Source organism: Vibrio sp. DNB22_10_4 (genome assembly GCF_052879755.1).
This window is the reverse complement of the sequence record NZ_JBNNXW010000013.1, coordinates 1-57,671: the sequence shown is the minus strand read 5'-3', so window position 1 is coordinate 57,671 and position 57,671 is coordinate 1. Positions and strand designations below refer to the sequence as shown.

The following is a 57,671-nucleotide window of genomic DNA, read 5'->3' as shown; positions in this document are numbered from 1 at the left end:
CTACTCTTGTTGATGCGATCACTTCTTCAATTACGACTGAACATTCTACTATTTGCGTTGAACTCAATGACGCGACCAGTTACGAAATGAGTGCGTTACTAGGCGGTAAAGTGGAAGCGGACGAAATCAACCCACAGCTTGGTTTACGTGGTGTTTCTCGTTTTTCTTCTGAGTCATATCAAGCCTGTTTTGCCCTTGAGTGCGAAGTCATCAAAACATTACGAAGCCAAGGTCATGACGTGTCTATAGTTGTACCTTGCGTACGTGCATTAAGTGATGCAGCTAAGATCATCGATCGCTTGGCAGAACGTGGACTACCACGCGGTCTAAATGGCTTGAAAGTATTGTTTGCGTGTGACACGCCATCAGCGGTTCTGCTATCAGAGCGCCTGTTACATTATTTCGACGGCTTAGTGCTTAAGCTAGAAAGCTTAACTCAGCTGACGCTCGGTGTTGATTTGCAGCATGATGAGTTAGCTCACCTGTACGACCCGCAAAATGAAGCGGTCTTGGCTTTAGTCAAGCAAGCAATAGCCGCGTGCCATCAAGTTAACAAACCAGCGAGTCTCTTAGTCGACAATTTGTCAGACTTGCCTCAGTTAGCAGAATTTCTGCAAGATGAAACTAAGGTAACGGTTTTTCCAGTTAGTGAGTAGAGCCACCTTAACAGGCTAATTATCAGGATATTTCAGCGGCTGACTCCTTGTTCTATGGGGTCAGCCGTTTTTTATTGCAGAGTTATCTCGCTTGGCTTTTGTTTTGTTAACATTTTTTTGACAATTGATGATTATTTTGGCTTACTGGTCTGACTAGTTGTTCGGAAGGATCTCAACATGTTTAGCGCGATGCAAAAAGCCAACTTTTATCTCAATACATTCGGTTTCTTCAAGGTGCCCCTAATTTGGCTTTGTCGCCCTAAGTTACTGAAGCTCGATGAGGACGAAGTAGAGTTGCTGATCCCCTTAAAACGTCGCACTAAGAATCATTTAAACAGTATGTATTTTGGTGTGCTAGCTGTCGGGGCGGACGTTGCAGGCGGTTTTATGGCGATGAGTAAAGCTCAGCAGCGTGGTAAGCGTGTGTCATTGGCGTTTAAGGAAGTGGACGGCAAGTTTCTTAGACGTCCTGAAGCCGATGTGATTTTCACCTGTAAAGACGGCAAGCTTATCGATGAGATGCTCGATGAAACGATTCGCTCAGGCGAGCGAATCAATAAACCGGTTCGAATTGTGGCCACCTGTCCAAGTTTGCATGGTGACGAACCTATGGCCGAATTCTCTTTAGTGTTGTCTCTAAAGGCGAAGGCTTCTTAAAGCGATGTTTCGCAAGGAAACCGCGTTAAACGGGTATCTGTTCAATATCGACGATTTTTGAACGATTGAGAACAATCTTCCAGCGATAGTAAACGGCTTCTTCGCCTTGGTTGCTCTCTCTCACAATTAGATTGAGTAGGTGGCGTTTCTCTAACGATTCTTTGACGACCTGACCTTCTTGTAATTTGTAGATCCGGTTATTGGATTTATCCATTAATCGGGTCAGAGCTCGAACGTTAATGTTTAAGATCTCTCGCGTTTGCTCATAGCCGCTTGTAAAACGCGATGTTGCCATTTCGGTATGTGAACGATAGTGCAGCACCTCTTCTTCTCTTTGTACTGAACGTTTCTTGCGAATACTCTTAATTCGGTCTGGCAGTTGTTCGAAAGTGCTGTAATCTAGCCATTCAATCTTTTTGCCCACCTCTTTTTTTGTTGTAGCGTCAATAAAGCGGCGACGCCACTTTGGTTTGCCGCGTTGTATCCAGCGCCACATGATGTCGCGTAAATCGTCCTTAAACACTTCTCTCAAGGCATAGATGACCGACAGCACCAAAATAAACGAGGCGGTGATTTCCCCTAGATAGTCCCGAGCCAAAATCACCGCAGAGGTAACAAATAACATCACTAGCCCGGTTGCGGAGCCTTTGATGATTCGTTTGGTGTTATTTCCCATGCTGGTGGATTTCGATTGCAGAACGATAGGGTGCTCGATCAGGCGACGTAACAAACGCATCTTATTGGCAAGGCGAGTGGGGTCGTTCTTCACTTTGTCGGAGTTGTAGTTGTTTAAGTTACGATGTGCTTGTTCCTTCTCAACAATGGTAATCAAACGATCTTTTAAAGGCGTGTAAGATTTGCTATTCGGAATATACACCACCAACTCAAGCAGCTTTTGTCCTGTATACCAAGAGAGATAATTGTCGATATTGGCGTAGTGGCGCTTTAGGTGCTCTTCATAAGGAACGGAGCGGCGCATCTTCTTTAGAATATCGAGCACCAGTTCAATAACTTCGTCGACTTCATCCGCGGTCACTTCGTCTTGTGCGGTTTCTTTCAGTGTTGCTACCGCTTTATCCAACGCGATGACGTACTGGTAAGCAAACAAGCTCAAACTCACACGATACTGGGTGTTTGATAAGCGGCCGCGTTTAGCTAGCCTTGAGTGGACGAGTGGCAGTAGTGTCTCGTTACTGTAGTAGGCGCGTTTTTGTGAAATAGATTCATGATAAAAATCAGACTCAGAGATGAGATGAGACTTCATTCCTAACTCATTGGGAATGAATAAGAATACATCCAAGTCTAGCTTTTTCGTGTTGGCCATTACATGTGCAATTTTTAGCGTAATAGCATCTTGTTTGTCTACGGTGATCAACCAACTCTCTCCATGTGCTGAGATTGAGCTAAGCATATCAGAACCAAGGTAAACTAGCATCTTAAAGGGAGTTAGGTATAATCGCGCCAACAACCCCATTAGAGATAATAAACATGATTAACATAGGTCGTATTAACCAATTGGAAGTAATTAAAGAAGCAGACTTCGGCTGGTTCTTGGATGGAGAGGACTACGGCTCTATTCTACTTTCTAAAAAGCATGCTCCAGAGGACATCGCTATCGGTAACACGGTCGATGTGTTTATCTACTTTGATGCAGATAACCAAGTTGTTGCAACAACGGATACGCCTATTGCACAAGTGGGCGAATGGGGTCTGATGAAAGTTGAAGGTATTAACAGTGTCGGTGCATTTGCAAGCTGGGGCATTAAAGAAAAAGATTTGTTGATCCCGTTTAGTGAACAGCGCGGTCGTTTGTCAGAAGGACAAACTATCTTGGTTTACGTTTATACAGACAAAGCATCGGGACGCATTGTTGGCACCACTAAGTTCAACAAATTATTGGATAAGACGCCAGCACGCTATAAGCAAAACGAACAGGTTGACCTTCTGATTGCAGAGCGTAGTGAACTAGGCTTTAAGGCCATCGTTAATGGTGAGCATTGGGGAATGATTTTCCCATCTGATGTCATCGGAAAACTGTTTGTGGGTAAGAAGCTTAAAGGCTTTATCAAGCAAATCCGTGAAGATGGCAAAATCGATCTGTCACTTCAAAAAATTGGTGTGGCGAAAATGGATGACTTGAGTGAGAAAATTCTGAGCTTGCTTGAGAAGAAAGGTGGCTTCTTGCCATTGAGCGACAAGTCAACACCAGAAGCGATCTTTGCTGCGTTCAAAACCAGTAAAGGTACGTTCAAGAAGAGCATTGGCGGTCTGTACAAGCAAGGTAAGATTCGTATTGAAAAAGACGGAATTTATCTTAACGCTGAATAAAGTTATGCGTTAGTAGCTGTTGCAAGGTCAATAGACCAAAAAGAGGCCCAAAACTGATCCTGATTTGGGCCTAGGGGAATGGCTCATGGAGAGCCTACGCTAACTGTAAAGATGGACGATGTTTCAAACGCTACTGCTTGTAACAATGAGCCTGTAAGCCTTTTGCAAACTTGCATTGTGGCAAGTCTGTCAAACATTAAACTCTTTCTGCCTGTGTCTTGATAACCTTTAAAGTGTAGTACAGAACAGTAAAAAAGCGATGCTGATAGCGGTTTTAACCAGCTAAAACCGCTATCCAATTGGCTTAGAACAGATTTTTGTCGCGCACTAATTCCCTAGGCAATCCATTTTTGACTCGATTTCCCACCCATTTACCAAGACCAATGATAAAACCATTGTAGCTAACTAACACTTCGCCTTTACCGCTTAGTCCTTCTGGGCGCACATCACGCCCCATAAACCACTCTCTCGCATCTTCAATACTCAGAGGCACAGCTTCAGCGTCGGCAGTCGCTAGGGCTGTGGCCACTTGATGTTGCCATTTGTAGCCTTTCTTGTGCTGCTCTGCGATTTTGATGCCCATACGGGAAAAGCGAAACTCGCCCAGCATTGGCTCTAATGCTTTTGGGAATAACCAAATGTCATTATCGCGTTTCCAAAGCACGCTGCTTTCTGGAACAGAAAGTGAAAATGCTTGATCTAAGTGCGTGACAATGTCACTAATTTCCTTGTTAGTAAGTTGACTAAAAGGGAATTTCCCGAGCTTTTTCTTTACATCTGGCGAAGTGACAGAAGCGTGTTTTGTAAACTTAGCAATGAAAAAGCCTTCGCTATCATAGGTCTGAGGGAAAACGTGTAGGAAGCCTTCCGGAGTTGTCGCCTTGTCAGCGCCTTCAAATAGATTGATCAAGCTCTCGGCTTGAACTGCGTCTCCGAACGTCTCAAGAAGATGCGCGGCCACGTTTTGATTTTCTTCTGGGCTAAGTGCACAGGTTGAATACACCAGTGTACCGCCGACTTTTAGCGCATGGAAAGCACTCTCAATCAGGTCTTTCTGTGTAGCGGCAATCTCTGCGGTAGAATCTAAGCTCCAGTTTTTCATCGCGTCCGGATCTTTTCGAACCGTGCCTTCACCCGAACAAGGCGCATCGAGCAAAATAGCGTCGAACTGCTCTGGAAGCCAACCACCAAATACACGAGCATCGTAGTTACTCAGCGCGGCGTTGCGCACGCCACAACGCTCAATATTGGCATGCAGTACTTTAACGCGGCTAGCCGCGAATTCATTGGCCACTAAAACGCCTTGGTTATTCATCAGCGCTGCTAACTGCGTGGTTTTAGAGCCAGGTGCCGCCGCCATATCTAATACAGACTCGAATGTCTCTGTAGCGTCGGTATAAAGGGCGCTAGGCGGTAGCATTGAACTAGCTTCTTGGATGTAAAACAGCCCAGCCATGTGCTCAGCCGTATTGCCTAGTGGTACAACAGACTCGTCGGCCTCAATCCAAAAACCTTCTTGGCACCAAGGGATAGGGTGTAGGCGCCATCCTTTTTGCTCGGCGATTTTTTGAAAGGCTTCAATGGTCGTCTTGAGCGTGTTTACGCGAATACTTTTCCTAAGTGGTCTACGACAAGCGTCAATGAAATCACTGATCGATAAATGCTTTGGAAGGAAGCTGTCGACGTGATTTAGAAAATCTTCTGGGAGATAGACGTTAGAATGCAAAATGAAGCCTTTTGATACTGTATTTAGTTGCGCTGGATTATAACCATAGCAGGGTATGAATGAAACCAGCGATATGAGAAACGCTCTAGCAAATAGGACGTAAAAAAATAGCCCGCTATGCGGGCTACGTTAGGCGTAAAATCGTGCTCTGAACTAAGGCGCAGGAATGGCTGTGCGCCATTGCTTCCAACTGGCATCACCTTCTTTATTTAGGTAGAAGGTTTGTCCGGCTTTTGCTTGTGGTTGTAGTTGGTTACCCTCTGGTGTTGAGAAAGTGATTCCCCCACGAAGCAAACTGTCCACCGTTCCTGCTTTAATATTTGCACCAGACAAGCCAAATTGAACGTTTAGGCCAGAAGCATTCCAAAATACACTATTGGCACGAACCAGGTACGCGTAGTTAGGGTCAATCTCGATAGTAGATACCACACGATCAGCAAATGGGCCCAGTTCAACCATGGTTACGCGGCCAACTTCAATATCACGATAGAGGATAGGGGTTCCTGGCTTGATAGAGCCTCGGTTCTCACTTTGTAAGACGAACTGAATGCCATTATCGACTTTTGCAAAGTCGTGCAGATCAAACTGCTTACTTGGTTCACCTTTACCCGGCTCAACAGCAATGTATTGCGACACAATGGCGCCAAGATTTTTTACCCCATTGAGGCCAATTTCAGGTTTAACCATCCAATAGTAGGCACCAGTATTGGTTAGCTGCTTCACGTACTCCGGTAGGATACGCGCAACAATCTCAACACGATCGCGATCGAAGTCAGGAAGAGTAAGCATAACTTCACCCACTTTTACCCCTTGATACTTAATCGCCATGCCTTTGTTGATGGCCTGATCGTTAGCAGTGGTAAATAGGGTGATGGACTGACCGAATTTACGCGCAGAGTTAAAATCAGAATAGAGCTTCCAGTTTTTACCTGTCTTGTTTTCTATACCCGGCAGGCTATCGAAGGCAATGCCACCATCAATGAGAGTTTTCAATGGTGCCGCTTTAACGTTAATACCAGAGAGTGAAGCCTCGACTTCAACGCCAGAGCGATTCCAAAATACCGTTTGTTTGGTGACAAGGTGATTGTATTTATTGTCAATAGACACATTGATATAGACGCCGCCATCGGTCAGCTCATAATCAGCGACACTACCGACTTCCATATTGCGATACAGCAGTGGGCTACCTTTTTTAATCGGTGGCAATTCAGCTGCAAATAGCTTCATTGTCATAGAGCCAGATTGATTGTGCTTAGCGAGCTCTGCCAGTGCTTTAGTCTGAAATAGTGGGAACTCTGCACGTTCGGTTTTTTGTCCTTCGCTGACAAAACTAATGGAGCCAGTCAGTAGCTGTTTCGCTGGTGGGACTGTTACGCTAAGTCCTGCTTCGGTTAGCTCCGCGGTTGCGCTACCCGATACGAAAAAGCGGTTTTGAGAACGAATGAGATGCTTGTATTCCACATCAATCGCAATATCCATGGCCACTTGATCATCTACCAACTCAACACTGGATAAGTTGCCAACAGGGATACCACGATAGAGAACATTAACTCCTGGTTCTAAACCGTAAGAGTTATCAGCAAGCAGGCGAAGCGAGATAGATTTTGCTTGTACTTGGTCGAGTTCTTCTTGCTGAATGGCAATAAAGTCACGAGTTTGTGGACCTTCACCTGGGACTAACGTTAGGAAATTGCCGGTCAGTAAGTTAGACAGGTTTTCTACACCAGTAAGGGACACTTTCGCTTCTTCGAGTAAGAAGAGGGTGCCTTGGTTGAGCATATCGCTAAACGCCGGTTCGATTGATGCAGAAGCGACAATCGAATCACGTCCATCATTGAGTGACAAATTATTAATGCGGCCAATTTCAAGCCCGCGGTACATGATTGGAGAGCCATTACCTTTGAGGTTGCTGTTGTCTGGTAGCGTGATCTTTACTGGAATGCCTCGGCCAGCCGTTTTGAGGTCTTTGTAGAGTCTAAAATCGGAACCATCTTTAACTGGCTCACCTCCATCAGGAGAGTCCACCGCGATCGCACCTGCCAAAATTGCGGCTAAGCTTTCTAAGCGAATGTCGACACCCTGAAAGCCAACACTTGCTCCAATGCCGCTCACGTTCCAGAAGCGGCTCTTGTTGGTAATGATGTGACGGAACTCTTCTTGAATAGACGCTTTGATAATGACCGTTTCAGCATCATCATCAAGCTTGAAGTTGTAGACTTCGCCAATAGGTATTTTTTTGTAGACAATCTTTGAGCCAACGGAGATGCCTCCTAGATCTTTGGCTCGCAGAGTAACGGTAAGGCCATCGTTGATCGCAAGCTCTGTTGGCACTGACTCAAGAGCAATGAATTTGGATTTTGAGCTGCTTGATTCTGTTGCCGGGTGAATGGCAATGTAGTTACCTGAGACCAGAGCATCGAGACCAGATATGCCTGACAAAGACGCAGAAGGTTTTACCAGCCAAAACTTAGTGTTCTCGCCAAGCAGTTTTGCTGCTTCTGGGTAGATGTCTGCATCAACATAGATGTTCGAGAGGTCTTCAGATAGATTGATGTCTCGGATCATACCGACTTCAAGACCTTGGTATCGAATGGTGGTTCGTCCGGCGATCAAGCCTTGTGCATCGGAGAAATAGATTTGAACACGCTGCCCGGCATCGTGCACTGCTTTTACCAAAAGCCAGCCTGCTAAGGCAATGGTCAAAATAGGTAAGATCCAAAGCGGCGATATTCTTCGCGTTTTCTTTATCTCTGGCGCAAAAGAGGGCTGTGGCTGATTATCATTACTCATTAATGCTACTACTCAACAGTGTTGTCTGACTCAGATTGAATTTTGGACGCATGCTTATCCCATAACAATCGTGGGTCAATAGATTCGGCGGCCAACATAGTTAAGACCACCACAATTCCGAATGCAACCGCGCCAAAACCTGGAGTGAAGTTTAGGATTTGTCCGCGATCCACTAGCGTTAACATGATGGCGATGACGAACAAGTCAGTCATCGACCATTTACCAATCCACTTGATGGCTCGGTAAATCATCAGCGCATGACGATGATTTTTGACCATATTGAATTGAATACAAATAAGGAGGTATGCCAGTCCCACAATTTTAGCGACGGGAACCACGATACTAGCAACGAAAATAATGATGGCGATGCCCAGCATGTCATTATTAATTAATGATGCCACACCAGAGAAGATCGTATCTTCCAATAGTTGACCATTGGTGATGAGAATCGAGATGGGGATCAAGTTTGCAGGGAGTATGGCAATGGTTGCTGCGATAAGTAGTGCCCATGTTTTCTGCATCGAATTGGGCTTACGGTGGTGGAGCGCACTACCGCATCGTATACATGCTGTGTTTTCTTGCTGCGATAGGTGGCAGCTATGACAATGAATACGTTTTTCGGTAATCGCCAAGCGACTTTCCGGATGCCATAACTCCCAATAGCGGCGAGTGCTGACACGATTGATAATCAGAATAGTAATGACCTGCAAGATAACTAAACTATAGAGGGCATTGCCAACGAAGATATCGGAATAGTCTTGCAGCTTGAAACAGGATATCGCCACACTAATGAGGAATACATCCAACATCACCCAATGGCGACTGTGGTCAAGAATGAATAGCGACCACTTCAGCGGTATAAACCAGCGTCTTCTCAGTGAAAAGTGGGCGCTTAGAATAGAAAAACACATCGCAAGTGGTGCAATGGTGTGACAAAACATGGTGAGTAGCGCTAGACCCAGATAGCCTTCTTTAACGAGAGCGTGGAAGCCCTCCATTAAAGTGCCCTCTATATTTACTCCAACCAAGCGAATAGTAATAAAGTCGAAGTAGTATGAGGGAATAAACAGCAACAGACAGGTAATAGCCAGCGCTAGATTGCCATTTAGTGATGCGTGTTCGCTGCGATACACAGTGGTACCGCAGCGAGGACAATCAGCAGTTTGTCCAGGTTCCAGAGGAATAGTGTCGACAGGTAATTCACAGTTCTCACAGAGTCTAACTTGCGAAGCTGGTGATGAGTGGGCACAGCTTTTCATCACCACTAGTTTTGTCCTTCTAGTGATGTACGGGTAACGTTAGCTTGCTGACTGCACAGTACCGTACAAGGTTTGGTACAGACCTTCTTTTTCGACCAATTCAATATGGGTTCCTGATTGTGTTACCTGACCATCTTCGAGTACATAGATGAGGTCTGCTTGTTTCACCGCAGAGAGTCTGTGCGCAACAATAAGCGTTGTGCGATCTTTCAAAAACTCACTAAGCGCAGTATGTAGAGCAGCCTCTGTTGCTGTGTCGAGCGCCGATGTCGCTTCATCCAAAATCACAAACTGCGGATCGCTTAGAATCATGCGAGCGATTGCCAAGCGCTGTCTTTGACCGCCTGACAGCCGAATGCCATTTTTGCCAATTTGAGTTTCTAGCCCATCAACAAGCTGATCCGTGACATCTTGAAGCTGCGCTACTTTCAGCGCATTCCATATGGAGAAGTCATCGTACTCTTTTCCAAGAGTCAAATTATGCCTTAAGCTGTCATTAAAGAGTATAGGTTGCTGTAAAACAACAGCAATTTTATCTCGAATAATGTCAAAACCTATGTCATTTGTATCAACTCCATTGAACCTGATAATGCCTTGGTTTTGCTTATACACGCCAATAAGTAACTGGATGAGTGTTGACTTGCCGCCACCACTGGCTCCAACTAAGGCTACTTTCTTTCCTGCGGGTATGTTCAAGCTCAACCGTTTGAGGACATCCTTGTCTGAGTTATAGGAGAACACCACGTTTTCAATCGCGACATCGACTTGGGTGTTGTCGACAAATGGATTAATTTTACTGACGATTTGTGGCTCTTCATCGAGGTCGAGCAGGGTATTGATGCGGTTAAGAGCAGCTTTGGCGCTGTACCAAGAAAACTGAATGCTCAGCAGCTCTTGAACAGGCCCCAACATAAACCACAAGTAACCGAAGACGGCAAAAATCTGTCCGATAGTCAAATCACTAAATAGAACCATCACCATGGCTACGGCTCTAAAAAGTTCAAAACCAATCAGGAACAGCAAGAAAGAGAGTCGACCTGCAGCTTCCGACTGCCAGGCATATTTGTCGGCATTGGATCTTACTTCATTGGCATGCTCTTTTAATTGATTTAAAAAGTCACGCTCTCGGTTGGCTGCGCGTAATTGATAGATGCCATCTAGTGTTTCGACTAAACGATTTTGAAACTTTTCAAAAGCCTGGTTTTCTCGCTTTTTAAGATGCTTAACCATACCGCCCAGTTTTTTTGAGAAGTAAACCACCACAGGGTTAACCAACAAAATAAACAAGCCCAGACGCCAGTCTAACCACAGCAAAACAATAGCAGTGCCGATCACAGTGAGAAAACTAATAATGAACTTACTCAGTGTGGAGCCGATGAACTGGTCGATTGTTTCGATATCGGTAATAAGGTGGGCGTTAATACCACCGCTGCCGCGGGTTTCGTACTGAGCGATGCTAATTCGTCCGAGCTTATCGATCATTTTGCAGCGGATTTGATAGGTAATGGTCTTAGACACTAAGGTGAATTGACGTCCCTGCAGAATGTTTAAACCTTGGCTGATTGTGCGCATGAGTACCACCAGCACCAAGGTCATCGCAATGTAACCGATAGGAGTTTGCCAGCTATCGAGCATAAAGGTGTTCATCATAGCAAGGCCACTAGCAGGTTGGTCTAGAAGAACTTCATCAACCATTAAGGGCATCAATAGCGGAATAGGGACGCTAATCAGCGTAGCGATAATCGCGATGAGATTAGCAACAATTAAACGTGGCTTGTGATTTTTTACTTGAGTTATCAACCAGGAACGGCTAATAGTGTCTTTGGTATTCGGCATGCTTTTGAGAATGGTTCCTATTTCTATTTTGTTGGCATTGTACGTTTATCGTTGGAATTTAAAAGCTATTAATGGAAATATCATGAATTTAGACAACTATGAGCGTCTTACAAAACAGGCGGTTGCGCTCATCGAATCGGAAACCGACTTCATCGCTAACCTTTCTAATATTAGTGCACTTCTATTCATGGAGTTAGAAGACCTTAACTGGGCTGGCTTTTATTTGATGAAACAAGGCGAACTCGTTCTTGGTCCATTCCAAGGGAAACCAGCTTGTGTACGTATTCCCGTAGGCCGAGGCGTTTGTGGCACAGCCGCTGCAACCAATACGGTACAACGTGTATACGATGTTCATGCATTTGAAGGTCATATTGCGTGTGACGCTGCGAGTAATTCTGAGATCGTAATTCCGTTTTCGATAAATGGTGAGATTGCCGGGGTACTGGACATTGATAGCCCAAGTATTGGTCGATTCAACGAAATTGATGAAGAGGGATTAACCAAGTTCATGGATTCCGTACAAAAGGTGCTTAATTCCCGTACAAACGTGGGCTAAAATCACATTTGCCTGTGGTTTTTCTATTGCAGGTCACTATAATACCAAGAATATTTTTCTTAATGCTTCGCGGATAACCGCATTAACCAGGAACCCACATGGAAAACACTGAGAAGTTGAAGAACAGCAAAGAAATTATCGCGTATATTGCTGAATGTTTCCCTAAATGCTTTACTGTAGAAGGTGAAGCGAAACCACTTAAAATTGGTATCTTTCAAGATCTTGCTGAGCGTCTAAAAGATGACGAGAAAGTAAGCAAGACTCAGCTACGTGCAGCGTTAAGACAATACACTTCTTCTTGGCGTTATCTACACGGTGTAAAACCTGGTGCAGTGCGTGTTGACCTTGATGGTAATGATTGTGGTGTATTAGAAGAAGAGCACGTAGAGCACGCGAAAGCGACGCTAGCAGAAAGCAAAGCAAAAGTTGCTGCTCGTCGTAAAGAACAAGCTCAAAAAGCTCGTGAAGAAGGTAAAGCGAAACCTAAAGCTAAAAAGCCTCAAGGTGCACGTAAACCACAGACTACAAAGAAAACAGCGAAAGTAAGTAAGCCAGTTGAAACGCGCGCTTTGAATGCAGATGAGATGATCATCGGTAAGCAAGTAAACGTAAACATGGGCAAAGGGAACATGGCTGCGACCATTGTTGAAATCAATAAGGAAGATGTGCGCGTTCAGCTAGTAAATGGCCTACAAATGGTTGTTAAAGCGGAGCACCTGCGCGCATAAAGGAGATATTCCTACGCATGAAGTGCCGTTCAAAAGTATCTTTAATCGCTGCTAGCCTTTGGCTAGCAGCATCTTCGGCTCAAGCCATTGAAGCAAAGTACGAAAAATCAAAAATTCCTACTTTAGCTCCAGAAGCTCAGCATGAGACCGCCAGTAAACGTGTGACATCTCGATTCACTCGTTCTCACTACAAGCATTTCACTTTAGATGATGAATTTTCAAAGGCGATATTTGCTCGTTATTTGGAAATGCTCGACTACAATCGCAACATTTTTACCCAATCTGACATTGATAAGTTCGACGCTTGGTCATCAAAGCTCGATGATCAATTGAAGGCTGGTAATAACCAGATTGCGTTTGATGTTTACAATCTCTCAATGCAGAAACGCTATGACCGTTTTGTCTACGCACTTTCTTTGTTAGACAAAGAGATGAAGTTTGACGTTGATGAGGCAATCACTCTTGATCGTTCAGAGGCTGAATGGCCTAAAGACGAGGCAGAGCTTGATGAGTTGTGGCGCAAGCGCGTCAAATATGATGCTTTGAACCTCAAACTTGCTGGTAAAGATTGGGACGAAATCAAAGAGACATTGGGCAAGCGTTACAACAATGCGATTAAACGCCTTACTCAATCACACAACGAAGATGCGTTTCAGATTTACATGAATGCCTTCGCGCGTGAGGTGGATCCTCATACTAGCTACCTGTCACCACGTTCTGCAGAGCAATTTCAATCAGAGATGAATCTTTCTCTTGAAGGAATTGGTGCGGTGCTGCAACTGACGGACGACTATACGGTTATCCGCTCTCTGGTTGCTGGTGGTCCTGCATCGAAAAGCAAACAGCTTGGCGAAGGTGACCGCATCATTGGTGTCGGACAAGATGGTGAAGACATTGTTGATGTTATCGGTTGGCGTTTGGATGATGTTGTACAACTAATCAAGGGGCCTAAAGGCACCAAAGTTAAACTGCAAATTCTTCCTGAAGGTAAAGATGCTAAGGCGTCAGTTGTAGAGATTGTTCGTGACAAGATCCGTCTTGAAGACCGAGCGGTTAAGTCAGAAATCATTGAGAAAGATGGCAAGAAGATAGGTGTGCTTGAAGTCCCTAGCTTTTACGTAGGGCTTTCTAAAGATACTGACAAACTGATTACTGAGCTCAAAGAAAAAGGCGTTGATGGCATCATCGTTGATCTTCGAAACAACGGAGGCGGCGCGTTAACAGAAGCAACAGCACTGTCGGGTCTTTTCATTGAAAGTGGTCCAGTTGTTCAAGTTCGCGATAGCTATGGTCGTGTCAATGTGAACAGCGATACTGATGGCAAAATCAGCTATCAAGGTCCAATGACGGTTCTGGTCAATCGCTACAGTGCATCAGCCTCTGAGATTTTTGCCGCAGCATTGCAAGATTACGGTCGAGCTATTGTTTTGGGTGAGAACTCATTCGGTAAAGGTACGGTTCAGCAGCATCGTTCGCTAAATCATATCTATGACTTGTTCGATAAAGAGCTTGGTTATGTTCAATACACCATCCAGAAGTTCTATCGCATCGACGGTGGTAGTACTCAAAACCGTGGTGTAGTGCCAGATGTCGCTTTCCCGACGGCGGTTGATCCTGCGGAAACAGGGGAGAGTGTTGAAGATAATGCTCTACCTTGGGACAGCATTGATAGAGCGAAATACACAAAGTTACAACGTAACGATGAAGTAATCGCATCATTAAAGGCTGCTCACGAAAAACGCATTGCTACGGATATGGAATTCGGCTTTATTGCTGAAGACATTGCCAAGTACAAAGCAGAAAAAGACGATAAGACATTGTCTTTAAGTGAAACAGCACGTAAACAAGAAAGTGATGAATCAGACGTTCGTCGTTTGGAACGCGTTAATCAACGCCAGAAAGCAGCAGGTGAAAAACCTTATGCAACGCTTGATGACATTCCAAAAGACTACGAAGTGCCAGACGCTTACTTGGATGAGGCGGTAGCAATCACTGTCGATCTTGTTAACAGTAAAGCGTAAGCTTTATGCTGGTTACCAATAGAAACGAGCGGCAACGCTCGTTTTTTTTCACCCGCATGAAAGCTGCCTCAATTCTGATACTTAAAATTAAAAACCGTGATTTAGATCAAAATATTTAGCAATCTCGTATTAAGCCTCCTAAGCTTTAAGTACTGGTGAGGGGGATACATATGAGATGGATTACGCTAATTCTGTGTGTTTTTTCGTTTGGGGTATTGTCGGAAACACGCAAAGATAATAATGACTTAACACAATTTGATCAGCCGTTTTTGCTTGGAGATTGGTATTTAGTCAATCCCAGTCCAGGTGAATCACCGGATGCCTTTTTGGCCATCAAGCTAACACTTCAATCTAACTATTCGTTTAGCATTGATATTCAAAAACAAGATTACAGTATTGAACATTGGGAAGGCTTGTTTACTGCTAACGACGATACCATTATTCTTGGCTTAAACTCTGATGAGCCACAAGTCTACAGTTACAGTGGTAATCACAATATGCTCAACCTTAATGGGGTTGTCTTTACCAAAGCGCTCTCTAACTCGCTTGCTGGAATTTGGTCATCGGTGAGTGTCTCGGGTGATGACAAACACGCTCAAGATATCGCTCGCATGGATCTAATTCTACAGCCGGATTTTGTGTTTACATTTCGTGTAAGTTCAAGCGAAGGTAGCGAAGCCATTCATAGCGGTGTCTACTACACCGAAGATGATCATATCGTACTTCTTTATCAAGATGGTGAACACGATGCCACATATACACTAGATCAAGATGAACTCACTTTAGAAGTTGAAGATGGTGATATGTTTGCGGTGTTAAATCGTATTCGTTAACAAAAGTTTATAAAACATTTGAGCGTCAACTCACGTTGGCGCTTTTTTTGTGTCCTGCTTTGTAAACATTGTCTGCAAACCTTTGTCTGTCGGAGTATAATCGACGAGATTCAGCAATATTTCAATATTCTGCTAACAAATAATAAAGACAAGGACTAAAGGATGACGGAGTCAGCACCTAAAGCCAAATACCGAAGTGACTATCAATCACCTTCGCACACTATCACAGATGTAAACCTCACTTTCGATCTTCACGAAACTCAAACTCGTGTTACAGCTATCTCTCAAGTTAAACAGATGGCAAATGAAACAACGTTAACGCTTGACGGCGAAGGTATTGAGTTAGTACAAATCAGTGTCAACGGACAAGTTTGGCAAGACTATGCGCAGACAGATACCGGCTTAGCGATTCATAACCTGCCGGAAGAGTTTGAACTCGCGATTGAGAATATCATTTCACCTTCAACAAATACCGCGCTAGAAGGTTTGTATATTTCAGACGGCGCTTACTGCACTCAATGTGAAGCAGAAGGTTTCCGTCGTATTACTTATTTCCCCGACAGACCAGATGTCCTGGCGAAATACACGACGAAAGTGATTGCAGATAAAGAAAGCTTCCCATACCTGCTAAGCAACGGTAATAAGATCGAGGAAGGTCAGTTAGAAAATGGCAAGCATTTTGTGACATGGGAAGATCCGCATCCGAAGCCATCTTATCTTTTTGCACTGGTTGCGGGTGACTTTGATGTATTGCGTGACAAGTACACCACGCGCTCTGGTCGCGATGTGGCATTAGAAATTTTTGTCGATAAAGGCAACTTAGATCGCGCCAACCATGCGATGGTTTCGCTTATCAACTCCATGAAATGGGATGAAGAGCGTTTTGGTCTGGAATACGATCTTGATATCTACATGATCGTTGCTGTCGATTTCTTCAACATGGGTGCGATGGAAAACAAAGGCCTAAACGTCTTTAACTCTAAGTTTGTTTTGGCTAATGACCAAACAGCGACGGATACCGATTACCTTGGTATCGAAGCAGTAATTGGTCATGAATATTTTCACAACTGGACTGGTAACCGAGTGACTTGCCGTGACTGGTTCCAACTAAGCCTGAAAGAAGGTTTGACTGTATTCCGTGATCAAGAGTTTTCGTCTGACTTAGGTTCACGTTCGGTAAATCGTATCAACAACGTACGTATCATTCGTGGCCCTCAGTTTGCCGAAGACGCGAGTCCAATGTCACACCCAATTCGTCCAGACAAAGTGATTGAAATGAATAACTTCTACACTTTAACGGTTTACGAAAAGGGCAGTGAAGTTATTCGAATGATGCATACCTTGTTGGGTGAAGATAAGTTCCAAGCGGGCATGAAACTTTACTTTGAACGTCATGATGGTACAGCAGCAACCTGTGAAAACTTTGTTGCAGCGATGGAAGATGCATCAGGTATCGATCTTAATCAGTTCCGTTTATGGTATAGCCAGTCGGGCACACCAACGGTGTCTGTTACTGAACAATATGATGAAGCTACATACACCTATACATTAAGCGTGAAGCAGACGACACCGGCAACACAAGATCAGGCAGAAAAGCAGGCACTGCACATTCCATTTGACGTAGAACTGTATGATGAACAAGGAAAAGTTTTTGAGTTACAGCGTAACGGAGTGCTTTGCGGCAATGTGCTAAACATTACCGAATCTGAGCAAAGTTTTGTGTTCGAAAATATCTCAAGCAAACCAGTTCCTTCAATGCTTCGAGAATTCTCTGCACCAGTGCGCTTGAACTTTGAGTACAGCGATGAACAGTTAGCTTTCTTGATGGTTCACGCTCGCAATGACTTTGCTAAGTGGGATGCCGGTCAAATGTTGCTGGCGAAATACATTAAGTCAAATGTAGAAGCGGTGCAAAAAGGCGCTAACGTTGAACTTCCAGAATTGGTGGTAGATGCTTTTAGAGGTGTAGTGCTAAATAGTGAACTTGAGCCAGCCTTTATTGCTGAAGCATTATCGCTACCGAGCTTCAATGAAGTGGCAGGTTGGTATGAGACAGTAGATGTTGATGCAGTGTGTGATGTACTTAAAGGGATCAAACTTGCTTTAGCATCGGAACTTCAAGATGAAATGTCTGCGCTTTACCATACACTCGCGCAAGCTGATTACACTATTGAGCACGCTGCAATTGGCAAGCGTTCGTTGCGTAATCTGTGTCTTCAATATTTGGTGAATGTACCAGAGTACGCACATCTTGCTAAAGACCAGTACCAATCGGCGAACAACATGACCGACACCATTGCTGCAATGAGCGCTGCAAACAGTGCATCACTTACATTCCGTGAAGAAATCATGTCTGACTACAGTGAAAAATGGAGTCACGATGGTTTGGTTATGGATAAGTGGTTTGCTTTGCAAGGTGCGAATCCGTCGAAAGATGCGCTGGTAAATGTCAAAGCTTGTATGTCACATAAAGCATTTAGCTTAAGTAATCCTAACCGCACTCGCAGCTTAATTGGCTCATTCCTAAACATGAACCCACGCCGTTTCCATGATAAATCGGGTAAAGGCTATCAGTTTGCTGGTGAAATTCTAACGCAACTGAATGAATCTAACCCTCAAGTGGCCTCGCGCTTAATCGACCCACTTCTAAAACTGAAGAAGTACGATAGTGAACGCCAAGCATTGATAACGCTAGAGCTCGAGAAGTTGAAAGGTCTTGATAACCTAGCTAAAGACTTGTTTGAAAAAGTCACGAAAGCGCTAGAATCTTAATCTTTAACCCATACCTGTATATTTACACAGGTATGGGTGTTTTCTTCACTTTAGATAAATTGATCGTTTTTTAATCACAAACCTATCTCCACGTCATGAAACATTACTATTTCAGTCTAAATATTAGCTATCAACAGTACGTTACACACTATACTGGTCATGCATACAGTGTTTTGGTTTATACCGATCAAGGATTGAGATTACAGCTACCAGCGACAAGATTTCGTCCATTTTTAACACAATTAGGTCTAAAAGGACGCTTCAGGTTGACAACTGACCAAAACAACAAGTTTTTACGGTTAGAATCACTGTAACTCCCGCCATTACTAGTGATATGAATAAGTGCATCAGTCACACAATCAAACATTTTCCTGTCACATACCATATTTTTTATTAACCCTTTCTCAATAAAACTTTTACAATAAAGACAAGCCTACATCCCTCATAAAAACAAAAAAGTGGAGCGTTATTATGACCACGCGCGAACCCGTTGTTCCGGTTCTACTGGAGAAAGTTTATCAACTGATTGAATCTAAAGTAGAAGGCGTCAATCAGCCATTAGTGACTAAACTTGCCAAACACATTTTTAGCAACGTTTCCCCTGACGATTTGCTACAGAGAAACGAGTCAGACCTGTATGGTGCCGCTGTCAGCCTTTGGCATCATCTCAACGAGAAAAAATACGATGAGATTTCTGTTCGAGTATTCAACCCGACGGTAAGTCGTCACGGTTGGCAGTCTACTCATACGATCGTTGAAATAGCAGTGCCAGATTCTCCATTCTTAGTCGACTCTGTAAAAATGGCACTCAATCGTGTCGATCTTACATGTCATATTATGCTGCATGGCCCAACTCAGTTTGAGAGAAATGATCAAGGCCAAATTACTTCGGTCAATGAAGGGAAAGGGCATCTTCAATCAGTCTTCCATATCGAGGTGGATAGGCTGAGTGAAAAATCAGAAATGACTGCGCTTAAAGATGAACTGATTGCCATTTTTGAAGACACCAGTTTGGTGGTCAACGAATGGGAGTCAATGTCAGATAAGCTCAAGCAAATTACGAAAGACCTAGTAAAAAACAAAAGCAAGCTGCCATTAGAAGCGGATCGTTTTGATGAGACGATTGCATACTTAGAGTGGCTGGGTGATCACAACTTCACATTCATGGGATACAAAGAATTTGATCTTATTAGTGAAGAAGGGGATTCAGTATTAAAACCAACCGACGAGTCAGGACTTGGCTTGTTCTCGAAAGCAGATCGCGTTCGCTCGGTGAAGATTTCTGAGTTTTCTGATTCGGCGCGATTAGAAGCGAAAAAGCCTTTCCTACTCATCCTGACAAAAGGTAACAAAGCAAGCCGCATTCACAGACCTGCTTATACCGACTATGTAGGCATCAAAAAATTCGACGCTAACGGCAAGGTAATTGGCGAACATCGATTTACTGGTCTTTATACCTCTGCCGTGTACAACCAGAGCGTTTCAACTATTCCACTTATCCGCGAAAAAGTAGAACGTATCTTATCGGCAAGCGGCTATCGAGATGGTTCATACTCTTACAAAGCATTGAGAAACATTCTTGAAAATTACCCACGTGATGAGCTACTTCAAGCGAAAGAAGAAGAGCTGCTTGAGATAGGTATGGGCGTAGTGCAAATGCAGGATCGTGATTTGATCCGATTGTTTGTACGTAAAGATCCGTTTGGGCGCTTTTTCAGCTGTATGGTTTACGTGAGTAAAGATCGTTACAACACACAGCTTAGAAAAGACACTCAACGGATCCTGAAAAACTATTTTGGTATTGAGCAAGAGGTTGAATTTACGACTTATTTCTCAGAGAGCCCACTGGCAAGAACCCACTATATCGTTAGGGTAGATAACAACAACATGGATGTAGATGTGAAGGCGATTGAACGAAACCTAATGGAGGTATCCGCTTCTTGGGATGACCGTTTGTCTGACGCTATCGTTGCTAACTTTGGTGAAAGTAAAGGGTTGCCGCTCGCTAAGGTGTATTCAAAAGCATTCCCGCGTTCATATAAAGAAGACATGATGCCAACATCGGCGGTGGCAGACATTGAACGTCTTGAAGCGCTAGATGAAGACAACAAATTAGGTATGCTTTTCTACCGCCCTCAAGAAGAGTCAGCCAATTCTAAGGCCGTGCGCCTTAAACTTTACCACCGTGATGAGCCAATCCATCTATCTGATGTCATGCCAATGCTGGAGAATCTTGGGTTACGAGTGATCGGTGAATCGCCATACGAGATCGTTAAAACTGACGGCGGTACATATTGGATCCTTGATTTCTCAATGCTTCATAAGAGCGACGCAGAAGTGGATCTTCGTGAAGCAAGAGATCGCTTCCAGCAAGCCTTTGCCGCAATTTGGTCTGGCGATCTTGAAAGCGATGGCTTTAACCGACTTGTGCTAGGCTCGGGTTTAACTGGTAGAGAAGTTTCTATTCTCCGTGCTTATGCTCGCTACATGCGCCAAGTTGGCTTCCCATTCAGTCAGCACTACATTGAAGATACTCTGAATCACTACCCAGAGCTGGCGAAAGATCTTGTTGAACTGTTTACCCAGCGTTTCATGCCGTCACTAAAAGGCAGTAAGAAAGGTCAACAGCGTGTGATTGAGAAAATCAATAAGCAGCTTGATAAAGTCGATAGCTTGGATGACGACCGTATTATCCGTCGTTACGTCGAAATGATTTCTGCAACACTTCGCACTAACTACTATCAGAAAGACAAAGCCGGTGAGCATAAGCCATGGCTATCGCTCAAACTAGAGCCCAAGAAAATTCCAGAAATTCCAGCACCAGTGCCAGCGTTTGAGATCTTCGTTTATGCCCCAGACATTGAAGGTGTGCATCTTCGTGGTGGCAAAGTTGCTCGTGGTGGTCTTCGCTGGTCAGATCGTCAAGAAGACTTCAGAACCGAGATTCTTGGTTTGGTGAAAGCGCAACAAGTTAAAAACACTGTCATTGTTCCAGTTGGTGCAAAAGGTGGCTTCGTTTGTAAGCGTCAGCCACAACTCTCTAGCCGAGACGAGATCTTTGCTGAAGGTCAGCGCTGTTATAAACAGTTCATTCGAGCACTATTGGATGTGTCGGACAACATCATTGAAGGGGAAGTGGTTCCACCTAAGAGTGTAGTAAGACACGATGAGGACGACCCATACTTAGTTGTTGCTGCCGACAAAGGTACTGCAACCTTCTCAGATTTAGCGAACTCAGTATCAGATGAGTATAACTTCTGGCTAGGGGATGCATTTGCTTCCGGTGGTTCAAATGGCTATGACCACAAAGCCATGGGTATTACCGCAAAAGGTGGTTGGGAGTCGGTGAAACGCCATTTCCGTGAAATGGGCATCGATTGCCAAAACCAAGACTTTACGGCCATTGGTGTTGGTGACATGGCAGGGGATGTATTTGGTAACGGGATGCTGCTTTCCAAACATATCAAGCTAAAAGCCGCCTTTAACCACATGCACATCTTTATTGATCCAAATCCGGCGTCTTCTGCGAAGAGTTGGGATGAGCGTAAGCGACTGTTTGATCTTCCACGCTCTAGTTGGGAAGACTACGATCCTAAGTTGATCTCTAAAGGTGGTGGTGTCTTTGCTCGCCGCGCTAAATCGATCACATTGACCCCAGAAATCCAAAAAATGCTAGGTACTAAGAAAGCGTCTGTTGCACCTAATGATCTTATTAAGATGATTCTGGGCATGGAAGTGGATCTGCTATGGAATGGTGGTATTGGTACTTATGTGAAGGCGAGTTCTGAAACGCACACCGATGTGGGCGACCGCGCGAATGATGTGCTGCGTATCAATGGTAGCGAGCTTAGAGCTAAAGTTGTTGGCGAAGGCGGTAACTTAGGTATGACACAGCTGGGTCGTATTGAATACGCGCTGACGGGTGGTCGCGTGAATACCGACTTTGTCGATAATGTTGGCGGTGTTGATTGCTCGGATAATGAGGTCAACATTAAGATCTTCTTGAATGGTCTTGTTTCAAATGGCGATCTAACGGTCAAGCAGCGCAACCAAATCTTGGAATCTATGGAAGATGAAGTTGGCGAGATTGTGTTGGATGATGCTTACTGCCAATCTGAATCGATTTCGGTGACAGAATTCCAAGGTGTCTCTCTGGTAAAAGAGCAGATCCGCTTTATCCATACGCTAGAGAAGGCGGGGCATTTGGATCGTGCTCTAGAATACATTCCATCGGATGAAGATCTGCTAGAGCGTGAGAAACAAGGGATTGGTATGACTCGTCCTGAGCTTTCCGTGCTGGTGGCTTACGGTAAGATGGTGCTGAAAGAGGAGTTGGTGACAGATGACATCGCGAATGACCCATATCATCAACAACAACTGACTCAGTACTTTCCATCAGAGTTACGCCGTAACTACTTAGAAAGTATGCCAAATCATCCACTGCGCGCAGAAATTATCTCAACTATGCTTGCAAATCAGATGGTTAACGAGATGGGCTGTAACTTTGTGACTCGATTGCAAGAAGAAACAGGTGCAACCGTGGTCGATATTGCGAATGCGTACGCGGCGTCTCGAGAAATCTACGGCTTTGCTTATACTTTTGAGCAAATTAGAAAGTTAGATAATGTCGCGAGCTCTGAAGCACAGTATGAATTGTTGTTTATTGTTCGCAGAACGCTGCGTAGATTGGCTCGCTGGATTCTGCGTAACCGTCCGGGTAAGCAGTCGGTAGAAGAGTTGGTTGCCCGTTATCGTGAAGACGTTATTAAGGTTGAGCAAACTCTTGAGAAATGTTTGGTGGCCGAAGAAGTTGAAGAGCATCATGAATTAGCGCAAGTATGGGTTGAGCAAGGGGTAGGTAGCGAACTTGCGAACTATGTGTCGCGTTTATCTAGCTTACTTTCTGCAGTAGATATCGCTGAAATTGCAGCTGAAGCGAGCTTTGACGTTGAACGAGCGTCGAAACTTTACTTCCACTTAGGTGATCGATTATCACTGCATTGGTTCTTGAATCAAATCAACGGCCAAGCAGTTGATAATAACTGGCAAGCATTGGCAAGAGCGGCATTCCGAGAAGATCTTGATTGGCAGCAGCGTTTGTTGACTGCTCAAGTATTGCGATGTGGTTGTGGGGGAGATTCAGAAGACGTGATACTGTCACTTGATAACTGGATGGATACCAATACACATAGCCTTCAACGTTGGGAAAATATTCTCAATGAGTTCAAAGTGGGGAATGTACACGAGTTCGCTAAGTTCTCGGTAGCACTGCGCGAACTCAGTTTGTTGAACCTGAACTGTGCAAATAATCTATAGGTTAACTGCCTGATATCAAAAGATAAGCGCTCTTAGGGGCGCTTTTTTGTATCGAGCATCAAATTTGGTGACGGTGTAACGTAAATTTGATTGAATCTTATGCGAAACGTTTGCTTTTTTTCGATAAAGACAAATCTTGATTGCATGTTTAGGCGAATCAGTAAATAATACCGCCCCGTTTACACGGGTTTTCTATCGGAGGCACAATGCTTTACCGTCTTGCCAGAACTGGCTTTTTCCAACTTGATGCCGAAAAGGCTCACGATCTCGCTATTCAAAACTTCAAGCGCTTCACCGGCACACCACTTGATCTCGCTTATCGCCAACAATTACCAAATCGACCAGTAGAATGCATGGGTTTGACGTTTAAAAACCCTGTGGGTCTAGCTGCAGGCTTAGACAAAAACGGCGAATGTATCGAAGCATTCGGCGCTATGGGCTTTGGTTTTGTTGAAGTTGGTACGGTAACACCACGCCCACAGTCAGGTAATGACAAACCACGCCTGTTCCGCTTGGTAGAAGCTGAAGGCATTATCAACCGAATGGGTTTCAATAACTTGGGCGTTGATAATCTGGTAGAGAACGTTAAGAAAGCAAAATATGACGGAATCATCGGTATCAACATTGGTAAAAATAAAGATACGCCAATCGAGAAGGGTGCTGAAGACTATATTATCTGTATGGAGAAGGTTTACGAGCACGCGGGCTACATTGCTGTAAATATCTCATCTCCTAACACTCCTGGACTTCGTAGTTTGCAATACGGTGAAGCACTGGATGAACTCCTTGCTGAGCTGAAAACAAAACAGTCAGAACTGGCTGAAAAGCATGGTAAATATGTACCTCTTGCACTGAAGATCGCGCCGGATCTAAGTGATGACGAGATTAGCCAAATCTGCGATTCATTGATCAAGAACCAAATTGACGGTGTGATCGCCACCAATACAACATTGGATCGCTCTGTCGTAGAAGGTATGAAGCACGCCAATGAGGCTGGTGGCTTGAGCGGCCGTCCAGTACAGTCTCGCAGTACAGAAGTAGTGCGCCTTCTAGCGAAAAACCTTGATGGTAAGCTTCCAATCATTGGTGTTGGTGGTATTGACTCGTACGTGTCTGCAAAAGAGAAACTGATGGCCGGTGCTTCGCTGGTGCAAGTATACTCTGGCTTTATTTACCACGGTCCAAAACTTGTTAAAGACATCGTTAAGAATCTATAAACGCTTTCATCTACCAAAGTGACTAGGTTTTAATCGAGAAAGGGGAAATTAGTTTTCCCCTTTTTTTTTTGTTTATTCGTTTTTAGAATTAGTAACAACTGACCAACAGGTAATTAAGCGTTTTACCTAACAGTCTGATTATTCTTTAAATATAGAGACGGAACGATGCTTAAACCCAGCGATACATGGATCTGGTATATGGATGAGAGTGAGAACTCTCTTATGCTGGACTTGGGAGACGATATGGTTTTTAAAACCAATCTTTCCCGTAAACTCCTTGTCGACTGCGCGATGGGTCAGAACAACTTCACTGTCGATGACGCATCCGCGTTTCAAACCTTTAAAGACCAAATTAGTGTACTTGAGCTCTCAGAGCCTAGACAGGCTGAACTAACGCTGTATTGCGTGGCAGCCAAGCGCTTTCATAAACCCGTACAACCAAAAAGCTGGTTCTTCGACCACCAAGATGGCTCTTATCAGCCAGAGGAAGGGGAACTGGTTCGATTGGTAAACTCAAATTCAGAAGGTTTCTTCATCGTTCTGGAAGTGGGAGAGAGTGCCAGTTTGTGTGCGTTAGTCGACTTAGAGTCATTCAGTTTGACAGCCAGCAAGCAAGTCACGTTTGGCCAAAGCATTAAAGTGATGCACGACCGTATGACGTGTGCACAGCAGTTTATCGCATTAAACCAGCCTATCGCTCTTGTAGGTTAGAGCGGGGCACTTAGAGCGCGTTAACGCGCCTTATAAGAAAAAGCAGTGGCAGCTTTAAACAACAATAATATGTGTTTCCTTCATTTCTCGTAGAATTTATCGGCCTGGTTGGCCGATTTTTTTTGTCTGCTATTTACCAAAAACCTACAAGTCCCCTTCAGTTTTACTCCTCAAGCGAGCTCTTTAACCATCCAAGCGGCGATGTTTTGCCGTATCTATCTTGTTGCAGAGCAAATATTTCGCTTTTTTTTACCACTAAAAGTGACGTTTTTATTTCCCTTAATAGGGGCTAATTAACTAATGAGTTCCCCATTTAGGTACTTTCTGTAACTAAATTACACGGAAAAGTGGCTGTTGGTATATACCAATCTAGCTGCGAATAAGTATTCACTATCGCGAAAGCCGTTGGTTTATGGAGAGTTAATTAAGTACAAGCTAATGTAGGGTGCCGGTATGTGTTAGGCGCTTACACCGGTTAAACCTTGTGCGAACAAACACTTTGAACGCGGGTTATTGAAGGTTTGTTTAGTGACAGGCAGTAATGTCAGGTATAATCAACACCATTTTTCACAGCCAGATGAACACTATGAACCAATATCTTGCCGTCACTTCTAACGGACTTGAAAACCTTCTCGCTCAAGAGCTTGAACAAATGGGCTTAACTTCTGTAAAGCCTGTTCAAGCAGGGGTGAAATTTAAAGCGACTAATGAGCAGATTTATCGCGCTTGTTTGTGGAGCCGCTATGCTTCTCGCTTTGTTAAAGTACTGTCGGAATTCACTTGCCAAGATGATATGGACCTTTATCTGGCTGCTTCGTCCATCAACTGGGTTAACCACTTCCACAGCACGAAGAAATTCATTGTTGATTTCAACGGTACGAACCGAGAGATCCGTAATAGCCAATATGGCGCAATGAAAGTGAAAGACGCGGTAGTGGATTGCTTTAATAAGAAGAACTTACCAAGACCAAACATCAGTAAAGATGGAGCCGATGTACGTGTGCATGTGCGTTTGCATCGTGATAAGGCTCTGATTGGTCTGGATATGGTGGGCTCTGGCTTGCATCAACGCGGCTATCGTACTGAATCTGGTCGTGCTCCTCTTCGAGAAACACTCGCAGCTGCTATTGTTGCTAGAAGTGGGTGGGAGCAAGGTAAGAACATGCTTGATCCGATGTGTGGTTCGGGTACGTTGTTGATTGAAACAGCTATGCTTGCTGCGAATATGGCACCAGGCGTCAAACGTAAGACTTGGTGTTTTGAAGCCCTAGAAGACTTCGAGCCAGAAGTTTGGGCAGAAGTGAAATCGGAAGCGAATGTACAAGCTCGTCGCGGTGTCAAAAAGACTGACAGCAGGTTTTGGGGCTTCGACAACGACCCTAGAGTCCTTCGCACAGCAAAAGAGAATGCTAAGCGTGCCGGCGTTGAAGATTTAATTACCTTTGAGCTTGGCGATGCTAGCAAAGTGACTAAGCCAGCAGAGTTTGGTGAGGGCGTGATTGTTTGTAACCCACCTTATGGTGAGCGACTAGGCACCGAGCCAGGTTTGATTGCACTGTATACTGAATTTGGTAATCAGCTTAAAACCGAGTTCGGTGGCTGCCAGGCATCGATTTTCTCAAGTTCAGATGACTTACTAAGTTGCTTACGCATGCGTGCTGATAAGCAATTTAAGTTGAATAACGGTGCGTTACAGTGTCACCAAAAAAATTACTCGATTTCAGCGCGCAGTGCAGAGCAGATTGCTGGCAATAATGACCTTCAAGTGATTGCACCAGATTTCTCAAACCGTCTGAAAAAGAATATGGCCAAAATCGGCAAGTGGGCTAAGAAAGAAGGATTAGACTGCTACCGTATTTACGATGCTGATTTACCAGAGTACAACGTTGCGGTTGATGTTTATCAAGATTCTTTGGTTATTCAAGAATACGCGGCGCCGAAGAGTATTCCAGAAGAGACAGCAAAGCGTCGCCTGACAGATATTATCCGTGCTTCGATTAAAGTAACTGGTGTTGACACCAACAACGTTGTTTTGAAAACTCGCGAGAAGAAGAAAGGCAGCTCACAATACAACAAGCTTGCTCAAAAGTCGTCAACCATGAAAGTTCATGAGTACGGTGCGCAGTTGATCGTAAACTTGCATGACTACCTAGATACTGGCCTGTTCCTCGATCATAAAATCACTCGTCGTAAACTGGGTGAATTGGCGCAAGGCAGAGATTTCTTGAACCTGTTTGCATACACAGGTTCTGCGACTGTTCATGCTGCGCTTGGTGGAGCAAAGTCTACGACCACGGTTGATATGTCTAATACATACTTAGAGTGGGCGAAAGAGAACATGAAGCTGAATGGTCAAGTAGGTCGTCAGCACCAATACATTCAAGCAGATTGCTTACAATGGCTTGCGAAAGCAAACGGCAGTTACGACCTTATCTTTATCGATCCTCCTACGTTTTCAAATTCTAAGCGTATGGAGCAATCGTTCGACGTGCAACGTGACCATGTCACTTTAATGCGTGATTTGAAACGTCTACTAAGTGCAGAAGGTACTATCGTATTCTCAAACAACAAACGCCACTTCAAAATGGATTTGGAAGCGTTGGAAGAGATCGGCTTAACTGCGAAAAACATTTCTGATAAGACCTTGCCCCTCGACTTTGCTCGTAACAAGCATATTCATAACTGCTGGGTTATCTCTCACAAAAGTTAAGACGGAACATGACAAAGGAACTGACATTATACAGCTCTGAAGGTTGCCATCTCTGTGAGATGGCCCTTGAGCTAATCAAACAAGTAGGGCTTGGGGAACAGGTAGAGATTGTCGATATTGCTTTCGACGATGAGCTGTTTTCTCGTTACGGCGTCACTATTCCAGTAGTCAAAGTGGATGAATCTGAGATCAACTGGCCCTTCGATATCTTACAACTTCAACAATGGTTAACAGTCAATGGCATTACTTACCATCCATAATGGACAACTTGCATTTGGTGATCATCCGCTTCTAGATAAGACGGACTTTGCGCTTCAAGAGAACGAACGCGTGTGTCTGGTTGGTCGAAACGGTGCTGGCAAGTCAACGTTAATGAAAGTATTGGCAGGCGACATCATTATGGATGATGGCAAACTGCAAATTACTCAAGATGTTGTAGTATCTCGTCTAGAACAAGATCCTCCTCGCGACCAAGCTGGAACGGTCGAAGACTATGTCGCTGAAGGCTTGGCAGAGATCGGTGAGCAGCTAAAGCAATATCACGCTTTACTTGAGCTGGTGGCTCAAGACCCAAGTGAATCTCATATTAATCGCTTAGCCAAAGTTCAAGAAAACCTCGAAGTTTCCGGCGCATGGCGTTTTGAAGACCGCATTAAGAACATTCTTGGTGCGCTCAAGCTTGACGGTGCTACGCTACTTAGCGATTTGTCTGGTGGTTGGCAGCGCAAAGCGGCATTAGCTAGAGCGCTGGTGTGCGATCCTGATGTCTTATTACTCGATGAGCCAACCAACCATTTGGATGTGACAACCATTGAGTGGTTGGAGACGTTCTTAAAAGACTTCCGTGGTTCTATCATCTTTATTTCTCACGACCGCGCTTTTATTCGCTCTATGGCGACACGCATTGTCGATCTAGATCGAGGCCAACTTGTCTCTTTCCCTGGCGACTACGAAAAATACCTAGTCGAAAAAGAAGAGGCGCTACGTGTTGAAGAAATGCAAAATGCAGAGTTCGACAAAAAGCTCGCGCAAGAAGAAGTTTGGATAAGACAGGGCATCAAAGCACGAAGAACTCGCAACGAAGGTCGTGTCCGTGCGCTGAAAAAACTTCGAGACGAACGTAAAGGCCGCAGAGACGTTCAAGGCAAAGTGAACCTCAAGCTCGACGACACCGCGCGTTCTGGCAAGATTGTGTTTGAAGCTGACAATCTGAACTACGAGATTGAAGGCAAAACCATCATCAATAACTTTTCTTTCAATATCCAACGTGGTGATCGTATTGCGCTAATTGGTCCTAACGGATGTGGTAAGAGTACGTTGATCAAGCTGTTACTCGATGAGCTTACACCTACGTCAGGTAAGCTTAAGTGTGGTACCAAGCTTGAAGTCGCTTATTTTGACCAGTACCGCGAAGCATTAGATCCAGAAAAGAGCGTTATTGATAACCTTGCCGATGGTAAACAGGAAGTGATGGTTGGCGGACGTGAGCGTCATGCGCTAAGTTATCTTCAAGACTTTTTGTTTGCACCAAAACGCGCGAGAACCCCAGTGAAAGCACTGTCGGGTGGTGAGAAGAACCGCTTGTTGTTGGCTCGTATTTTCCTGAAGTCTAATAACCTACTGGTACTCGATGAACCAACCAACGATTTGGACATTGAAACCTTAGAATTATTAGAAGAGTTACTAGGAAATTATCAAGGCACACTGCTTTTAGTGAGCCATGACCGTCAGTTTGTTGATAATACTGTGACCGCTAGCTGGATTTTTGAAGGAAATGGGGTTATCGAAGAGTTCGTTGGTGGTTATCATGATGCTCAGCAGCAGAGACAGCAGGTGTTGGACGCACGTAAAGCGTACGAGCCAGTAAAAGAGAATAAAAAACAGCCAGTTGAACAAAATAACAAGACACAAGCAGTGAACTCTAAACCTAAGAAGCTGTCCTATAAGCTACAGAGGGAATTAGAAGCGCTACCAGCTCTGTTGGAGCAACTGGAGCAAGAGATTGAACAACTACAGGAAATGGTGAATGACCCTACGTTTTTCGCCAAGCCAGTAGAAGAGACACAACCCATTTTAGATAGTTTAGCTGCAAAAGAGCAGGAGCTAGACGTTGCTTTTGAGCGATGGGAAGAGCTAGAAGCAATGCAACAGGAAAGTTAGTTTTGATGAGTCGTAATAATTTTAAGTTTTCATTGATTGCTGCAAGTGTACTTGCAGCGACATCGAGCCATGCTGCTTTATATAAAGTGGTTGAGGTCGATCCTACTGGAAGTATCAAGTCTACCGGTGTATTTGTTGAAGCCAACGGAAGTGTGGTCACTGAGTTTTATGGTAGTGCGATAGAAAAGGCTGATGCGAGCAACCCAATGGGGTGTTTTGCCGAAGGGACAACATGTAGCGAGTATCGTTTGTATGGTGATTCTCGAAATGGTTCTGAAGGCCATTCGTATCGTCAAGAGATCCCATTTAACTACGATTCGTCATTCTTCTATACCGACTGGAACCGTAACCGCGATTATTGCCGTTCTGAATTAGGTTATCAAACCTGTGATCCAGGTTGGACTGATAAAATGTGGTACAGCTTTAGCGATGTTGGCGGTCTTCTACGTGAGCGTGACGCGTTTTATAACTCGTCGCAAACGGGCTGGAACAATATTGCCGGTGAAGACAACTACTTCTCTAATGCTCATGGCTTTAGTGAAACCACGCCAGCGTCTAATCCGGATCAAGCATCTACTGCTACGCGAATGGGCGTAACGCCAACTTCAGACTATAAACCGGGCGGTGTAGCGACACCAGATACCAACTCAGAAAACGTCGTTATCAATAGCCTGACGTCTGATCAAGGTATGGCTATTGGTAACACCAGCTCGGGTTACTACCGTATCAATGCTTCTGATGGTGCGAAAGGCAACTTAGCAACGGCTTACCGTCATCGTGGTTTTGTGCAGAATGGCGATACTACGGAAATGTTGCTGCCATTCTTGGTAGAGTCACCAAACAGCGATCAGCGAATTACCAACCAAATGGGTCGCACTATGGGTTGGAGCAGTTTCAATTATGGTGGCAAAGAGTACATCGTAGGCAGTGCTGCTGTCGCTCCGTTTGACTACAACGACGATAATAAGAACTGGAATGGTGACCTGAATAATTGCTTGATCGAAGATCCGGCATCGCGATCTGATTGCCAGAATTTTGCTTTTGCGACTAAAACTGCTGTATGGGACTCAACCAATTTTGTAGCGGGCGCTTCAATCGTGTCTGATTGGCAAAATGGTGTACCAACCAACAACGATAAAAAAGCGTCACAGGGCAGTGCTCGTGGTGCTGTTATTGCTGCGCAAGATAGCGCTTCGGATAACCCGCGCAATGGAAAACCATTCCTTGTGGGTCTCAACACAACCGGTGATGGCTCAAATAGTTTCCTTCAAGCAACGGTATTTGTTCCTTCAACGACATTTGATCCAAGTGCGATCGACACATCACGCCAGTGGTCTCCAGTGACTGTAGAGAACGCCCGAATCAAGTCAGGTGATGACTTTATTTATAGCAACTCATACGCGACTGACATCAACAAAAACCTCGTGTTCTTGGGTGCGTCTAAGCGACGCGGTGATAAGCGAGAAAATGGTGCGGCGGCAAACCGTATGTTCTTGGGTCAAGTGAGCCTAAACAATGATGCGAATGGCAGTTTCTCTACACCATCTGCGCGTTATTTTGACGAACTTAATGGCAACAGCGGTATCTTCTTCCGTGGTGTAGGTGGTGAGCCTGGTGCAATTAACAACTACAACGAAATTGTTGGTGCAGTTGATGCTGAGCAATCAACAGAGTATTTTGGTAAAAAACGACGCCAACGCGGCTTTATTTACCCTTATAACACTACCGGAACGGATGCTGAGCGTTTGGCGGTTTTCCAGGGCAAACCATGGCTACTGGACGATCTAACCAATGGCGGTAGCTACAATACGCAAAATAACCAATACCGTATTGTTGATGCAGCTGATATCAACGACGATGGCGTTATAGCGGCAACCGCGCTTAAATGTGATGGCGGCTATGACACCACCAGTCATAACTCCTATTGTGGCAACGGCCAAAAGAAAGAGAAACTCGTCGCAGTTAAGTTGATCCCGATCGCAAATGCAGATGATCGAGCTATTCAAACACGTAGCGTTGAAGCACCACCAGTTAAACGTAGTGGTGGTAGCCTCGGCTGGATGGCTTTGATTATGCTTGGATTCTTTGGGTTACGCCGTAACAAGTAGTCACAAGTGACAAAAATCCCAGCTTCACAATAGTGAAACTGGGATTTTTTGTGTCTTGAGATCGGGCCAAAAATGAGCAATTATTAAAGAGGAGTCACAAAAGCTCCATAAATCTTTAATGATAGAAAGTCGGGAAACCGATTTTGTATAGCGAGGACCGTACTATGAAGAGACAAAAGCGTGATCGTCTAGAACGAGCTCAATCACAGGGTTACAAAGCTGGATTGAATGGGCGATCGATGGAAGCCTGTCCCTATCAACAAATGGATGCAAAGTCTTATTGGCTTGGCGGTTGGCGTGACGCGAGAGATGATAAACAATCAGGACTCTTCAAGTAGTCGGGAGCGAAATTGAAGTAACAAAGGCCTCAAGAGAGGCCTTTATAATGCGCACCTAGTGCACTATAACTAAATTTATATGCTAAAAATAAACGACTCCGGAAAGTCGTTTATTTACAAAATAGCTTAGAAAGCAGAGGTGTCTTTAAATAGACCTACTTTAAGATCTTTCGCTACGTAGATCTCTTTACCATCTACCAATACGCGACCATCAGCAATGCCCATAACTAGCTTGCGGTTTACAACACGCTTCATGTGAAGTTCGTAGGTTACTTTCTTAGCAGTAGGTAGTACTTGACCGGTAAACTTCAGCTCACCTACACCTAGTGCACGACCTTTGCCTTCACCACCAATCCAGCCAAGGTAGAAACCAACAAGCTGCCACATAGCATCCAAACCAAGACAACCTGGCATTACTGGGTCACCGATAAAGTGGCAGTCGAAGAACCATAGATCAGGAGTAATATCCAGTTCAGCAACGATCAAACCTTTGCCAAAGTCACCTTCAGTTTCGGACATTTTTGCTACGCGGTCCATCATCAGCATGTTTGGTGCTGGAAGTTGAGGGTAGCCCTCGCCAAATAGTTCTCCGCGACTAGAGGCTAGAAGGTCTTCACGGCTATAAGATTCACGTCTGTTTTGCATTATTTATTACTCCAAATTTGCGTTAGGCCATCTTAGTGAACAGGTGTACGCTAGACAAGTCCGACCACGACTAGACAAACCAGTTTTTAATCCGTGTCACAAATGACTCTGGTATTTCATGTTTTTCAAAGTTTTCAATACGTTCGGCAATCTTGCCGATCACACTATCTTCGGTGTCACTTTTGAAAGGTTGACCCAATAGAAGCGGAATCACTTCGTCTACGTGAGTCACAGACCAAATGTGAAATTCTTCATTTTTGATGCTTTCAACGAGCTCTTTATTCAATGCCAGGTGCTGAACATTGGTTTTAGGCAAAATGACGCCTTGCTTGCCTGTTAAACCTTGGTGTTTACATACGTTATAGAAGCCTTCCACTTTCTCATTTAAACCACCTACAGCTTGAACGCGGCCAAATTGGTCGACAGCACCTGTAACCGCAATTTGTTGGTCAATTGGATAGCCAGATAGCGCACTCACTAAAGAACATAACTCTGCTAATGAAGCGCTATCACCGTCGACTTCACAATAAGACTGCTCAAACACAATAGACGCGGAATATGGTAGTGGGGCATCGAGGTCGAGTTCGGAAGACACAAATGCTTGCATGATCATCATGCCTTTGGCGTGAATGTTGCCACCGAGGTCAACTTTTCGCTCGACGTCTGATACATCGCCGTCACCAAAGTGCACCACACACGAGATACGAGCAGGCTCACCATAACTGATAGGGTGTCCTGGAATATCAATGACCGTTAAACCGTTTACTTGACCAACTTGTTTTCCTTGAGTTTCAATGACGACTTGGCCTTCCAAGATATCATCGATAGCCCGTTCCGGCAGATAAGACTCGCGGTTACGCTTCGCCTCGATTGCCGCTTCTATATGTTCAGAAGATATCGTTGAATTGTGACTGTACGATGATGCTTCACAAAGCATAGCTTTATGCCAATCAACCGAAAGTGGCCAGTATTGTTTGTCTTCTGTTTCGCGCGCGCCGGCTTGAAGCAGCTTTAAGTAGCCCGAACGATCAAGTTGCTTATCTGATAGAAATTGCGACATCATCGAGTTTACAAACGATAAATATTGCTTGGCTGTTGCAGGCGTCACTTTCAAATCGTTCTCTATTTCAGTGTACTGCATAAAGCCGGATCGAAAGTCACTGTCGATAAAGTCTAGATCTGACAACTGTTCTCGATCACCAATAACGATAAGCTTAAAGTTTGATGAAAAACTAGGTGGTGTTAGCGCGGCAGTTTTGGTGTCAACCGATACACCATTGAGTTTTGCACCTTGCAATAACGCTTTCAAATTTGTCCAAACACCAAGACTTGCTAGTGCAGTTTGCGTCGATGAAATGAGAAAACCACCATTAGCTTGTGATACTAGACCTTGAGCAACAACAGGTTCGTTTTGCGATGTTTGGTATCGGTCAAACAACAAGCTTGGGTCAGCATCTTTACTGACGACAGTTTTGTGACCTAGTGCTTCAATATGATCGCTGACGAGCTGTCGATGAAACAAGTTGTCGCCATCTTTAATGATCAGTACTTTTGAAGGACACGCATCAGAGACGAAAAACGACAGTGCGGCTTTAAGGCGAGGCTGCAGCTCAATAGCGTCTAATGGGGCGAGAGTAGGTGCGTTATCGAGTAGATCGGCGAAATCGTTGTAAAGGGGGCAGACTTGTTGCCAAGGGACTTGATTCATTGGGTCGTAACTTAAGTTTAATTTGCACGAAGTATACAATGAATCGCCACTCAACGTTAGCTTTTCAACTGTTCATATAGCGAGCAAAATCCCATTAACTGAGCATTGTTATTGAGAAGTTTGGAATCTTGGGTTACGCTGTCACTGTAAACAGAGTAGGGATGCAAACCAATGAAATACCAACAACTTGAAAACTTAGAATGTGGTTGGAAGTGGCAGTATTTAACAAAGAAGTGGCGTGAAGGCGATAATATTACGCGTTACATTGATGCCAGTGAGATCGAACAGGCAGTATCAAAGCTAAAGCAGCTAGAGCATGAACCTACTCTGGTTATTGAGTGGATCGATGAACATATGTCAGTTGAGCTCGACAATAAGCTTAAACAAGCGATTAGGGCTAAGCGTAAGCGCCATTACAATGCCGAGCAAATTCACACCAAAAAGAAGTCCATTGATTTGGACTTTCGCGTTTGGGAAAAATTATCTCATCGCGCAAGCGATCTCGGTTGTACGCTCTCTGAAGCCATCGAGTATTTGTTAAGTGAAGCGTCTCGGAGCGAGAAAGCCACGCAGAAAGTAAGCAGTTTGAAAGAGGACTTAAGTAAGCTATTAGGTGACGAAGGGAGGTAGTCGCTATGTTGTATGTCGTATTGCTTGGGGCGATCGTTGTATTTTGGCTAGTCGCCATTGATCGACCTTCTTTAGTTGTGCAAATGAAAGAAGGTGCAATCACTAAAACTAAAGGCCATTTGCCACCAACGTTTAAACACAATCTTAAAGATATTGTAGAACGAGATAAAACGACGGGAGACCTTAAGGTATACCAAACCCGTAGCGGTATGAAGCTCAAGTTTAGCAAGACAATTTCTAAGAGCATACAGCAAAGAATACGAAACATTTTTCCTCATCAAAGCTTCAAATCTAAAGGCAAGAAAAAGAGCCGTTAAGTATCGATATAAAAGGGTATTTCTGCCCTTTTATATCGTAATCTAATGCACTATAACTAACGGATTTGATAGCTAATAATTAAGCTTTGGCCGCAATTTCTCGCTCGTCCCAAATTTTCATTAACGTTCTACGCGATTCAGAATCGAGCATTTGGATCCTTCTACATGTCCAGTTCTCTGCAATATAGTCCGCCATTTCTAACGATACAGGGTTGTTATCCGTTAGGTAAGTCCCTAGCGCCGATTCTGCTTCTATTAAAGATAGACCCTCTACATCCCAGTTTTGGATACGAACGTAGCTGTTTTTGAACCATTCAATTGGAAGTGACATAGAAATCTCCTTTTCTAATATCTAATCATTATTTTTAAGACACTGTGTCTTTGCGTTGAATCTAGAATTGAATATTTGGATGGTTTTGTAAAGAGCAGGGTGAAATAAACTTAATAAAAATTTCTAAATATAATTTAGAGTTTATCTAGTGAATGGTTATTTCTATGCAATTTACGCTAGTGATAGGTTGCCTTATCTTATGTTTGTTTCATATACGCATGCTTTATAGGTGATAAATCCCCGTATTTAAAGGGTTTGTGTTGGTGGTTTCTAATATTCATCGTAATTCTTTCGTTGGTTATACGACGTCGTCTCGTAAATATATATAATGCAAACCTATATTGGCTAATTCATAAGTTTTGATTTGATTATGTTGGTGGTAAATTGTTTGGGTGGCGCCTATATAGTGGGTCTATATGTTGTATTTTGATGGTTAATGCCTTTGTATTGAATTCGCTTTTCAATTGCTGTTTGTTTATTTGGGCTAGTAATAATCTGATTCATTAGCTGTGGGATATACGTGAGTAAAGAGCTTTTTATCTACATTCGAGCATCAGTCTATGAGGGAACGATAACGTGCATAGACATAGGTACTTAGACAGAGGTGTGGTTGTTTAGGTTTGTATTAGTCGCACCAAAGACAGCCGTTATTAAAGGGAGCCACTGGGTAGATAGACTAGTGATTCACAATCAGCAGTTTTTCAGGACTCGTATCAATAGCGGTGCCGTGCTATCAGTAAAGCGCTTAGCGTGAGCCAAGAAAAGCCGCGTTTTGTTAACGAAGCCATAAAGTATGAAACGGTTTAAGTGAACCGAAAAACTCCCGACGAATTACGACGGCAAAAGTCGCAAATTGCCGAACAGTGCATAATGTACAGTGGATGTGGTAATCAATGGCTCATAGTAATGATTTAAGGCCAACAGGCTTGGGCGAACATAGCAAAAAAGTTTGAGAGCCTTGGAATCTCGCGATTTTCCATGGCGTTAGCGAGCGTTGGCTTGGTCGGATTCGGCTCTGTAGAACCTATATCCATGTTAATTCAAGTTTAAAATGTCCTGTTTTTCTCCCAGATTAAAATGTCCTTGTTAGCGAATGATAGTGAAGGGCGGTTAGGTTTTACTGTTTGAAGCTTTAAATGTGTCAGGCTCTGTGAGTATAGGGTTGATGGCTCGAAGTTGCTCTTTCAGTGCCCGTTGTTGGGCTCGTCGTTTCGGGGCGCTTTTGCTTCGAGAGCGTCGTTGCTGTGCTTCAAATTCCTCTTGTTTTTGCTGGGCAAACTTCAAGACTTGACCGAGGCGCTTGTTGTCTACGATTTGGGTTTGCTGAACTTGTTCTAGCTTGTCGAAGGTTTTGAAGTTGAGTTTTCGATGACCATAAGCAATGGCAATCTCGCCATTTGGGTAATCTAAGATCTTCACGTTTTCGTGTACCAACCGGCTATTTTCTTCCGTTGGTTCAATAAGATAAACCACTTTATCATATTGAAATGTGAGCGATTTTGAGAGCTTACGGGTTTCTTGCCAACTGAAGATATCGTCCAGCTCCTGCTTTGATTCGCGCACTTTTCGGTGCATGTCTTTGGGAAGTTTTGCGGGTTTGGCAAAACGGCGGTTGAAGTCGGCGATGAAGTAGGGAAGCCAAGCATTGGCGTCTTCGATGGTGTTGATGCCCTGTAAGCGCATCTCTTTTACCAGGCGGTTTTGCAGTGTCAGGTTGGCTCGTTCTACACGACCTTTAGCCTGAGAACTGTTGGCGCAGATCAGTTCAATTCCAAGTTAATTCAATACTCGGCAATATTGCGTCTGGCCAACTTGCTTGTGTTTTTCTTGATTGACTCGAAATATCGAGTGCTTATCACTGTAGAATGCCACTGGCTTACCGTGTTCGTCTACATATTCACGGGTCGCTTTCATGTAATCAAACGCTGACTCGGTTTCACTGAACCTTAAGTTCATCAAGCGACCCGTCGCATCATCGATGAAAACCAATAGGCAGCATTTGTCGCTGCGTCCTTCGAACCAGTCATGGTGCGAACCATCAATTTGAATGAGTTCGCCAAGGCAATCTCTGCGATAGCGGGTTGATAGACTTTTGGCTTGCGCTTAGAGTGTGGAGTCCATAGACCATCAGCAATCATCCATTGACGGAGCGTCTCTTTAGAAACCGTGAGGTTATGATCTTCTGAGAGTTTTTCTAGCGCAAATGTTGGTGAAAAGTCGAAGTATTGCTCACGCACGATCCTTAATACTGCAGCTCGAAGACGATCATCATAACGGTGGTTGCTTGGACGGCCTCGAGCTGCATGTGCCAAGCTCTGAGCACCATAAGTTGCCAGTTGGTTTAGTAAGCGTCTGACATGTCGAGTAGAGATATTCAAAATATCAGCAGCATCGATTTGTCGTAAGCGTTTTTCTCGCACATCAGTCAGGACTTTGAATCGATTAATCTCGTGATCACTCATAGCAATTAACATCAGTTTAGGTCCTCATAAGCCAACGATGATTAAAGCTTAGGAGGACATTTTAAAGTTGCTCAAACCGGACATTACTATATTGCTCTTACAATCGCAGTGCGTATTATCTATCTTATGTTAAATTACATATACGTGAGCTTGAATTCTTCTATGTAAAGCTGCTCTACCTTCATCAGATGTACCGTATTTAACGATAATGTGGATTTACCATAAAATACCTAATAATCACATTACTTAATCACAGATTAGTAATGTGATTATTAGATACAAAAAGCCCGTGCTTGTTTTCTAGCACGGGCTTTGAAGATTCTAGTCCACGCGTTAGTGACTAGAAGTTGTTATCGTCGATATCGTGCTGACTTCCTCCCGATGATTGGTCGTCGTGACCGAAGCTTCCGGAATCATCAGTAAAGTCGACACCAGTATCGGTATTGTCGCCGGATGTCCAATCGCCGCTGCCACCTGCATCTTGTAGACCTGAAGTGTCTGTTGGAGCTTGGCTACTCGCTTGCATCGCATATTGATCATCAACTTCAATCGTTGTAGTTGCTGTTGCTCCTTCAATTGGTGTATCAAGTTCATCAACACCTTGGAACGATATTGACGCCTCACCTTCAAAGGTATCACCAAGAGCCATTGTCACAGGTTGTGATAAATCGCCCGATACTGTGTAAGTGCCGTCACCATTATCAAGTGCACCGCTAACTGATGCGCCTTCTGGAATACCAGAGAGCTCAACCTGTTCTACACCTTCAACTGAGGTTACTTCATCAGGGATCGACAAGTTCACATCTGTGCCTGGTGCTGCGGTAACATCTGCACCTTCAGTGTCAGTCTCATCGGCCGCTGTCGCTTCTACGGTTTCTTGCACTGTTTCAGTATCTGCTGCAGCGGTTTCTGGCTCTGAACTTGATACTGATGTTGCTTCTGGCGCAGTCTCAACGTTCATTGTTGTCTCCAACGTTTGCTCTTCGCCTCCAGATTGAACAGTCGCTTCCAATGGAATGTCACCACCAAACTCTGGATCTGGCCAGAATGTCCATTGGTCATCACCGGACGGCACTAATGCACCTTCATCACCTGCGTAGTTGAGTTCAGACAAACTTGCATCGTCTGCTACATCAAGGTTTTGAAGAACCTGTTCGCCGCTGATGCCGATTGAGCCATCGTCGGATTGAGCTAATGGTTCAACTGCTCCAGATGTTTGTTCATCAACCGTGATATTGAAGTGACTTTCAACAGAGTTATCGCCGTCGCTAGCTACGAAGCCAATTTGGGCACTACCCGTATAGCCTTCAGCCGGTGTGAATTGATAACCACCCTGCCCGTCAGACTCAATGAGACCTTCGCCTTCAAGCAGTGTGACTGATTCAATGCTCATTTCACCCGTTTCAGAGCTTAAAGTACCCAACATGTCGCTATCGGTAAAGTTAAGTGGTTCACTTTCCTCAACGGTCGCAGAAGCAATAGACTCGATTTGTGGGCCATCGGTGATTTGTCCTTCGTTTTCGTGAACACCAATAGTGCTTTGTTCATCATGAAGGATGCCATCACGCTCAACTACGTAGGCGAAGTCAACCTCACCTGTAAAGCCATCTGCAGGGCTAAAGGTCCATGTACCATCACCATTGTCAATCATAGTACCTTGGTTAGGATCAACCAGGTGAACCATTTGGATAGCATCGTCATCATTTGCGTCGATATTTTGCGCCATGCCAATCAAGTCGTCTTCAGTAAGAATAATTGGTTCGCCAAGTGTTGTATCAAAGTCGCCAGCAATCTCGCTACCTTCTGGCTCTGGTAACGGCTCGTCACCATAGTCAACTGTCGTTGCGCTGACGGTTACGAAGAAGTTTCCTGAGTAATCTTCTGGTGGTGTTAACTGCAGATCATCGATGTTCCAATTAGTAATACTGATCATTTGTCCAGGCTCAGTAATAATAACAGTATTATCACCATCACTGACTTCAAACCCGACAGGGAAACCAGTCATGACCAAGTTGCTGAGCATTTCTGAGTCATCAATTAGGTCAACGTTAAGTCCCAAGTGACCCGTTGAATCTTCGGAGAACACTAATGGTCCTTCGTGATCCGTGGTGATAACCGCACCGTCAGCGACAGGACGAACAAACACTGGTACATCGAGTGCAGTTTCAAACTCACCATCGGAAGCGACAACTTGTAGCCCTGAAGTTCCCGCAAAATCACCCGTTGGTGTAAATGTCCAGGTACCATCACCATTGTCATTCAGGTCACCTGCGTCTTCTCCATCTGGCATGATAATGCGAGAAATTACTAAGTTTTCAGTATCGATATCGCCAAATAGGTCAAGCATATCGGATGAATCGAAGGTAAATGCCCCATCCTCGTTTGTGGTTAGGAAGGCATTGCCATCGTTAAATGGTGCATCATTCACCGGAATGACATCAACATTGAGCGAGCCTTCTGCTGTCGCTTCGCCATCTGAAATTTCGTAAGCTAATTCTACTAAGCCGTTAAAATCTTGCGATGTAACGAGGTGATACATGCCATCTGGCTGCTGTTGCAATTGCGCGTTCTGTGGCGACTTAACACTAATACTTTCGAGTGTCAGTTCATCACCATCTAAATCACTTGCCTGTGCCAAGATGTACTCAGGGTCGATGACCATAACTTGGTCTTCTTCTCCCTGCATTTCTATTGAAGGTGCCTGAGGTTCATCGTTAACAGCAGCGATGTCAATATTGCCCTGAACCGCTGTTAGCTCTGTACCATCATCAACGTTAAAGTTGAACGGTACATCGCCGTTGTAGTTTTCTGTAGGTGTGAAGGTCCAAGTACCATCGGTATTGTCAACCAGTGAACCAAATGACTCATCGATGGATAGGTCTTTGGCGGTTAAGTCATCGCCATCAATGTCTTGAGCATGCTTCAGCAAGTCTTCTTGAGAAATGATGATTGCATTATCTTCGACACCTTGAAGGTCAACTGGGTCCGATGTCGCAGGGTCGTTAACTGGATTTACAGTAAGATCTGCATTGGCAACGATCGTTTCGGTTCCGTCAGAGATATCAAAGTTCAGATCGATATCTCCGTTGAAGTTGGCATCTGGCGTGATGGTAAAGCTGCCATCACCATTGTCTGTTACAGTTGCATTGTCACCTGCTGAAAGATTCGATGCAGTAAGTTCGTCACTATCGACGTCTCCGGCTTGAGCTAGCAACTGCTCTTGAGTCAGAGTGATTGAACCGTCTTCATCGACACTGTAAGCGAGATCGCCCGATACAGGTGCGTCATTAATCGCGATAACTTCAATACCCGCGGTCGTACCTACAGTTGCCCCGTCTTCATCAGCGACAATGACGTCTAGTGACACATCACCATTAAAGTTCTCATTAGGAGCGAAACTGTAAGTGCCGTCACCATTGTCCGTGAAGATACCGTATGTGCCTGAGTAAGACACATCATCAACACTCACCTCGCCTTCGACATCACTTGAGTTGGCAAGTAGTTGGTCGTCCGAGATGGTGATGATGCCATCTTCGTTGACTGAGTATGTCGTTGAACCGGCTACTGGGATATCGTTGACAGACTCAACGGTCACGTCAATGTTGGCTTCCGTAGTAGTCGTACCGTCGCTCACTGAGAAGCTTAGGTCGACGTCACCATTGAAGTTTTCGTTTGGTGCGAAGGTATACGTACCGTCACCGTTGTCGGTGAACACACCTTCTGTACCAGAGTAGCTAACATCCGCAACAGACAGGTCATTGCCATCGATATCGGAGGCGCCTGCTAGAAGCTGCTCATCCGTGAAGGTCAATGAACCGTCTTCTTGGATGGTGTAACCGACATCTTCCACGACTGCTGCGTCATTCACTGGGTTTACAGTCAAATCTGCATTAGCCACGATGGTGTCAGTGCCATCTGAGATGTCGAAGCTTAGGTCAATGTCACCATTGAAGTCTGCATCTGGTGTGATGGTGAATGAGCCGTCTTCGTTGGCCGTCACCGTCGCGTTGTCACCTGCTGATAAGTTAGCCGCAGTTAAGTCATCACCGTCTACATCGGATGCTTGAGACAGAAGTTGGTCTTGAGTCAGAGTAATCGAACCATCTTCGTCAACTGAGTAAGCTAAATCACCTGAAACTGGTGCGTCATTGACTGCAATAACCTCGATACCTGCTGTGGTATCGGCAGTAGCGCCGCCTTCATCTACGACAGTCACATCAAGAGACACATCACCATTAAAGTTCTCATTAGGAGCGAAACTGTAAGTGCCGTCACCATTGTCCGTGAAGATACCGTCTGTGCCTGAGTAAGACACATCATCAACACTCACCTCGCCTTCGACATCACTTGAGTTGGCAAGTAGTTGGTCGTCCGAGATGGTGATGATGCCATCTTCGTTGACTGAGTATGTCGTTGAACCGGCTACTGGGATATCGTTGACAGACTCAACCGTTACATCAATGTTGGCGTCTGTGGTCGTTGTTCCATCGCTCACAGAGAAGCTTAGGTCGACGTCACCATTGAAGTTCTCGTTTGGCGCGAAGGTATACGTACCGTCACCGTTGTCGGTGAAGACACCTTCTGTACCTGAGTAACTCACATCCGCAACAGACAAGTCATCGCCATCGATATCGGAGGCGCCTGCTAGAAGCTGCTCATCCGTGAAGGTCAACGAACCGTCTTCTTGGATGGTGTAACCGACATCTTCCACGACTGCTGCGTCATTCATTGGGTTCACAGTAAGGTCGGCATTAGCCACGATGGTGTCGGTGCCATCTGAGATGTCGAAGCTTAGATCAATGTCGCCATTGAAGTCCGCATCTGGTGTGATGGTGAATGAGCCATCTTCGTTCGCTGTTACAGTAGCGTTATCGCCTGCTGACAAGTTCGCTGCTGTTAGATCATCGCCGTCTATGTCTGACGCTTGTGACAATAGTTGGTCTTGAGTCAGCGTAATCGAACCATCTTCATCCACTGAGTAAGCTAAGTCACCTGAAACTGGTGCATCGTTTACTGCAATAACGTCAATGCTTGCCGTAGTATCAGCTGTTGCACCATCTTCATCGACAACGGTTACATCAAGAGATACGTTACCGTTAAAGTTTTCATTTGGTGCGAAGCTGTAAGTGCCATCACCGTTGTCAGTGAAGATACCGTCCGTACCAGAGTAAGACACATCATCTACAGCCACCTCACCCTCTATATCCGAGCTGTTCGCAAGAAGTTGGTCGCTGGTAATGGTGATGATGTTATCTTCGTCAACGCTGTAAGTCGTCGCCCCGGCAACTGGCAGATCGTTCACTGAGATCACATCGATACCAGCCGTTGTATCCGCTGTCGCACCGTCTTCATCGACAACAGTAACATTAAGGCTTACATCCCCGTTGAAGTTCTCATTTGGTGAGAAGGTATAGGTGCCGTCACCATTGTCGGTGAACACACCATCAGTACCGGTATAGGTGACAGTATCGACAGCGACATCGCCTTCAACATCAGAGCTGTTGGCTAGCAACTGTGCGTCGCTGATTGTAATGCTACCATCTTCATCAACGCTATAGCTTGTCGCACCGGCTACTGGAACATCGTTGATTGGTACTACTTGGACATCAATATTGGCAGATACCGTATCCGTCCCATCACTTACGTCGTAGGTAAGATCAACATTGCCATTGAAGTTTTCATTTGGTGCGAAGGTGTAGGTACCATCGCCATTGTCAGTAAAGACGCCATCGGCTCCTTCATAGTTAACTGACTCAACGGTTAGGTCATCGCCGTCGATGTCTGTCGCGCCAGCCAGTAGCTGTTCGTCAGTAAAGGTCAATGAGCCGTCTTCATTAATGGTGTAGTCGTGGTCGTAAATGACAGACAGGTCATTTACAGCAGTCACCGTAACATCAAGTTCCGCTGGGGTAACGCCACCATTTCCGTCGTCAACGTTATAGCTAATTGAGAACTCACCGTTAAAGTTTTCTTCCGGTGTAATGGTATAGGTACCATCGCCGTTGTCAGTGATGAGCGCGTTTTCAATAGCGATATCACCGATGCTAGGTTCATTACCGTCAGTTTCTTCGCCAGAGCCTGTTTCTTCAGTATCACCGGCTACTACTTCTGAGATATCAATGCCATTGTCGGCCGCAGCGGCTTCTTCAGACGTTGGTAGCTCAAAGTTAGTCACCGTGCTGACATCTTGGCTCGGTACTATCACGCCATCGACGATGTCAAACACATGCCAGTGATCACCTTGTGGGTTGTCTGGCAGATCCGGTGTGAAGGATTGGATCAGTGTATCACCAACAAAGACTTGCACTTGGACATCTTCTACGCCGTCCACATCCCAACTACGGCCGCTGTAGTTGTGCACTGAATAGTGCATGTTCATGCTTTCGTAGTTTGGAATAGTGATGGTTTCTGGGCCATTACCATTCACGTCATCGACGTCTTGTGTAACTCGATCTCCACCGCTCTGGTTGTAACTCATATCTTGATAGTAAATATGATCGAGTTCTTGACCCGAGTCTTGGTCATATAACCATAGATGGTTATCAAGATCTCGAGGTTCATCACCCCAAGTTACAACCACACGCATATCTGCATCATCTAGGACTTCAGATATTGCGGTTACGCCACCGTTGGTCTCTTCTCCAGAAGGAACAACAAAGCTTGTTGTAATCGAGCCCTCTTGTTCAATGGTTACTGTACCTTCAGTTACAATCGACCCATTTACCGAGTAGTTACCAGAATCATCAGTCACGGTTGTGTAGCTGTTCCCTGCACCATCGGATAGCGTGACTTCTGCACCTGAAATGGGGTTGCTGCTTTCAGCATCAAGAACCGTACCTGTCACCGTAGTATCATCGCCCTGCTCTCCAATGATGGCAGTCATGTCATCATCTTCGATGTCAGTAGCGAACTGCAATAGCTCCTCTTGAGTGATGGTATAAGAGCCATCTTCCTCAATCGTAATGGCGACATCAGCAGAGACGATTGGTGCGTCGTTGACTGGATCAACTGTTAAGCCGAGGTTGGCTGCAATTGGAGTGTCACCATCACTGATGCTATAGGCCACATCGATGTACCCATTAAAGTTCTCATTTGGCGTGATGGAGAAAGTACCGTCGCCATTGTCAACAATGGTTGCATTGTCTGCTACCAAGCTGTCTGCAGTTAGTGCATCCCCCTCGATATCAGCCGCATTGGCAAGTAATTGCTCTTGAGTAATGGTAATGGTGTTATCTTCATCAACATTGGCGTAAACATCCGATGTTGTTGGAAGATCGTTGACTGGATTGACCGACAGATCGGCATTCGCAACAATGGTTTCTGTGCCATCCGAAATATCAAAGCTCAGATCGATGTTGCCGTTAAAGTTGGCCTCTGGTGTTACCGTAAAGGTACCGTCACCATTATCAACCACGGTCGCGTTATCGCCAGCAGACAAGTTAGCAGCAGTGAGATCATCACCATCCACATCTGAAGCCTGAGACAACAACTGCTCCTGAGTTAACGTGATCGAACCGTCTTCGTTGATGTTATATGCAAGATCACCTGATACAGGCGCATCATTGACTGCAATAACTTCGATACCGGCTGTGGTATCCGCTGTAGCGCCGTCTTCATCAACGACCACAACATCTAATGAAACGTTGCCATTGAAGTTCTCATTTGGTGCGAAGCTGTAGGTACCATCACCATTATCTGTGAAGATACCGTCTGCCCCCGAATAAGACACATCGTTTACACTGACATCGCCCTCTATATCAGAGCTATTGGCAAGCAACTGATCATCTGAAATGGTGATCACGCCATCTTCATTCACTGAGTACGAGGTAGCGCCTGCTACTGGAATGTCATTAACAGATTCGACCGAGACATCAATGTTGGCCTCTGTTGTCGTTGTACCATCGCTAACAGAGAACTTAAGCTCAACGTCACCGTTGAAGTTTTCGTTCGGAGCAAAAGTATAGGTGCCGTCACCATTATCGGTGAACACGCCATCTGTGCCTGTGTACGAAACATCTGCAACGGATAAGTCATCACCGTCAATGTCCGATGCGCCCGCTAGAAGTTGCTCGTCAGTAAACGTCAGTGAACCATCTTCTTGGATGGTGTAGCCAACATCTTCTACAACCGCGGCGTCGTTCACTGGGTTCACCGTAAGGTCGGCATTAGCCAGGATAGTGTCGGTGCCATCAGAGATATCGAAGCTTAGGTCAATGTCGCCATTGAAGTCTGCATCTGGTGTGATGGTGAATGAGCCATCTTCGTTGGCAGTAACTGTCGCGTTATCACCCGCTGACAAGTTCGCTGCAGTAAGGTCATCACCTTCGACATCACTTGCTTGAGACAGCAATTGATCTTGCGTCAGCGTAATCGAACCATCTTCATCAACAGAGTAAGCTAAGTCACCTGAGACTGGTGCGTCATTAACCGCAATGACATCAATACCCGCAGTAGTATCGGCGGTTGCACCGTCTTCATCAACAACGGTTACATCAAGCGATACATTGCCGTTGAAGTTTTCGTTTGGTGCGAAGCTGTAAGTGCCGTCGCCGTTGTCCGTGAAGATACCGTCAGTGCCTGAGTACGACACATCATCAATGGCCACTTCGCCCTCAATGTCAGAGCTGTTGGCGAGAAGCTGTTCGTCTGAGATGGTAATAATGCCATCTTCATCGACTGAGTATGTGGTAGAGCCAGCAACAGGAATGTCATTGACCGACTCAACCATCACATCAATATTCGCTTCAGTGGTGGTTGTGCCATCACTGACAGAGAAGCTTAAATCAACTTCACCATTGAAGTTCTCGTTTGGTGCGAAGGTATACGTGCCGTCACCGTTGTCAGTGAATACACCTTCTGTGCCCGAGTAGCTGACATCAGCGACAGACAAATCGTCGCCATCAATGTCAGATGCACCCGCTAGAAGTTGCTCATCAGTAAACGTCAGTGAACCATCTTCTTGGATGGTGTAGCCAACATCTTCCACAACCGCTGCGTCATTCACTGGATTCACAGTGAGATCAGCATTGGCCACGATTGTGTCAGTGCCATCAGTTATATCAAAGCTTAAGTCAATGTCACCATTGAAGTCCGCATCCGGAATGATAGTGAAAGAGCCATCATCATTGGCGGTAACCGTAGCGTTGTCACCTACACTCAGGTTAGATGCAGTCAAGTCATCCCCTTCGACATCACTCGCTTGAGACAATAACTGTTCCTGAGTCAGTGTAATCGACCCATCTTCGTCTACCGAGTAGGCTAAGTCGCCAGAAACTGGTGCATCATTAACAGCAATAACTTCAACGCCTGCAGTGGTATTGGCGCTGGCACCTTGCTCATCCACAATAGTGACATCAAGAGAAACATTACCATTAAAGTTTTCATTAGGTGCGAAGCTGTATGTGCCATCGCCATTGTCGGTAAAGATACCGTCTGTTCCTGAGTATGAAACGTCAGAGACAGCAACATCTCCTTCGACATCAGAACTATTGGCAAGCAACTGCTCGTTAGTGAACGTCAGGATGTTGTCTTCATCAACGCTATAAGTCGTTGAACCAGCGACTGGTAAATCATTGACTTCTGTTACTGTGATATCAATGTTCGCAGGTGTGACTTCTGTGCCATCAGATACTTCAAACAAGAGGTCAACTTCACCATTAAAGTTCTCGTTTGGAGCAAACGTATAAGTACCATCACCGTTATCTGTGAAGACCCCTTCGGCGCCGTTGTAAGTGACAGACTCAATACTAAGATCGTCGCCATCAATGTCTGAAGCGCCCGCTAATAGCTGCTCATCAGTAAAGGTTAATGAACCATCTTCTTGAATGGTATAACCGACATCTTCAACCACTGCAGCGTCGTTAACAGGATTAACGGTTAAGTCTAGATTTGTCGATACGATCTGGTCACCATCGCTGACATCGAAGCTGAGGTTTACATCACCGTTGAAGTCTGCGTCTGGCGTAATGGTAAATGTACCATCGCCATTATCCACAACAGTGACGTTTTCATCTTCCGTGCTCAAGTTAAGCGCAGTTAGAGCATCGCCATCTAGATCGGTGGCGTTCGCCAGTAGCTGCTCTTGAGTAATGGTAATTGAGCCATCTTCGTCGACTTGAGCAGAGACCGAGCCTGATTCAGGCGCATGGTCAACTTCAAAGTTAACGACTTGAATTGTACTCGCCTCATCGTCGTTAGAAAGTTCTGTCGCGGTCGCTTTGATTTCTAACGCAGTGGAGCCGGTATAGTCCTCTGGGAAGGTAATGTCGATGTTTTGATCGATGACCAGCGTTGGAAGCACGGCTGTACCATCTTCACCAATAACGATCTCACCTTGCAAGATTTGGCTGTTGGTTTCACCAACGTCTATGGTAAATGTGAAGTCATCATAGTCACGGTCACCACCTCCATAGAGATCTTCGATACCATAAACAATCTCGCCATCATCATTTAACGTTGTTCTAGTATGCTCAACGCCATCTTGGTTCAGGTTGGTATTCGTACCGCCATGGAACACCGAGTCTCCAAATTGACTTTGGATAACGGTTTCATTGCCATCTGGATCAATATGAACCAGTTGCGGGTCAACAGAATCAATAGTGGCTGGGTTTCCGTCTGCATCGCGGAATATAAAGGTTCCATCTTGCATCGAGTCGAAGTCATTGCGATTGAAGCCATTCGGAATAACGAACAGGTTGAAGCTCTCGCCTTCTTCAACTTCAAACGTGATTGACGATTGACCCGGAATCAAGTCGCCACCGGAACCAACTTGGGATGCGTTCTCAAACCCTATGTTTACATCGGTAATATTGCCATCTTCATCAACAGTGTAGTAGCCAGCCGTATTTTGGAAGCCAGCGCCTTCACCTTCGAAAGTAACAGTTATATCCGTTGTTTCATAACTCGTAATACCGCCAGACTGGTCATCAAGTACACCTTCGTTGTCATAGCGAATCACCGTACCTTCTGGTAAACCGCCCACTTCCAACGTTAGTGTTTCAGACAAGTCTTGGTCTACTAGCGCTGCGCCGATATTTAGTTCGGTTGTGCTGCCAGGTTCTACAACGATGGCCTCATCTGTAACGGCGTCACCATCACCAGTGGTCACCTCTAAGTCTGGTGCATCAGCAACCGCTTCGACATTTACTCCAATAGTTTGTTCAACTTCAGATTCGCCATCTGAAACGGTAAAGCCAATATCTAGGTTACCGCTAAAGTGCTCTTCCGGCCTAAAGATGTATGTACCATCTCCATTGTCAACCAACGAGCCTTCATCACCGCTGTAACTTACGTCAGTAATACTGAGCTCGTCGCCTTCGACGTCTGTCGCTTGAGCTAGAAGCTGCTCTTCCGTGAAGACAAATGTATTGTCTTCCTGTATTTCAACGTTAAGCGGAGCAACGTCTGGTGCATCATTTACCGGATTAACCGTCAAAGTGAGCTCGCTAGTTGTATCTAGCTCACCGTCAGAAACGTTGTAGCTAAATACAATATCACCGTTGAAATCTTGTGACGGCGTCACACTGTATGTGCCATCACCGTTATTAACAATCGTTGCGTTCGGATCGTTAGTCTCTAGGTTTTCTGCAAGTAAGAAATCACCGTCTCTGTCAGTCGCATTCTCAAGCAGCATATCTTGTGTCACCAAGATAACGCCATCTTCATCCATTTCCGCGACGACTGGCTCTGCTTCAGGAGCATCATTGACAAACTGAACTTTTAACGCGATGTCAGCGGTAACCGTATCGGTACCGTCACTGACATCAAACGTAAGACCTGCACTACCGCTATAGTCAGGTGCTGGCGTTAAGGTATAAGTGCCATCACCATTATCGGTAACCGATACATTTGGATCATCAGTGTTAACGTTGACGACAGTGAGATCATCACCCTCAACATCAGTTGCTTGGGCCAGCAACTCCTCTGTTGTCACAATTATCGATTCGTCTTCCAAGACATTGAATGACAAATCTGGTACATCAGGAGCATCGTTCACTGGCGTAACGGTTAGGTCTAACTCGGTACCAACCGTAGCGATTCCGTCTGTAACATCATAGGTAAAGTCAATATCGCCATAGAAGTCTTCACTTGGGGTGATAGTAAAACTACCATCCTCATTTTGAACAATGGTGGCGTTCTCGTCGTTCGTGTTTAAGTTGACGGCAGTGAGATCGTCTCCGTCAAGGTCACTTGCGTTAGCAAGTAGTTCTTCTTGAGTGATGGTAATGGTGCCATCTTCTTCGACTGTGGCAGATAGTGGGCCTGACACGTCTGGGCCGACGTTAGACTCAACCACATCGATATTTAGTGAACTAGACGCCGTTGCTTGACCATCACTGATATCAAACGATAGTGAGACATTGCCTGTAAACCCTTCAGAAGGCGTGAAGCTGAAGGTGTTATCGCCATTATCAACTAACGTTCCGTCTAATTGGTTAGTTAGAACAAGGTTTTCGACATGTAGAATGTCTCCATCAACATCAGTCGCACCGCTTAACAAGCTTGATGTGCTAATTGTGATAGTACCGTCATTTAGCATATCCAAATTAAGAGGAGCACCAGGAACAGGAACATCGTTCACTGGAATCACAGCCAAATCAATTTGGTTCATAGTGACGTCTTCGCCATCACTCACACCAAAGCTGAGATCCACATCGCCATTGAAGTTTTCATTTGGAACGAATGTGTAAGTGCCATCTCCGTTATCGGTTAGCTCACCACTGTCCCCGTTGTAGCTGACGTTGTAGATGCTTAACTCGTCACCTTCAATATCTGAAGCATTCGCAAGCAGATCTTCATCGGTAAAGGTGATGGAGTTGTCTTCTTCGGTACTCAAGATAACTGGACCAGATACCACTGGCGCATCATTTACTTCTGCGAAGTTGATGTGGATAGTATTGTCGTCAACCAACTCGCCGTCGGTGACTTGATACGTTAGGTCAATATCACCAGAGAAGTTCTCGTTTGGTGTAACTGTCCAAGTGCCATCACCGTTGTCGGTTAAGGTTGCATTCTCATCTTCGAGGGCTAAGTTGATGATATCAAGTTCGTCACTGTCGATATCACTGGCTTGTGCCAATAACTGCTCTTCGGTAATGACAATAGAAGCAAAGCCATCTGCTCCCTCTTCTGTCGTAGTTACGGCTGGTAAGTCAGCAGTTAGATCGATCTCTTGATCGCCTTCACGAACATTCAGACCAATTGTTTCCGTAACTTCAGTACCGTCGATACCGATAGATGTAAATACGACATCGTCAGGTAGTGTCTGAGAAACAGACATGTTTTGAACAACGTAAGTACCGTTACCTTGAATAGTACCGAGTTCGAAACGAGCCACAGGTTCATCAGTCGTTAACGTGTACTCATGTTCATAGCTGTTGCGATCATCTTTATGGTACGTTTCTGAGTCAATTAAATTTCCATCCGAATCAAACGCTCGAATCTCTACCTCCGTAAAGTGTCGTGACTCTTCCATAAACCAGCCACCCAGCCCATCCAGGTTGAAGCTGATTTCGTTAATGTCCTGGCCTTCTACCGTGACGACAAGTTGCTCATCACCACTTAGACCTTGTCTGTCGGTATCCCCAATACCATGACCGATATGGGTGTTACCGTTCCAAGCGCCAAGCGGCCCATCGGTACTTTGTGTTGTAACGGTTAAGTCACCATCGGTAAATTGGCGAGTATGAGAATCAACTTCATCACCCCAGTCACTGACTTTAGCGTTGTCATCGAAGGTGCCAAGTTGCGTTGTTGATGTAGAGTCCGCTACCGCTGTTTCATCCGGTATAAAACGAATCTCTGTGTCTGGAGAAACTTCTTGGCCAACTTCCAGAGTGACCCACTCATCTTCAATGTTTGCTTGAACAATACCGAATTCAGGTTGTTGGTCGAGGCGAATTGCTGGCTCTTCGCGCATACTCACGCCAACGGTTTGATCTTCTTCCGCTTGAATGTAAATTTCATCCCCTGCATCAGGTGCGTCATTAACTGGATTGACAGTAAGATCTAAGGACGTTACAACATTCTCGTCACCATCAGAAACGGTGTAAGTGAAGTCCAACTCACCATTGAAGTTTTCTTCTGGAGTGATAGTGAACGAACCATCCTCATTCTGAACGATTTCTGCTTCAGTACCAAACAATTGCAGATCACTGGCAACTAGGTCATCGCCGTCGATATCTGAAGCATTTGCCAACAATTGCTCTTGAGTAATGGTGATACTGTTATCTTCATCTACCTGAGCGACAATACCCGATACTTCCGGAGCATCGTTAACTGGGTTAACGGTTAAACCACCCGTTGCAACAATCGTCTCTGTGCCATCTGAGATATCGAAGTTGAGGTCAATTTCTCCATTGAAGTTAGCATCTGGCGTGATGGTAAAGGTACCATCGCCGTTATCAATTACCGTAGCATCTCCACCCACACTTAGATTGGAAGCCGTTAAAGCGTCCCCATCTACATCTGACGCTTGAGCAAGAAGTTGTTCTTGGTTTAGCGTAATTGAGCCGTCTTCGTCTACCGAGTACGCGACGGTACCAGAGACAGGTGCATCGTTCACTGCAATAACGTCAATGCCTGCAGTGGTTTCAGCAGTTGCACCGTCTTCGTCTACGACGGTGACATCAAGAGAGACATTGCCGTTGAAGTTTTCATTTGGCGCGAAACTATAAGTACCATCACCATTATCAGTAAAGATGCCGTCTGTGCCAGAGTAAGAGACATCATCAACCGCGACTTCGCCTTCAATGTCTGAACTGTTTGCAAGAAGCTGCTCATCAGAGATGGTGATGATGCCATCTTCATTGACAGAGTATGTAGTAGAGCCTGCCACTGGAATGTCATTGACCGGCTCCACGGTCACGTCAATGTTGGCTTCAGTGGTGGTCGTGCCGTCGCTCACTGAGAAGCTTAGGTCGACATCACCATTGAAGTTTTCATTTGGTGCAAAGGTATACGTTCCGTCACCATTGTCAGTGAAGACGCCTTCTGTACCTGAGTAACTCACATCCGCAACAGATAGATCATCGCCGTCAATATCGGATGCGCCAACTAGAAGCTGTTCATCAGTGAAGGTTAAAGAGCCATCTTCTTGGATGGTATAACCCACATCTTCCACGACTGCCGCATCATTCACTGGATTCACAGTAAGGTCAGCGTTCGCAACGATGGTGTCTGTACCGTCTGATATATCGAAGCTTAGGTCAATGTCACCATTGAAATCCGCATCTGGTGTGATGGTGAATGAGCCATCTTCATTCGCTGTTACAGTAGCGTTATCGCCTGCTGACAAGTTCGCTGCTGTTAGATCATCGCCGTCTACGTCTGATGCTTGTGATAGAAGCTGCTCCTGTGACAATGTCACACTTCCATCTTCATCAACGCTGTATGCCAGGTCGCCGGATACCGGAGCATCGTTGATAGGAAGTACATCGACGTTAATGACGGTATCAACCGTCGCACCATCTTCATCTTGAATGGTAACGTTCAACTGAACTTCGCCATTGAAGTTTTCATTTGGCGCAAAACTACAAGTACCATCACCATTTACGGAGAAGATACCGTGCGGCCCATCGTAGCTGATACCCACTAGCGATACGTCACCTTCTATATCAGAAGCATTGCCGAGGACTTGGGATTCACTGAATGTCAGTACGCTGTCTTCATCAATGGTGTATGACGTGGGTCCTGCAATTGGTGGGTCGTTAACCTCAATAACGGTTAAACCAGCGCTCGTCTCTGCTGTCGCACCGTCTTCATCGGCAACAACTACATCAAAGCTAACCTCACCCGAAAAGTTCTCGTTTGGCGAGAAGGTATACGTACCATCACCATTATCAGCAAAGACGCCATCAGTTCCAGAGTAAGAGACATCCTGAACAGAAACGTCTCCTTCTATATCTGAACTGTTAGCCAATAACTGCTCGTCAGTAATGGTAATTGAGTTGTCTTCTTGTACTGAATATGTGGTTGAACCGGCTACAGGAATGTCATTGACAGACTCAACCATCACATCAATGTTGGCTTCAGTAGTAGTCGTGCCGTCACTCACTGAGAAACTTAGGTCGACTTCACCATTGAAGTTCTCGTTCGGCGCGAAGGTATAGGTGCCATCACCGTTATCCGTGAAGACGCCTTCGGTGCCTGAGTAGCTAACATCTGCTACTGACAGGTCATCACCATCAATATCTGATCCACCTGCTAGAAGCTGCTCATCCGTGAAGGTCAACGAACCGTCTTCTTGGATGGTGTAACCCACATCTTCGACAACCGCCGCATCATTCACTGGGTTCACAGTGAGGTCGGCATTAGCCACGATGGTGTCAGTGCCATCTGAGATGTCGAAGCTTAGGTCAATGTCGCCATTGAAGTCTGCGTCTGGGGTAATGGTGAAAGAGCCGTCTTCGTTGGCGGTTACAGTAGCATTGTCACCCGCACTTAAGTTGGCGGCTGTTAGGTCATCACCTTCTACGTCTGATGCTTGTGACAATAGTTGGTCTTGAGTCAGCGTAATCGAGCCGTCTTCATCGACTGAGTAAGCCAAGTCACCTGAAACCGGTGCATCGTTGACGGCAATGACATCAATACCTGCTGTGGTATCGGCGGTCGCACCGTCTTCATCCACAACAGTCACATCAAGACTTACATTGCCATTGAAGTTTTCGTTTGGTGCGAAGCTGTAAGTACCATCACCATTGTCAGTGAAGATACCGTCTGTGCCTGAGTAAGAAACATCATCGACCGCGACTTCGCCTTCTACGTCAGAGCTGTTTGCTAGAAGCTGTTCATCAGAGATGGTGATTATGCCGTCTTCATCGACTGAATATGTTGTTGAGCCTGCTACTGGTATGTCATTAACAGACTCTACAGTGACATCGATATTCGCTTCAGTGGTCGTTGTACCGTCGCTCACTGAGAAGCTTAGGTCGACGTCACCATTGAAGTTTTCGTTTGGTGCGAAGGTATACGTACCGTCACCGTTGTCGGTGAAGACACCTTCTGTACCCGAGTAACTAACATCCGCTACTGACAGATCATCGCCATCAATGTCGGATGCGCCAGCAAGAAGCTGCTCATCCGTGAAGGTTAATGAACCGTCTTCTTGGATGGTGTAACCCACATCTTCCACAACTGCTGCATCATTCACTGGATTCACAGTGAGGTCAGCATTAGCCACGATGGTGTCAGTGCCATCAGAGATATCGAAGCTTAAGTCAATGTCACCATTGAAGTCTGCATCTGGTGTGATGGTGAATGAGCCGTCTTCGTTGGCCGTCACCGTCGCGTTGTCACCTGCTGATAAGTTAGCCGCAGTTAAGTCATCACCGTCCACATCGGACGCTTGAGACAATAGTTGATCTTGAGTCAGTGTAATCGAACCGTCTTCATCCACTGAGTAAGCCAAGTCACCTGAAACTGGGGCGTCATTGACCGCGATGACGTCAATACCTGCTGTGGTATCCGCGGTTGCGCCATCTTCATCAACAACGGTGACATCAAGAGAGACATTGCCGTTGAAGTTTTCGTTTGGTGCGAAGCTGTAAGTACCGTCACCGTTATCAGTAAAGATGCCGTCTGTGCCAGAGTACGATACATCATCAACCGCTACTTCACCTTCAACATCACTTGAGTTAGCAAGCAATTGGTCGTCAGAGATGGTGATGATGCCATCTTCATCGACTGAGTAAGTCGTTGAACCAGCCACAGGAATGTCGTTGACCGACTCCACGGTCACATCAATGCTGGCTTCAGTGGTCGTCGTTCCATCGCTGACTGAGAAGCTTAAGTCGACGTCACCATTGAAGTTCTCGTTCGGCGCGAAGGTATAGGTGCCGTCACCATTGTCAGTGAACACACCTTCCGTGCCTGAATAGCTGACATCTGCGACTGATAGATCATCGCCATCGATATCAGATGCGCCAGCAAGAAGCTGCTCATCAGTAAAGGTCAACGAACCGTCTTCTTGGATGGTGTAACCCACATCTTCCACAACTGCTGCATCATTCACTGGATTCACAGTGAGGTCAGCATTAGCCACGATGGTGTCGGTGCCATCGGAGATGTCGAAGCTAAGGTCAATGTCGCCATTGAAGTTCGCATCTGGTGTAATGGTGAATGAGCCATCTTCGTTCGCTGTTACAGTAGCGTTATCGCCTGCTGACAAGTTCGCTGCTGTTAGATCATCGCCGTCTACATCTGATGCTTGAGATAATAGTTGGTCTTGAGTCAGCGTAATAGAACCGTCTTCATCCACTGAGTAAGCCAAGTCTCCGGAAACTGGGGCGTCATTAACAGCAATAACCTCGATACCTGCTGTGGTATCAGCCGTTGCGCCATCTTCATCCACAACAGTCACATCAAGAGACACATTGCCGTTGAAGTTTTCGTTTGGCGCGAAGCTGTAGGTACCATCACCATTATCGGTGAAGATACCGTCAGTACCTGAGTAAGAGACATCATCGACCGCTACTTCGCCTTCAATGTCTGAGCTGTTTGCAAGAAGCTGATCATCAGAGATGGTGATGATGCCATCTTCATCGACTGAGTATGTCGTTGAACCTGCCACTGGAATGTCGTTCACTGATTCGACAGTGACATCGATATTCGCTTCTGTGGTGGTCGTACCGTCGCTCACTGAGAAACTTAGGTCGACTTCACCGTTGAAGTTCTCGTTTGGCGCGAAGGTATACGTCCCGTCACCGTTATCAGTAAGCACACCTTCTGTACCTGAGTAACTCACATCGGCAACTGACAAGTCGTCGCCATCAATATCGGAGGCGCCTGCTAGAAGCTGTTCATCCGTGAAGGTTAATGAACCGTCTTCTTGGATGGTGTAACCCACATCTTCCACAAC

Annotated in this window: 28 protein-coding genes and 2 pseudogenes (1 of these 30 running past the window's edge); 20 read left to right on the top strand and 10 right to left on the bottom strand. The window is 45.2% G+C overall.

Annotation, left to right across the window (positions count from 1 at the left end; all coding sequences use genetic code 11):
- Positions 1-656: the 3' portion of a putative PEP-binding protein gene (locus tag ACVA6Q_RS20525; RefSeq protein ID WP_446648780.1), read on the top strand. 244 nt of this gene lie to the left of the window's left edge; 656 of the gene's 900 nt are visible here — the last part of the coding sequence; the start codon falls outside the window, past its left edge; it ends in the stop codon at positions 654-656.
- Between the two features lie 177 nt (positions 657-833).
- Positions 834-1,313: a PaaI family thioesterase gene (locus tag ACVA6Q_RS20520; protein WP_446648779.1), complete on the top strand. Its 480-nt coding sequence runs from the start codon at positions 834-836 to the stop codon at positions 1,311-1,313.
- Between the two features lie 25 nt (positions 1,314-1,338).
- On the opposite strand, the gene ACVA6Q_RS20515 is transcribed toward ACVA6Q_RS20520, so the two are convergent.
- Positions 1,339-2,688 (bottom strand): hypothetical protein, encoded by a 1,350-nt coding sequence (locus tag ACVA6Q_RS20515; protein ID WP_353498691.1) that lies wholly within the window; start codon positions 2,686-2,688, stop codon positions 1,339-1,341.
- Positions 2,689-2,801: 113 nt separating this feature from the next.
- Between ACVA6Q_RS20515 and ACVA6Q_RS20510 the strand changes: the two genes are divergently transcribed.
- Complete coding sequence (locus ACVA6Q_RS20510) at positions 2,802-3,641, top strand: CvfB family protein (protein WP_446648778.1); 840 nt, start codon at positions 2,802-2,804, stop codon at positions 3,639-3,641.
- A gap of 304 nt (positions 3,642-3,945) precedes the next feature.
- Here the strand turns inward: ACVA6Q_RS20510 and rsmF are convergent, their stop codons facing one another.
- From rsmF to ACVA6Q_RS20490, 4 genes are all read right to left on the bottom strand, one after another.
- Positions 3,946-5,367 carry a 16S rRNA (cytosine(1407)-C(5))-methyltransferase RsmF gene (gene rsmF / locus ACVA6Q_RS20505; protein ID WP_446648777.1) on the bottom strand — a complete coding sequence of 474 codons (1,422 nt, stop codon included), beginning with the start codon at positions 5,365-5,367 and terminating at the stop codon, positions 3,946-3,948.
- Positions 5,368-5,520: 153 nt separating this feature from the next.
- Positions 5,521-8,157: an MlaD family protein gene (locus ACVA6Q_RS20500; RefSeq protein WP_446648776.1), complete on the bottom strand. Its 2,637-nt coding sequence runs from the start codon at positions 8,155-8,157 to the stop codon at positions 5,521-5,523.
- An 8-nt stretch (positions 8,158-8,165) separates the two neighbouring features.
- Positions 8,166-9,416: a PqiA/YebS family transporter subunit gene (locus tag ACVA6Q_RS20495; RefSeq protein ID WP_446648775.1), complete on the bottom strand. Its 1,251-nt coding sequence runs from the start codon at positions 9,414-9,416 to the stop codon at positions 8,166-8,168.
- 39 nt (positions 9,417-9,455) lie between these two features.
- Positions 9,456-11,252 (bottom strand): ABC transporter ATP-binding protein, encoded by a 1,797-nt coding sequence (locus ACVA6Q_RS20490; protein WP_446648774.1) that lies wholly within the window; start codon positions 11,250-11,252, stop codon positions 9,456-9,458.
- 82 nt (positions 11,253-11,334) lie between these two features.
- Here ACVA6Q_RS20490 and ACVA6Q_RS20485 point away from each other — a divergent pair, with 82 nt between their 5' ends.
- The 14 genes from ACVA6Q_RS20485 (at position 11,335) to rmf (ending at position 32,722) form a co-directional block, all read left to right on the top strand.
- Complete coding sequence (locus ACVA6Q_RS20485) at positions 11,335-11,808, top strand: GAF domain-containing protein (protein WP_429759269.1); 474 nt, start codon at positions 11,335-11,337, stop codon at positions 11,806-11,808.
- A gap of 98 nt (positions 11,809-11,906) precedes the next feature.
- The gene (proQ, locus tag ACVA6Q_RS20480) at positions 11,907-12,536 is read left to right on the top strand and encodes an RNA chaperone ProQ (protein ID WP_042498768.1); all 630 of its coding nucleotides are present in this window, start codon (positions 11,907-11,909) and stop codon (positions 12,534-12,536) included.
- 17 nt (positions 12,537-12,553) lie between these two features.
- Positions 12,554-14,557 carry a carboxy terminal-processing peptidase gene (gene prc / locus ACVA6Q_RS20475; RefSeq protein ID WP_446648773.1) on the top strand — a complete coding sequence of 668 codons (2,004 nt, stop codon included), beginning with the start codon at positions 12,554-12,556 and terminating at the stop codon, positions 14,555-14,557.
- A gap of 170 nt (positions 14,558-14,727) precedes the next feature.
- Complete coding sequence (locus ACVA6Q_RS20470; protein WP_042498773.1) at positions 14,728-15,390, top strand: hypothetical protein; 663 nt, start codon at positions 14,728-14,730, stop codon at positions 15,388-15,390.
- 162 nt (positions 15,391-15,552) lie between these two features.
- Complete coding sequence (gene pepN / locus ACVA6Q_RS20465; protein WP_446648772.1) at positions 15,553-18,162, top strand: aminopeptidase N; 2,610 nt, start codon at positions 15,553-15,555, stop codon at positions 18,160-18,162.
- Positions 18,163-18,257: 95 nt separating this feature from the next.
- Positions 18,258-18,476 (top strand): DUF2835 domain-containing protein, encoded by a 219-nt coding sequence (locus tag ACVA6Q_RS20460; RefSeq protein WP_446648771.1) that lies wholly within the window; start codon positions 18,258-18,260, stop codon positions 18,474-18,476.
- A 157-nt stretch (positions 18,477-18,633) separates the two neighbouring features.
- On the top strand, positions 18,634-23,478 hold the full coding sequence (locus ACVA6Q_RS20455) for an NAD-glutamate dehydrogenase (protein ID WP_446648770.1): 4,845 nt from the start codon (positions 18,634-18,636) through the stop codon (positions 23,476-23,478).
- Between the two features lie 206 nt (positions 23,479-23,684).
- Positions 23,685-24,695: a quinone-dependent dihydroorotate dehydrogenase gene (pyrD, locus tag ACVA6Q_RS20450; protein ID WP_418642230.1), complete on the top strand. Its 1,011-nt coding sequence runs from the start codon at positions 23,685-23,687 to the stop codon at positions 24,693-24,695.
- A 165-nt stretch (positions 24,696-24,860) separates the two neighbouring features.
- Complete coding sequence (locus ACVA6Q_RS20445; protein WP_353496159.1) at positions 24,861-25,406, top strand: cell division protein ZapC; 546 nt, start codon at positions 24,861-24,863, stop codon at positions 25,404-25,406.
- Between the two features lie 586 nt (positions 25,407-25,992).
- Complete coding sequence (gene rlmKL, locus ACVA6Q_RS20440; protein WP_446648814.1) at positions 25,993-28,116, top strand: bifunctional 23S rRNA (guanine(2069)-N(7))-methyltransferase RlmK/23S rRNA (guanine(2445)-N(2))-methyltransferase RlmL; 2,124 nt, start codon at positions 25,993-25,995, stop codon at positions 28,114-28,116.
- A gap of 8 nt (positions 28,117-28,124) precedes the next feature.
- Complete coding sequence (locus ACVA6Q_RS20435) at positions 28,125-28,376, top strand: glutaredoxin family protein (protein ID WP_446648769.1); 252 nt, start codon at positions 28,125-28,127, stop codon at positions 28,374-28,376.
- Positions 28,354-30,276, top strand: a complete 1,923-nt coding sequence (locus tag ACVA6Q_RS20430; RefSeq protein WP_446648768.1) for an ABC transporter ATP-binding protein — start codon at positions 28,354-28,356, stop codon at positions 30,274-30,276. The genes ACVA6Q_RS20435 and ACVA6Q_RS20430 overlap by 23 nt, the downstream gene beginning before the upstream one ends.
- Before the next feature lie 5 nt (positions 30,277-30,281).
- Complete coding sequence (locus ACVA6Q_RS20425) at positions 30,282-32,384, top strand: DUF3466 family protein (RefSeq protein WP_446648767.1); 2,103 nt, start codon at positions 30,282-30,284, stop codon at positions 32,382-32,384.
- 164 nt (positions 32,385-32,548) lie between these two features.
- On the top strand, positions 32,549-32,722 hold the full coding sequence (gene rmf, locus ACVA6Q_RS20420) for a ribosome modulation factor (protein WP_042475718.1): 174 nt from the start codon (positions 32,549-32,551) through the stop codon (positions 32,720-32,722).
- 126 nt (positions 32,723-32,848) lie between these two features.
- Here rmf and fabA read toward each other — a convergent pair whose 3' ends face one another.
- Together fabA and ACVA6Q_RS20410 are read right to left on the bottom strand one after the other, a co-directional pair.
- Positions 32,849-33,367 (bottom strand): bifunctional 3-hydroxydecanoyl-ACP dehydratase/trans-2-decenoyl-ACP isomerase, encoded by a 519-nt coding sequence (gene fabA / locus ACVA6Q_RS20415; protein WP_338164378.1) that lies wholly within the window; start codon positions 33,365-33,367, stop codon positions 32,849-32,851.
- A 70-nt stretch (positions 33,368-33,437) separates the two neighbouring features.
- Positions 33,438-35,075, bottom strand: a complete 1,638-nt coding sequence (locus ACVA6Q_RS20410) for a S16 family serine protease (protein ID WP_446648766.1) — start codon at positions 35,073-35,075, stop codon at positions 33,438-33,440.
- A 171-nt stretch (positions 35,076-35,246) separates the two neighbouring features.
- Here ACVA6Q_RS20410 and matP point away from each other — a divergent pair, with 171 nt between their 5' ends.
- Together matP and ACVA6Q_RS20400 are read left to right on the top strand one after the other, a co-directional pair.
- Positions 35,247-35,705: a macrodomain Ter protein MatP gene (matP, locus tag ACVA6Q_RS20405; RefSeq protein WP_446648765.1), complete on the top strand. Its 459-nt coding sequence runs from the start codon at positions 35,247-35,249 to the stop codon at positions 35,703-35,705.
- 5 nt (positions 35,706-35,710) lie between these two features.
- Positions 35,711-36,022 carry a DUF3634 family protein gene (locus ACVA6Q_RS20400; RefSeq protein ID WP_353496164.1) on the top strand — a complete coding sequence of 104 codons (312 nt, stop codon included), beginning with the start codon at positions 35,711-35,713 and terminating at the stop codon, positions 36,020-36,022.
- A 79-nt stretch (positions 36,023-36,101) separates the two neighbouring features.
- On the opposite strand, the gene ACVA6Q_RS20395 is transcribed toward ACVA6Q_RS20400, so the two are convergent.
- The gene (locus tag ACVA6Q_RS20395; RefSeq protein ID WP_353496165.1) at positions 36,102-36,353 is read right to left on the bottom strand and encodes a hypothetical protein; all 252 of its coding nucleotides are present in this window, start codon (positions 36,351-36,353) and stop codon (positions 36,102-36,104) included.
- A 927-nt stretch (positions 36,354-37,280) separates the two neighbouring features.
- Between ACVA6Q_RS20395 and ACVA6Q_RS20390 the strand changes: the two are divergent.
- Positions 37,281-37,403 (top strand): annotated as a pseudogene (locus tag ACVA6Q_RS20390) (hypothetical protein); the annotation flags it as partial.
- A 60-nt stretch (positions 37,404-37,463) separates the two neighbouring features.
- Here ACVA6Q_RS20390 and ACVA6Q_RS20385 read toward each other — a convergent pair.
- Together ACVA6Q_RS20385 and ACVA6Q_RS20380 are read right to left on the bottom strand one after the other, a co-directional pair.
- A pseudogene (locus tag ACVA6Q_RS20385) lies at positions 37,464-38,815 on the bottom strand (ISNCY family transposase).
- Between the two features lie 340 nt (positions 38,816-39,155).
- Positions 39,156-57,671: tandem-95 repeat protein (locus ACVA6Q_RS20380; protein WP_446648764.1), on the bottom strand; the 18,516-nt coding region annotated here is incomplete at its 5' end.

Coding starts and splice junctions, on each gene's coding strand:
- ACVA6Q_RS20460 (WP_446648771.1), top strand. CDS start 18,258: ATGAAACATTACTATTTCAGTCTAAATATTAGCTATCAACAGTACGTT.
- pepN (WP_446648772.1), top strand. CDS start 15,553: ATGACGGAGTCAGCACCTAAAGCCAAATACCGAAGTGACTATCAATCA.
- matP (WP_446648765.1), top strand. CDS start 35,247: ATGAAATACCAACAACTTGAAAACTTAGAATGTGGTTGGAAGTGGCAG.
- ACVA6Q_RS20490 (WP_446648774.1), bottom strand. CDS start 11,252: ATGCCGAATACCAAAGACACTATTAGCCGTTCCTGGTTGATAACTCAA.
- rmf (WP_042475718.1), top strand. CDS start 32,549: ATGAAGAGACAAAAGCGTGATCGTCTAGAACGAGCTCAATCACAGGGT.
- ACVA6Q_RS20400 (WP_353496164.1), top strand. CDS start 35,711: ATGTTGTATGTCGTATTGCTTGGGGCGATCGTTGTATTTTGGCTAGTC.
- ACVA6Q_RS20470 (WP_042498773.1), top strand. CDS start 14,728: ATGAGATGGATTACGCTAATTCTGTGTGTTTTTTCGTTTGGGGTATTG.
- rlmKL (WP_446648814.1), top strand. CDS start 25,993: ATGAACCAATATCTTGCCGTCACTTCTAACGGACTTGAAAACCTTCTC.
- proQ (WP_042498768.1), top strand. CDS start 11,907: ATGGAAAACACTGAGAAGTTGAAGAACAGCAAAGAAATTATCGCGTAT.
- ACVA6Q_RS20495 (WP_446648775.1), bottom strand. CDS start 9,416: ATGAAAAGCTGTGCCCACTCATCACCAGCTTCGCAAGTTAGACTCTGT.
- ACVA6Q_RS20395 (WP_353496165.1), bottom strand. CDS start 36,353: ATGTCACTTCCAATTGAATGGTTCAAAAACAGCTACGTTCGTATCCAA.
- ACVA6Q_RS20445 (WP_353496159.1), top strand. CDS start 24,861: ATGCTTAAACCCAGCGATACATGGATCTGGTATATGGATGAGAGTGAG.
- ACVA6Q_RS20435 (WP_446648769.1), top strand. CDS start 28,125: ATGACAAAGGAACTGACATTATACAGCTCTGAAGGTTGCCATCTCTGT.
- ACVA6Q_RS20410 (WP_446648766.1), bottom strand. CDS start 35,075: ATGAATCAAGTCCCTTGGCAACAAGTCTGCCCCCTTTACAACGATTTC.
- pyrD (WP_418642230.1), top strand. CDS start 23,685: ATGCTTTACCGTCTTGCCAGAACTGGCTTTTTCCAACTTGATGCCGAA.
- ACVA6Q_RS20510 (WP_446648778.1), top strand. CDS start 2,802: ATGATTAACATAGGTCGTATTAACCAATTGGAAGTAATTAAAGAAGCA.
- ACVA6Q_RS20500 (WP_446648776.1), bottom strand. CDS start 8,157: ATGAGTAATGATAATCAGCCACAGCCCTCTTTTGCGCCAGAGATAAAG.
- ACVA6Q_RS20430 (WP_446648768.1), top strand. CDS start 28,354: ATGGCATTACTTACCATCCATAATGGACAACTTGCATTTGGTGATCAT.
- fabA (WP_338164378.1), bottom strand. CDS start 33,367: ATGCAAAACAGACGTGAATCTTATAGCCGTGAAGACCTTCTAGCCTCT.
- ACVA6Q_RS20425 (WP_446648767.1), top strand. CDS start 30,282: ATGAGTCGTAATAATTTTAAGTTTTCATTGATTGCTGCAAGTGTACTT.
- prc (WP_446648773.1), top strand. CDS start 12,554: ATGAAGTGCCGTTCAAAAGTATCTTTAATCGCTGCTAGCCTTTGGCTA.
- ACVA6Q_RS20520 (WP_446648779.1), top strand. CDS start 834: ATGTTTAGCGCGATGCAAAAAGCCAACTTTTATCTCAATACATTCGGT.
- ACVA6Q_RS20455 (WP_446648770.1), top strand. CDS start 18,634: ATGACCACGCGCGAACCCGTTGTTCCGGTTCTACTGGAGAAAGTTTAT.
- ACVA6Q_RS20485 (WP_429759269.1), top strand. CDS start 11,335: ATGAATTTAGACAACTATGAGCGTCTTACAAAACAGGCGGTTGCGCTC.